61 protein-coding genes, 1 tRNA gene and 1 pseudogene (2 of these 63 cut by a window edge) are annotated in these 53947 nt (G+C 61.0%); 27 read left to right on the forward strand and 36 right to left on the reverse strand.

Features of this window, described 5'->3' with window-relative positions; all coding sequences use genetic code 11:
- The 4 genes in view from ppk2 to IE095_RS00905 are tightly spaced (at most 52 nt apart) and all read right to left on the reverse strand, a layout consistent with a single transcriptional unit that may run on beyond the window.
- On the reverse strand, positions 1-371 hold the beginning of the coding sequence (ppk2, locus tag IE095_RS00890; protein ID WP_189409545.1) for a polyphosphate kinase 2. The gene continues 502 nt to the left of window position 1, outside the view; the window shows 371 of its 873 coding nt (coding positions 1-371); its start codon is at positions 369-371; its stop codon lies off the left edge, out of view.
- 52 nt (positions 372-423) lie between these two features.
- The gene (locus tag IE095_RS00895) at positions 424-1368 is read right to left on the reverse strand and encodes an alpha/beta fold hydrolase (RefSeq protein WP_189409546.1); all 945 of its coding nucleotides are present in this window, start codon (positions 1366-1368) and stop codon (positions 424-426) included.
- Complete coding sequence (gene metA / locus IE095_RS00900) at positions 1343-2257, reverse strand: homoserine O-acetyltransferase MetA (protein ID WP_189409547.1); 915 nt, start codon at positions 2255-2257, stop codon at positions 1343-1345. The genes IE095_RS00895 and metA overlap by 26 nt, the downstream gene beginning before the upstream one ends.
- A gap of 31 nt (positions 2258-2288) precedes the next feature.
- A complete protein-coding gene (locus IE095_RS00905; protein ID WP_189409548.1) occupies positions 2289-3161 on the reverse strand; it encodes an ATPase in 873 nt (290 codons plus the stop codon).
- 152 nt (positions 3162-3313) lie between these two features.
- Between IE095_RS00905 and IE095_RS00910 the strand changes: the two genes are divergently transcribed.
- Together IE095_RS00910 and IE095_RS00915 are read left to right on the forward strand one after the other, a co-directional pair.
- Complete coding sequence (locus IE095_RS00910; RefSeq protein ID WP_229804384.1) at positions 3314-3646, forward strand: hypothetical protein; 333 nt, start codon at positions 3314-3316, stop codon at positions 3644-3646.
- A gap of 9 nt (positions 3647-3655) precedes the next feature.
- Positions 3656-3988 carry a hypothetical protein gene (locus IE095_RS00915; protein WP_189409551.1) on the forward strand — a complete coding sequence of 111 codons (333 nt, stop codon included), beginning with the start codon at positions 3656-3658 and terminating at the stop codon, positions 3986-3988.
- Here IE095_RS00915 and IE095_RS00920 read toward each other — a convergent pair.
- Both IE095_RS00920 and IE095_RS00925 read right to left on the reverse strand, forming a co-directional pair.
- On the reverse strand, positions 3980-4894 hold the full coding sequence (locus tag IE095_RS00920; protein ID WP_229804386.1) for a DMT family transporter: 915 nt from the start codon (positions 4892-4894) through the stop codon (positions 3980-3982). The two genes, IE095_RS00915 and IE095_RS00920, sit on opposite strands and share 9 nt — an antisense overlap.
- 58 nt (positions 4895-4952) lie before the next feature.
- The gene (locus IE095_RS00925; RefSeq protein ID WP_189409553.1) at positions 4953-5831 is read right to left on the reverse strand and encodes a DMT family transporter; all 879 of its coding nucleotides are present in this window, start codon (positions 5829-5831) and stop codon (positions 4953-4955) included.
- Positions 5832-5902: 71 nt separating this feature from the next.
- Here IE095_RS00925 and IE095_RS00930 point away from each other — a divergent pair, with 71 nt between their 5' ends.
- Entirely contained in the window at positions 5903-7054 is a 1152-nt protein-coding gene (locus tag IE095_RS00930; protein WP_229804388.1) for a low temperature requirement protein A, read from the forward strand.
- Positions 7055-7061: 7 nt separating this feature from the next.
- Here IE095_RS00930 and IE095_RS00935 read toward each other — a convergent pair whose 3' ends face one another.
- Positions 7062-7340 carry a putative quinol monooxygenase gene (locus IE095_RS00935; RefSeq protein ID WP_189409557.1) on the reverse strand — a complete coding sequence of 93 codons (279 nt, stop codon included), beginning with the start codon at positions 7338-7340 and terminating at the stop codon, positions 7062-7064.
- Complete coding sequence (guaA, locus tag IE095_RS00940; RefSeq protein ID WP_189409558.1) at positions 7337-8893, reverse strand: glutamine-hydrolyzing GMP synthase; 1557 nt, start codon at positions 8891-8893, stop codon at positions 7337-7339. Before guaA ends, IE095_RS00935 begins: the two co-directional genes overlap by 4 nt.
- A gap of 487 nt (positions 8894-9380) precedes the next feature.
- Here guaA and IE095_RS00945 point away from each other — a divergent pair, with 487 nt between their 5' ends.
- Together IE095_RS00945 and IE095_RS00950 are read left to right on the forward strand one after the other, a co-directional pair.
- Entirely contained in the window at positions 9381-9782 is a 402-nt protein-coding gene (locus IE095_RS00945; protein WP_229804389.1) for a PBECR3 domain-containing polyvalent protein, read from the forward strand.
- Between the two features lie 354 nt (positions 9783-10136).
- Positions 10137-11678, forward strand: coding sequence for a trimethylamine methyltransferase family protein (locus IE095_RS00950; RefSeq protein WP_189409561.1), 1542 nt, complete (start codon positions 10137-10139; stop codon positions 11676-11678).
- Here IE095_RS00950 and IE095_RS00955 read toward each other — a convergent pair.
- A complete protein-coding gene (locus IE095_RS00955; RefSeq protein ID WP_189409562.1) occupies positions 11671-11967 on the reverse strand; it encodes a DUF6477 family protein in 297 nt (98 codons plus the stop codon). The genes IE095_RS00950 and IE095_RS00955 overlap by 8 nt on opposite strands.
- 257 nt (positions 11968-12224) lie before the next feature.
- Between IE095_RS00955 and IE095_RS00960 the strand changes: the two genes are divergently transcribed.
- Positions 12225-13169: a DUF6456 domain-containing protein gene (locus IE095_RS00960; RefSeq protein ID WP_229804390.1), complete on the forward strand. Its 945-nt coding sequence runs from the start codon at positions 12225-12227 to the stop codon at positions 13167-13169.
- 145 nt (positions 13170-13314) lie between these two features.
- Positions 13315-13818 carry a calcium-binding protein gene (locus tag IE095_RS18515; protein WP_189409564.1) on the forward strand — a complete coding sequence of 168 codons (504 nt, stop codon included), beginning with the start codon at positions 13315-13317 and terminating at the stop codon, positions 13816-13818.
- Positions 13819-13824: 6 nt separating this feature from the next.
- Here IE095_RS18515 and IE095_RS00970 read toward each other — a convergent pair whose 3' ends face one another.
- Positions 13825-14517 (reverse strand): YiiX/YebB-like N1pC/P60 family cysteine hydrolase, encoded by a 693-nt coding sequence (locus IE095_RS00970; RefSeq protein ID WP_189409565.1) that lies wholly within the window; start codon positions 14515-14517, stop codon positions 13825-13827.
- Between the two features lie 94 nt (positions 14518-14611).
- Here IE095_RS00970 and lipA point away from each other — a divergent pair, with 94 nt between their 5' ends.
- Positions 14612-15568, forward strand: a complete 957-nt coding sequence (gene lipA, locus IE095_RS00975; RefSeq protein ID WP_189409566.1) for a lipoyl synthase — start codon at positions 14612-14614, stop codon at positions 15566-15568.
- Positions 15569-15694: 126 nt separating this feature from the next.
- On the forward strand, positions 15695-16756 hold the full coding sequence (locus tag IE095_RS00980; RefSeq protein WP_189409567.1) for a calcium-binding protein: 1062 nt from the start codon (positions 15695-15697) through the stop codon (positions 16754-16756).
- Here the strand turns inward: IE095_RS00980 and IE095_RS00985 are convergent, their stop codons facing one another.
- From IE095_RS00985 to IE095_RS01020, 8 genes are all read right to left on the reverse strand, one after another.
- Complete coding sequence (locus IE095_RS00985) at positions 16757-17839, reverse strand: 2'-deoxycytidine 5'-triphosphate deaminase (protein WP_189409569.1); 1083 nt, start codon at positions 17837-17839, stop codon at positions 16757-16759.
- 64 nt (positions 17840-17903) lie between these two features.
- Positions 17904-17981: transfer RNA gene (locus tag IE095_RS00990), tRNA-Pro, on the reverse strand.
- Positions 17982-18039: 58 nt separating this feature from the next.
- Positions 18040-18636: a MerR family transcriptional regulator gene (locus IE095_RS00995; protein ID WP_373295384.1), complete on the reverse strand. Its 597-nt coding sequence runs from the start codon at positions 18634-18636 to the stop codon at positions 18040-18042.
- A 15-nt stretch (positions 18637-18651) separates the two neighbouring features.
- Positions 18652-18954 carry an integration host factor subunit alpha gene (gene ihfA / locus IE095_RS01000; protein ID WP_189409571.1) on the reverse strand — a complete coding sequence of 101 codons (303 nt, stop codon included), beginning with the start codon at positions 18952-18954 and terminating at the stop codon, positions 18652-18654.
- A gap of 111 nt (positions 18955-19065) precedes the next feature.
- Positions 19066-20037 (reverse strand): beta-ketoacyl-ACP synthase III, encoded by a 972-nt coding sequence (locus tag IE095_RS01005; RefSeq protein WP_189409573.1) that lies wholly within the window; start codon positions 20035-20037, stop codon positions 19066-19068.
- Positions 20034-21107 carry a phosphate acyltransferase PlsX gene (plsX, locus tag IE095_RS01010; RefSeq protein ID WP_189409576.1) on the reverse strand — a complete coding sequence of 358 codons (1074 nt, stop codon included), beginning with the start codon at positions 21105-21107 and terminating at the stop codon, positions 20034-20036. Before plsX ends, IE095_RS01005 begins: the two co-directional genes overlap by 4 nt.
- A 24-nt stretch (positions 21108-21131) precedes the next feature.
- Positions 21132-21338 carry a 50S ribosomal protein L32 gene (rpmF, locus tag IE095_RS01015; RefSeq protein ID WP_189409577.1) on the reverse strand — a complete coding sequence of 69 codons (207 nt, stop codon included), beginning with the start codon at positions 21336-21338 and terminating at the stop codon, positions 21132-21134.
- 141 nt (positions 21339-21479) lie between these two features.
- The gene (locus tag IE095_RS01020) at positions 21480-22040 is read right to left on the reverse strand and encodes a YceD family protein (RefSeq protein WP_189409578.1); all 561 of its coding nucleotides are present in this window, start codon (positions 22038-22040) and stop codon (positions 21480-21482) included.
- A gap of 167 nt (positions 22041-22207) precedes the next feature.
- On the opposite strand from IE095_RS01020, the gene IE095_RS01025 reads away from it, so the two are divergent.
- From IE095_RS01025 to IE095_RS01035, 3 genes are read left to right on the forward strand one after another with little or no spacing between them, the layout of a single operon-like run.
- Positions 22208-22687 (forward strand): outer membrane protein assembly factor BamE, encoded by a 480-nt coding sequence (locus IE095_RS01025; protein WP_189410115.1) that lies wholly within the window; start codon positions 22208-22210, stop codon positions 22685-22687.
- A 3-nt stretch (positions 22688-22690) separates the two neighbouring features.
- The gene (locus IE095_RS01030; RefSeq protein WP_189409579.1) at positions 22691-23386 is read left to right on the forward strand and encodes a GNAT family N-acyltransferase; all 696 of its coding nucleotides are present in this window, start codon (positions 22691-22693) and stop codon (positions 23384-23386) included.
- A 34-nt stretch (positions 23387-23420) separates the two neighbouring features.
- Entirely contained in the window at positions 23421-25223 is a 1803-nt protein-coding gene (locus IE095_RS01035) for an ABC-F family ATP-binding cassette domain-containing protein (protein ID WP_189409580.1), read from the forward strand.
- On the opposite strand, the gene IE095_RS01040 is transcribed toward IE095_RS01035, so the two are convergent.
- Positions 25224-25673: a hypothetical protein gene (locus IE095_RS01040; protein ID WP_189409581.1), complete on the reverse strand. Its 450-nt coding sequence runs from the start codon at positions 25671-25673 to the stop codon at positions 25224-25226.
- 193 nt (positions 25674-25866) lie between these two features.
- On the opposite strand from IE095_RS01040, the gene IE095_RS01045 reads away from it, so the two are divergent.
- On the forward strand, positions 25867-26496 hold the full coding sequence (locus IE095_RS01045) for a DUF6778 family protein (protein WP_229804392.1): 630 nt from the start codon (positions 25867-25869) through the stop codon (positions 26494-26496).
- A 63-nt stretch (positions 26497-26559) separates the two neighbouring features.
- Here IE095_RS01045 and IE095_RS01050 read toward each other — a convergent pair whose 3' ends face one another.
- The 3 genes from IE095_RS01050 to IE095_RS01060 all read right to left on the reverse strand — a co-directional run bounded on the left by IE095_RS01050 (position 26560) and on the right by IE095_RS01060 (position 30120).
- Positions 26560-27459: a nickel/cobalt transporter gene (locus IE095_RS01050; protein ID WP_189409584.1), complete on the reverse strand. Its 900-nt coding sequence runs from the start codon at positions 27457-27459 to the stop codon at positions 26560-26562.
- Complete coding sequence (locus IE095_RS01055; protein WP_189409585.1) at positions 27444-28097, reverse strand: DUF1007 family protein; 654 nt, start codon at positions 28095-28097, stop codon at positions 27444-27446. The genes IE095_RS01050 and IE095_RS01055 overlap by 16 nt, the downstream gene beginning before the upstream one ends.
- Positions 28098-28368: 271 nt before the next feature.
- Positions 28369-30120: a bifunctional helix-turn-helix transcriptional regulator/alpha/beta hydrolase gene (locus IE095_RS01060; protein ID WP_189409587.1), complete on the reverse strand. Its 1752-nt coding sequence runs from the start codon at positions 30118-30120 to the stop codon at positions 28369-28371.
- 134 nt (positions 30121-30254) lie between these two features.
- Here IE095_RS01060 and IE095_RS01065 point away from each other — a divergent pair, with 134 nt between their 5' ends.
- Positions 30255-30914 carry a glutathione S-transferase family protein gene (locus IE095_RS01065; protein WP_189409588.1) on the forward strand — a complete coding sequence of 220 codons (660 nt, stop codon included), beginning with the start codon at positions 30255-30257 and terminating at the stop codon, positions 30912-30914.
- On the opposite strand, the pseudogene IE095_RS01070 reads toward IE095_RS01065, so the two are convergent.
- From IE095_RS01070 to IE095_RS18520, 4 genes and pseudogenes are all read right to left on the reverse strand, one after another.
- Positions 30911-31717 (reverse strand): annotated as a pseudogene (locus tag IE095_RS01070) (transporter associated domain-containing protein); the annotation flags it as partial. The gene IE095_RS01065 and the pseudogene IE095_RS01070 sit on opposite strands and share 4 nt — an antisense overlap.
- 89 nt (positions 31718-31806) lie before the next feature.
- Entirely contained in the window at positions 31807-32745 is a 939-nt protein-coding gene (locus IE095_RS01075) for a site-specific tyrosine recombinase XerD (RefSeq protein ID WP_189409590.1), read from the reverse strand.
- Positions 32742-34283 (reverse strand): hypothetical protein, encoded by a 1542-nt coding sequence (locus tag IE095_RS01080; protein ID WP_189409591.1) that lies wholly within the window; start codon positions 34281-34283, stop codon positions 32742-32744. The genes IE095_RS01075 and IE095_RS01080 overlap by 4 nt, the downstream gene beginning before the upstream one ends.
- A complete protein-coding gene (locus tag IE095_RS18520) occupies positions 34273-34407 on the reverse strand; it encodes a hypothetical protein (protein ID WP_268247704.1) in 135 nt (44 codons plus the stop codon). The genes IE095_RS01080 and IE095_RS18520 overlap by 11 nt, the downstream gene beginning before the upstream one ends.
- 147 nt (positions 34408-34554) lie before the next feature.
- Here IE095_RS18520 and IE095_RS01085 point away from each other — a divergent pair, with 147 nt between their 5' ends.
- Both IE095_RS01085 and aroB read left to right on the forward strand, forming a co-directional pair.
- Positions 34555-35094 carry a shikimate kinase gene (locus IE095_RS01085; RefSeq protein ID WP_189409592.1) on the forward strand — a complete coding sequence of 180 codons (540 nt, stop codon included), beginning with the start codon at positions 34555-34557 and terminating at the stop codon, positions 35092-35094.
- On the forward strand, positions 35091-36197 hold the full coding sequence (aroB, locus tag IE095_RS01090) for a 3-dehydroquinate synthase (protein ID WP_189409594.1): 1107 nt from the start codon (positions 35091-35093) through the stop codon (positions 36195-36197). Before IE095_RS01085 ends, aroB begins: the two co-directional genes overlap by 4 nt.
- On the opposite strand, the gene gph is transcribed toward aroB, so the two are convergent.
- Positions 36189-36830, reverse strand: a complete 642-nt coding sequence (gene gph / locus IE095_RS01095; protein WP_189409596.1) for a phosphoglycolate phosphatase — start codon at positions 36828-36830, stop codon at positions 36189-36191. The two genes, aroB and gph, sit on opposite strands and share 9 nt — an antisense overlap.
- Complete coding sequence (gene rpe, locus IE095_RS01100; RefSeq protein ID WP_189409598.1) at positions 36827-37501, reverse strand: ribulose-phosphate 3-epimerase; 675 nt, start codon at positions 37499-37501, stop codon at positions 36827-36829. The genes gph and rpe overlap by 4 nt, the downstream gene beginning before the upstream one ends.
- Before the next feature lie 208 nt (positions 37502-37709).
- On the opposite strand from rpe, the gene IE095_RS01105 reads away from it, so the two are divergent.
- Positions 37710-38924, forward strand: a complete 1215-nt coding sequence (locus IE095_RS01105) for an NADP-dependent isocitrate dehydrogenase (RefSeq protein WP_189409599.1) — start codon at positions 37710-37712, stop codon at positions 38922-38924.
- Positions 38925-38990: 66 nt separating this feature from the next.
- Here the strand turns inward: IE095_RS01105 and IE095_RS01110 are convergent, their stop codons facing one another.
- On the reverse strand, positions 38991-39725 hold the full coding sequence (locus IE095_RS01110) for a hypothetical protein (RefSeq protein ID WP_189409601.1): 735 nt from the start codon (positions 39723-39725) through the stop codon (positions 38991-38993).
- Positions 39726-40026: 301 nt separating this feature from the next.
- Here IE095_RS01110 and IE095_RS01115 point away from each other — a divergent pair, with 301 nt between their 5' ends.
- Both IE095_RS01115 and typA read left to right on the forward strand, forming a co-directional pair.
- On the forward strand, positions 40027-40629 hold the full coding sequence (locus tag IE095_RS01115) for a YitT family protein (protein WP_189409603.1): 603 nt from the start codon (positions 40027-40029) through the stop codon (positions 40627-40629).
- A gap of 74 nt (positions 40630-40703) precedes the next feature.
- Positions 40704-42521 (forward strand): translational GTPase TypA, encoded by a 1818-nt coding sequence (gene typA / locus IE095_RS01120; protein ID WP_189409604.1) that lies wholly within the window; start codon positions 40704-40706, stop codon positions 42519-42521.
- Positions 42522-42546: 25 nt separating this feature from the next.
- Here typA and IE095_RS01125 read toward each other — a convergent pair whose 3' ends face one another.
- Positions 42547-43086: a dihydrofolate reductase family protein gene (locus tag IE095_RS01125; RefSeq protein WP_189409605.1), complete on the reverse strand. Its 540-nt coding sequence runs from the start codon at positions 43084-43086 to the stop codon at positions 42547-42549.
- Between the two features lie 443 nt (positions 43087-43529).
- Between IE095_RS01125 and IE095_RS01130 the strand changes: the two genes are divergently transcribed.
- From IE095_RS01130 to IE095_RS01150, 5 genes are all read left to right on the forward strand, one after another.
- On the forward strand, positions 43530-43886 hold the full coding sequence (locus IE095_RS01130; RefSeq protein WP_229804393.1) for a roadblock/LC7 domain-containing protein: 357 nt from the start codon (positions 43530-43532) through the stop codon (positions 43884-43886).
- 122 nt (positions 43887-44008) lie between these two features.
- Positions 44009-44875 (forward strand): S-methyl-5'-thioadenosine phosphorylase, encoded by an 867-nt coding sequence (locus tag IE095_RS01135; protein ID WP_373295385.1) that lies wholly within the window; start codon positions 44009-44011, stop codon positions 44873-44875.
- Positions 44872-46122, forward strand: coding sequence for an SDR family oxidoreductase (locus tag IE095_RS01140; protein ID WP_189409607.1), 1251 nt, complete (start codon positions 44872-44874; stop codon positions 46120-46122). The genes IE095_RS01135 and IE095_RS01140 overlap by 4 nt, the downstream gene beginning before the upstream one ends.
- On the forward strand, positions 46122-46598 hold the full coding sequence (locus IE095_RS01145; protein WP_189410117.1) for a DUF2269 family protein: 477 nt from the start codon (positions 46122-46124) through the stop codon (positions 46596-46598). The genes IE095_RS01140 and IE095_RS01145 overlap by 1 nt, the downstream gene beginning before the upstream one ends.
- 11 nt (positions 46599-46609) lie before the next feature.
- Complete coding sequence (locus IE095_RS01150) at positions 46610-47143, forward strand: adenine phosphoribosyltransferase (protein ID WP_189409608.1); 534 nt, start codon at positions 46610-46612, stop codon at positions 47141-47143.
- Between the two features lie 154 nt (positions 47144-47297).
- Here the strand turns inward: IE095_RS01150 and IE095_RS01155 are convergent, their stop codons facing one another.
- Genes IE095_RS01155 through IE095_RS01165 form a run of 3 tightly spaced genes read right to left on the reverse strand, consistent with a single transcriptional unit; the run spans position 47298 to position 49331 of the window.
- Positions 47298-47465: a hypothetical protein gene (locus IE095_RS01155; RefSeq protein WP_189409609.1), complete on the reverse strand. Its 168-nt coding sequence runs from the start codon at positions 47463-47465 to the stop codon at positions 47298-47300.
- A 34-nt stretch (positions 47466-47499) separates the two neighbouring features.
- Positions 47500-48882 carry a DUF2927 domain-containing protein gene (locus IE095_RS01160; RefSeq protein WP_189409611.1) on the reverse strand — a complete coding sequence of 461 codons (1383 nt, stop codon included), beginning with the start codon at positions 48880-48882 and terminating at the stop codon, positions 47500-47502.
- Positions 48882-49331, reverse strand: coding sequence for a GNAT family N-acetyltransferase (locus IE095_RS01165; RefSeq protein WP_189409613.1), 450 nt, complete (start codon positions 49329-49331; stop codon positions 48882-48884). The genes IE095_RS01160 and IE095_RS01165 overlap by 1 nt, the downstream gene beginning before the upstream one ends.
- A gap of 328 nt (positions 49332-49659) precedes the next feature.
- Between IE095_RS01165 and dksA the strand changes: the two genes are divergently transcribed.
- Positions 49660-50082, forward strand: coding sequence for an RNA polymerase-binding protein DksA (gene dksA, locus IE095_RS01170; RefSeq protein WP_189409615.1), 423 nt, complete (start codon positions 49660-49662; stop codon positions 50080-50082).
- A gap of 63 nt (positions 50083-50145) precedes the next feature.
- Positions 50146-51327 (forward strand): FAD-dependent monooxygenase, encoded by a 1182-nt coding sequence (locus IE095_RS01175; protein ID WP_189409618.1) that lies wholly within the window; start codon positions 50146-50148, stop codon positions 51325-51327.
- Positions 51328-51330: 3 nt separating this feature from the next.
- On the opposite strand, the gene IE095_RS01180 is transcribed toward IE095_RS01175, so the two are convergent.
- Positions 51331-51627, reverse strand: coding sequence for a hypothetical protein (locus tag IE095_RS01180; protein WP_189409620.1), 297 nt, complete (start codon positions 51625-51627; stop codon positions 51331-51333).
- Between the two features lie 12 nt (positions 51628-51639).
- A complete protein-coding gene (locus IE095_RS01185; protein ID WP_189410118.1) occupies positions 51640-51966 on the reverse strand; it encodes a HesB/IscA family protein in 327 nt (108 codons plus the stop codon).
- Positions 51967-52046: 80 nt separating this feature from the next.
- On the opposite strand from IE095_RS01185, the gene IE095_RS01190 reads away from it, so the two are divergent.
- Entirely contained in the window at positions 52047-53183 is a 1137-nt protein-coding gene (locus tag IE095_RS01190) for a deoxyguanosinetriphosphate triphosphohydrolase (RefSeq protein WP_189409622.1), read from the forward strand.
- Here the strand turns inward: IE095_RS01190 and IE095_RS01195 are convergent.
- Positions 53180-53947, reverse strand: partial view of an FAD-binding oxidoreductase gene (locus IE095_RS01195; protein ID WP_189409623.1) — the 3' portion only. Its footprint extends 648 nt past the window's final position; only the last 768 of its 1416 coding nucleotides appear in the window; its start codon lies beyond the right edge, outside the window; its stop codon occupies positions 53180-53182. The genes IE095_RS01190 and IE095_RS01195 overlap by 4 nt on opposite strands.

Below are 53947 nucleotides of genomic sequence, written 5' to 3' on the forward strand. Positions count from 1 at the left end.
ACATAGCGCTGGAAATACCATTGCGCGGCCTCACGGTCAGAGGGTTTCGACAGCGCCACCACATTCGCCACACGCGGGTTCATGTTTTCGCGCATGGCCGCAATCGTGCCGCCCTTGCCCGCCGCATCGCGGCCTTCAAACACCACGATCAGGCGCTTGCCAGTGGCCTTGATGTCGGCTTGCAGACGGGCGAGCTGAATTTGCAACCCCTCCATCTGCGCCTCATAGTCTTTGCGCTTCATCTCTTCGCGGTAGGGGTAGTCCTTGTTCAGGATGTCGTCGCTGTCCGCCATTTCAATGGCTTGGCGCACGGCTTTCGGTGCGCCTTCGCGGAAATAGCGGGTGATCGCGCCGTCAAAGGGCAGGTCCATGACATCCTCCAAAGCCTTTGTGCCAGTATGGCGATTGTTCGCGCGGGCGCAATCACTTGACCAAGCGGTCGATGGCGGCAATCACTTCGGCCTGCCGGGTGTGATGCGCCATATGGCCCGCGCCTTCCAGCAGGGTCAGGCGCGATTGCGGCAGCAGGCGGTGCAGGGGTTCGGAATGAACGCTGGCAAAGGTGACCTGGTCGGCGGTGCCATGCAGAATTTCGACGGGCAGGGTCAGGCGGGGATAATCGGGCAACATTTCAAAGATATGCGATTTCAGACGACCGACTTGCCGCGCGTTCACGCGGATCGAATTGCGGCGCAGGATGAGGGGCAGGCCGATGTAATCGGCATAGCCTTGGGGGGCGGATTCCGGGGCGGCGACGCTTTCAACCGCTTGGCGGGCATAGCCATAGGGCGGAAAGGCGGCGATCAGGGGGACGGCGGTCACGCCGCCCAGCCCGGTTTGGGCGACCTCGTAAAAGGCACCCAAGGCGCGGCCTTCCCAAGGCATCATCGCGCCGGATACCAGAACCAGACCCGCAGCGCTGTCCTGCAAGGCCCAAGCAAGGGCGACAGATGCCCCATAGCTTTGCGCCATAAGCAGCGGATTTTGCAGGCCCAATTGCCGTGCCGCCTTGATCAGATGCGCCGCTTGACCCTGCGGCGAAAGGGCCGCCTCGCCGATGTCTTCTGACCAGCCCAGACCGGGGCGATCAAAGACGGTCACGCGATAGCGGTCGGCCAGTTTCCCCACCATATCAAAGGTATAGTCGCGGGTGTTCGCACTGGCACCATGGATCAGCACGAGGTCTGGCCCCGTGCCTTCCTGATGCGCATGAACCGTGAAACCATCGACCCTGATCAAGCTGCCTGTCGGCGGAAAGGCGGCCTCGGCCGCCTGTTCCATGGCGCTGGCGCGTCTGTCCACCCAAAAGCCACCGCCAAGGGCGGCAGCGGCAAGGCCGAAACTAAGCACCGATCTGCGTGATGTCATAGGGCGTCGACTGGTAAATCTCGTTGATCCAGTTGCCATATAGAAGATGCGCGTGACTTCTCCACCGGTTCAGGGGCGGCATCGCGGGATTGTCATCGGGATAATAGTTCTGCGGCACGTTGATCGGCGTGCCATTGGCGATGTCCCGATCATATTCCTGCTTCAGCGTGTCGCTGTCATATTCCAGATGGTTGATCAAATACAAAGCCCGATGGTCCGGGTCGTTGACCAGACAGGGGCCGGACTGGTCGGATGTGACCAAGGTGGTCAGCCCCGCCTTGTCGATGTCTTCTTGCCGCATTTCCGTCCAGCGGCTGACCGGCATCACGAAATCATCCGAAAAACCCCGCAAAAGCGGGCTGGTCGGGGCCAGATTGCGGTGGCGGAAACAGCCAAAGGCCTTGTGGTCCAGCAGATGCTTGCGCACGCCGTGGAAATGCCAGGCCAAGGCCATACCGCCCCAGCAGATGCCAAAGGTCGATTGCACATTGGTCTGCGTCCAGTCCATCACCTGACGCAACTCGTCCCAATAGGTGACGTCCTCAAACGGCAAGTGTTCAATGGGCGCGCCGGTGATGATCAGACCATCGAATTTCTCGTCGCGCACCTCTTGGAAGGGGCGATAAAATTCGGCCATATGTTCGGCAGCGGTGTTTTTCGTCTGATGTTCCGACATGCGGATCAGATGCAGGTCGATCTGAAGGGGCGTTGCACCGATCAGCCGGGCAAACTGATTTTCCGTCTGAATCTTTTTGGGCATCAGATTCAGCAAAGCAATCTTCAAAGGCCGAATGTCCTGCCGTGCCGCCCTTTCCGGCGACATGACCATCACGCCCTCGTTCCGCAGAACGTCAAAGGCGGGAAGGTTTTCGGGCAGGGTGATGGGCATTGTCAGACCTTTTCTGGTTGGAAGATCGTATCTAAACGCGCGCTGCGCGCTGATCAAGCGCCGCGGCAATCATCGCGTTAAAGGCCGCAATGTCGCGCACCTGTGCCACCTGTTCGGCGGTGACGGTCAGGCCCCAATTGTCGGCCATCGCCTGATACAGAGGCTGACGGTGGGCCAAAGCCTTGGCATAGGTCCAGCGCATGAAATCATCGGGGTCCACCTGCGTTTCGGCCACGCCCTTTTCGGCCAGATAGGCTTGCCACTGGGCCAGCAGAAAATCAGGGCGGTAATACATGGGTTTCGGGGCGCGCACGAAACGGCGGATCAATTCATCGGTATGGGCGTCGGAACCTTTGATCCAGACCATCAGCAGATTGTCGGACAGGGCCTTCAAAACCGGATCATCGGGGTTCGCCGGATCGACCACCTCGCAGATCGACCCGCCGGAATCGCAAACGAAATTCTGATAGCCATACAGATCCTGCGAACGCGCGACGAAAGGCACGGTGTCCAAAAGTGAGGCGACTTCAGCCTGATGGTGCTGATCCTGACGGCGCTGATATTCGGCAAAGGGCAAACCACCCTTGGCCGGATCGCCGGGCTTGCCCAGATAGGTGGACAGGGGCGCGAGATTGTCGAAAGTGATGTTCGACGCGATATAGACGCTGTCCGTCATCAGCAATTCCCGCAGCAGCGGAACCTTCATCGCCTCGCGCTTGAAATTGTCGGCGATCAGCTCGCCCATGTAACGCGTGCCAATGCGGTAATCGACCGAGTAATGAAACCAGCCGCCCGCACCGCGCAGCAGGTTTGACAGATGGGTCTTGCCAAGCCCCGACATGCCAAACAGCAGCACGCGCTTTTGCTGGGCCTCTGCCCATTCCCGACCCGATTGATAGATCATCCGCCGCCCCATTCCTGCCTGGCCCCGTGATAGTCCATAGTCTGCACGGTGGAAAGGCTTGGCCCCATCGCATTTTTCTTGCTTTCCCATGGGGTAGGGCGCAACCTTTGCTTGTTTTAAGCACCTTTTCATTGGAGAGAGCCATGCCCGTCATGGGAATTACCACACAGCCCTATACGATGCGAAATCCCGGCGACTATGCCAGCATCATCACCAACAGGCTGGATTTTCCGCCGCATCTGATTCACGCCAATGTCAGCATTTCCAGCATCATGGCCTATGACGACGATGTCCGCGCCTTGGCCTGCATCAGCCGCGTCCGCTATCTGGACGTTGGGGGCAATGTGCAGACGGTCGTGCTGCCCGCCTTTTGGGACATCAACGCGCAGCTGAATTTCGTGCAGGACCGCTGCATCAGCATCGAATGGGTCAATGTCATCAGCAAGGGTCAGGCCACGGTGACGCTGACCGTTTTTCACTATTAGGAGGGCGCTATGTCCATTTCTTCCATCCAGAACAGCGGTTCCTATGCCATCCGCGAAACCCGCGTTGTGCTGCATTACCACCCGAAAAGCGGGCAGATCCTGCATATGTACACCGCAACTGTCTTTGAAGGGGTTGAGGGGCTGAGCGATGAGGCTTTGCTGGAACAAGCCGTTGATCATGCAAAATCGGCCGGTGTGAAATCCTTGGGCAAACGACCCTATCTGATTGCCAAGGATCCGGGTTTTCTGATGCACCCCTGTCAGGTCGATGTGAAGACCTTGGAAATCCAGCGGGTTGAGGGGGCGGGCTTTCACGTCAAGGGTCTGAAAAGCCTATCCTGATCGCCCAAAGCGCCGTGCCAAGCGCCCGTCAATCAGGATCAGCCCCAAGGTGATCACCGCAAACCCTGCCCAGGCGCGTAGGGGCAGGGTCTCGCCATAGGCCACGGCCCCCATCGCCGCCGCGACCGGCCCGACCAACAGCGTGACCAGCCCCAGATTGCCCGCGCCCGCCAAAGCCAGAACCTTGTAGAACAGCACATAGGCAAAGGCCGAAGACACCAGCGCCAGATAGGCCAAAGCGCCCCAAGCCGGCAGCCCGTAATCCATCGTGGGCCAACCATCGGCCCAAAGTGCCAAGGGGATCATCACCAGCGCCGCCCCGGCCAAGGTGCCCGCCGCCTGCACCACAGGCGACATGCCTTTCAGGAACAGCCGGGCATAGCAGCCCGAAATCGCATAGAACAAGGCCGCGCCCAGCATGGCCAACTGCCCCAAAGCGGTCAGATCAAACTGGTGCAGCACGGCGGGGCCGATGACGATGATCACCCCGACGAAGCCCGTCAGCACGCCCAAGGCTTTGCCCTTGGTCAGCCGCTCATCCGCAAAGATCAACGCCGCCAGCAGCACCGTTATCAAGGCGGTCGCCGCGTTCAGGATGGCCGCCAGCCCGGTTGGAATATGTTGCTGGCCCCAAACGATCAGCGAGAAAGGAATGACATTGTTAAAAACCCCCATCCCGATCAAGGCCAGCCATTGGTCGAACCGGGGCAGGGGCCGCAGACCCCGGATCAGCACGAACAGCCAAAGCGCCAAAGCCGCCCCGCCGACGCGAAAGGCGACGGTGGTAAAGACCGGAACATCATCCAGCGCGATCCGGTTCGACAGATAGGAACCGCCCCAGATCACCGCCAAAAGCAGCAAAAGGCTCCAGGCCAAAAGGTTCATGCTTTGTTGGGCGGGTTTCATGACACGACCTTAGCCCGGCAAATGGCCCGGCATAAGCGCGATCTTGTGATGGGCACAATCACGCCCGCTGAACGCTGGCCCGTAGGTTCAGCCAGTTCGCCGAAAGGATCATCGCCCCGCCGATCACCAAGGGCCAGGTCAGCGGCTCGTTGTAAAAGGCAATCCCCGCCAAAGTCACCAAAGGCAGGCGCAGAAAATCAATCGGCATGATCTGCGCCGCCGGGGCCATCCGCAGCGCCGTTGTCAGGCACATATGCGCCAGCACGCCGCAAAGCCCGATCACCAACAGCCAAGGCGCGCTTGTCGCATCCGGCAGAACCCACTGCCCATCCCGCAAAGCCATCACCAGACCAAAGCCCGTCTGCATCAGGGTCAGCCAGAACATGATCGTCAGAACCGTTTCTTCCCGCGTCAGCATCTTGGTCATCAGCAGCGTCGAAGCAAAGCCCACCGCCGCCCCCAAGGCCGCCAGAACCCCCGGTTCGATATGCCCAAAGTCGGGCTGAGCCACGACCAGAATTCCCGCAAAGCCCACGCCCGCCGCCAAGGCCCGCAAGGCGGACAGCTTTTCACCAAACAGCAAAGGCGCCAGCAACATCACCCAAAGCGGTGAGGTGAATTCAATCGCAAAGACCTGCGCCATCGGGATCAGCGTCAGGGCCCAAAGCCACAGGTTCTGCCCGGTGAAATGGAACAGATTGCGCACCAGATGCTGGCCCGGATGCCGCGTCTTTGCCTCGGCCAGCCGCTTTGTGCTGATCATGAAACCCAGAACCAGCACAAAGCCGATCAAAGACCGCCAGAACATGATTTCAAAGGTGTCATGCGCCCGCGACGCCTCACGGCTGGCAATCGCCATCGTGGTAAAGGCCAGAACCGAGCCGAACATGAACAGGCCGGCGACAAGAGGGCGATTTGCGGGACGATTGCTTTGCATCGCGGTTTCATGCGGGGGCTTGGCGGGAATGTCCAGCCATCCTAACCTGATGAAAATGGGGAATGGTGAAGATGAAGACAAAAGCACTGCGATCCGAAGAAAACCACCGCGTTGGTTTTGCCGAGCTGTTCTACGATCTCGTCTTTGTCTTTGCCATCACGCAGGTCAGCCATGCTTTGCTGTATCACTATGATCTGAAAGGCGCCTTGCAGACGGGCATTCTGTTTCTGGCGATTTGGTGGGTCTGGATCTACACCACTTGGGTTTTGAATAGGCTGGACCCTGACCATCTGCCGGTGCGGGTTATGCTGTTTGGCCTGATGACGCTGGGCCTGTTCATGTCGATGGCCATTCCCCATGCCTTTGACAGCCGCGGTCTGGCCTTTGCGCTGGCCTTTGCCACGATGCAGGTTGGGCGCTGTCTGTTCATGCTGTGGCTGACGCGCGGCGATGCCCTCTTGCAATCAACCTTCGTCAAGATCGGCCTTTGGCTGGCTTTTTCGGGCGTCTTCTGGATTGCTGGGGGATTGGCCCAGCCGGAACTGCGGATGGGCTTTTGGACCCTTGCATTGATCATCGAATATCTGGGGCCGGTCACCGGCTTTTGGGTGCCGGGTCTGGGGCGGGATGTCTCCACCAATTGGGCGGTGAAGGGCGGTCATATCGCCGAACGCTGCGGCTTGTTCGTGATCATCTGCCTTGGGGAAACCCTGCTGGTGTCGGGGGCCACCTTTGCCAGGCTGGAATGGGACGCGCCCGGAATGCTGGCCTTTCTGGGCGCGGTGGCCGGAACGATTGGCATGTGGTGGGTCTATTTCCACATCGGTTTTCACCGCGGCGCGCATCAGATTGAAACCTCGGACGATCCGGGCCGTTTGGCGCGGCTGGCCTTTACCTACGCCCATATTCCCATCGTGGCGGGCGTGATCGTTTCTGCGGTCGGTTCCGAACGGGCCATCGCCCACCCCTTGCATCACGGCACCTATGATGAGGGGTTGTCTCTGGTCGGCGGTGTGGTCCTGTTCCTGCTGGGCAACGGCTGGTTCAAGCGTATTTCCGGCGGCTGGTTTCCGCTGTCGCATTGGGTGGGACTGGGGGCTTCATTGGCCCTTTTCGCGGTGGGGCCATGGCTCAATCTGCTGACCCTGAACCTTTGTGCGGCGGCCATTCTGGCGCTGGTCGCCCTTTGGGAACATCGGTCCTTGGGTGGACAGGGGCATTAGGGGGACGTCAGTCCCCCACCTCCTCCAACCGGAAGTTCCGCAGGATGCCTTTGGTGGCCTGAAACCATTGGCCGTCCCGCGTGCGCGCCTGATGGGCGTCAAAGGCGGGGCGGTCGGTGAAACTTTCCATCACCTCGAACACCAGTGGATCGTCGGTGTCGTCAATGTCAAACGACAGGCAACCGGCTTCAGCCCGCGTCAGGCGAATATGCTCCGCCCGATGGGTGCGCACCGCTTGCGCCTCGGCGTCGGACATGCAGACAAGTTGGCCACGAAGACGGATCATTCGAGTTCAATCGTTCCGGGCGGTTTGCTGGTGCAGTCATAGAAGACGCGGTTCACGCCTTTGACCTCATTGATGATCCGCGTGGCGGTTTCGCCAAGGAAGCCGTGGGTGAAGGGATAGTAATCCGCCGTCATCCCATCGACCGATGTGACGGCCCGCAGGGCCAAGGCGTAATCATAGGTCCGCCCGTCGCCCATCACGCCCACGGTTTTCATCGGCAAGATCGCGGCAAAGGCCTGCCAGATCTCATCGTAAAGGCCATGTTTACGGATTTGATCGATATAGACCGCATCGGCACGGCGCAGGATGTCCAGCTTTTCGGTGGTGATCTCACCGGGGCAGCGGATGGCAAGGCCGGGGCCGGGGAAGGGGTGGCGTCCGATGAACGACGCGGGCAGGCCCAGCTCGCGGCCTAGGGCGCGAACCTCGTCCTTGAACAGCTCGCGCAGCGGTTCGACCAGTTTCATGCCCATTTTCTCGGGGAGCCCGCCGACATTGTGGTGCGACTTGATGGTGACCGAAGGCCCGCCGCTGAAAGAGACGCTTTCGATGACGTCGGGGTAAAGCGTGCCCTGGGCCAGGAATTTCGCCCCGCCGATGGATTTCGCGTGCTTTTCAAACACCTGGATGAACAGCCGGCCAATGGTCTTGCGTTTCACTTCGGGGTCGGAAACGCCCTCGAGCGCGCCCAGGAACAGGGCGCTTTCGTCGGCGTGGATCAGGGGGATGTTGTAGGTGTCGCGGAACATCGACACGACCTGTTCCGCCTCGCCCAGCCGAAGCAGGCCGTGATCGACGAAAACGCAGGTCAGTTGGTCACCGATGGCTTCGTGGATCAGAACCGCGGCAACGGAGGAATCGACGCCGCCCGACAGCCCGCAGACGACCTTTTCGCTGCCCACTTGGGCGCGGATCTTGGCAATGGCTTCCTCGCGATAGGCACCCATTGTCCAATCGCCGGTGAATCCGGCCAGACGGACGAAGTTTTCGTACAGCTTCGCACCCTTGGGGGTGTGGTGGACCTCGGGGTGGAACTGGACGGCGTAGAAATGCCGGGCCGGGTCGGCGGTGATGGCAAAGGGGGCGTTGGGCGAGGTTCCGTAGACCTGGAAACCCGGGGCGATTTTGGAAACGTGGTCGCCGTGGCTCATCCAGACTTGTTCGTCGCCTGCTGCGAACCAACCGTCGAGCAGGGGGAGTTTGTCTGGGGTCGGGGTCACGAAAGCGCGGCCGAATTCGGCGGTGCCGTGGCCGCCTTCGACATGGCCGCCGAGGCAGTGCATCATCACTTGCTGGCCGTAGCAGATGCCGAGGATGGGCACGCCCAGATCGAAGACCCCTTTGGGCGGCATCGGGGCACCGGTCGTATAAACCGAGGCGGGGCCGCCGGAGAAGATCACCGCCTTGGGCTGGAAGGCCGCAAGGAAGGCGTCATCCACTTTGTTGAAGGGATGGATTTCACAATAGACGTTCAGTTCCCGCAGGCGGCGGGCGATCAACTGGGTGACCTGAGAACCGAAGTCGATGACGAGGAGGCGATCATGTTGGGTCATGGGTTCGCGTAGCCAAAATTGGGGTGGGAAGCAAGGGGGAGGGTGGCCCGTGATGCGGGCGGGGTCGAGGGGGTTTTCACGCGTGAAATGGGTTTTAAGAGATTGATGTTAAATATATATCGTGAAAATTGAATGTAAAAATTTGCAGAAGCGGTGGAGCTTTCAGGCCAAACTGCCCCCCTCTTACCGAGAGGTTGGGCGCGGCTGATGTAACCGGGTGACAGTGCTTAGGAGTTGGCGAACCACCGCTGCAAACGGCGTGGGTATGAATATATCTGGCATCGTTCAATCGGAGGGTCCAATGCGGCAGGTGTTCGGGGCGGGTTTGATGGTTCTGGCCATGGGGCAAGCGGCTTTGGCGACCACGATTTCAGTCGTGCTCAATCGCCTGAGATGATAGAATTTCGACAGCGGCAGAGAAACACGCGCTATTGAGCGCTGTCGCTTTTTGGCCACAGTCAATGCGTCGTTCTGGTGAAAGGCTGTGATGGTCAGAAAGTTCAAATTTATTGATCTCTATCCTGGCGCAGCCCCAGTTGAAGCTATTTATGCGACGCTTGGTATCGAGATGGATGCGGGGAACGTGAAATGTTCTGCTCCTGCGTTGAGCCATGCTGCGAAGCGCCATCCTGATGATGTTTCAGTCATCCTACCCCATCTTTCGGATATCATCAGCCATCCTTTGTATATGGGGGATGATTTTCGAAACCCCGGGAAGATTGAGTTGGTGGGCAAAATCGCTGGACGCACTGGCGCCGCGTTGGTCGCTGTCACGGTTGTCTTGAACGCCAACGATGGCCACTATCATGTTTGCTCTATGTATCTGATAACGCAATCAGAACTCGACAAAAAGCGTGATAAGGGCATATTGAAGGTTACAAGGATCTGAAGCGGTCGTCCAAGACGAACCCTTGACTTTCGGCCCTCAAATGTGTAACTCATTTACCTATAGCAAAGCGTAAGGTGAGAACGCCCGCCTCACACACCATGTCATGTGGTAAAGTAGGCCTAGCCGAAGAGATACAGGATCTTGGGGGTTGCTCCAAGATGAAAACTGGGACCCTGTTGCGCTTTGATAAAGGCCCTGCTTTTGCAGGGCTTTTATTTTTCTGTCGCTTGCTCAACTCCCCGCCTCATGTCGCCCCTGAACCCCTGATGTCGCTTTTCACCCTCAAGCGCCGCAAACATCGGGCGGGGTTAAGGCCAAAAGCGGCATACAGGGGCAAAACGTCAGGAGAACACCATGAACGAAGTGGCAGGGCGCAGGGCGCGCGGGGGCGGCGGGGCGGCGCGGCGGGCGGAGCGCACGGCGGTTTCCATCGAAACGGCGCGTTTCATTGAACGCAACATCCCGAATTTTGAAATTCTGAACGACGAAGCCCTGTCGATCATCGAATGGAACGCGGAAACCGTTCTGGAAGAGATCGGCGTCAACTTTGTCGAAAACCCGGCAGCGCTGGACCTTTGGCGCGCAGCGGGGGCGGATGTTCAGGGCGAAAGGGTCCGCATTCCCCGTGGTCTGGCGCGCAAGCTGTGCTCCACCGCGCCCAGCCGTTTCACGCAACATGCCCGCAACCCGGCGCGCAATGTCGATATCGGCGGGCGCAATCTGGTGCTGGCCCCGGTCTATGGCCCGCCCTTTGTGCGCGATCTGGAGGGCGGGCGGCGCTATGCGACGATCGAGGATTTCCGCAACTTCGTAAAGCTCGGCTATATGTCGAAATGGCTGCACCATTCCGGCGGCACGGTCTGCGAGCCGACCGATGTGGCGGTGAACAAGCGGCATCTGGATATGCTGCACGCGCATATGGTGCTGTCGGACAAGCCCTATATGGGGTCGGTGACTGCCCCGGAACGTGCCGCTGATTCGGTGGAAATGTCGAAGATCCTGTTCGGGTCGGATTTCGTCGATCAGAACACGGTGATGACCAGCCTGATCAACATCAACAGCCCCCTCACCTTTGACGGCATCATGATGGGCGCGTTGGAGGTTTATGCGCGGGCGAATCAGGCAGCGATCATTTCGCCCTTTATCGTCGGTGGCGCGATGGCGCCGGTGACGGTGGCGGGGACGCTGACGCAGGTTCTGGCCGAAGTTCTGGCGGGGGTGGCTTATTCGCAACTGATCCGCGCCGGTGCGCCGGTGATCTTTGGGGCCTTTGTGACCAGCATCGATATGAACTCGGGTGCGCCGACCTTTGGGACGCCCGAGGCGGCGCATATCACCTATGGCGCGGGCCAGTTGGCGCGGCGTTTGGGGCTGCCTTACCGTTCGGGCGGGGCCTTCTGTGGGTCGAAACTGCCGGATGCGCAGGCGGCCTATGAAACGGCGAACAGCCTGAACATGGCGCTTTTGTCGGGCGTGAACTTCATGCTGCATTCCTGCGGCTGGCTGGAGGGGGGGCTCGTCTCGTCCTATGAGAAGTTCGTGATGGATGCGGACCAACTGGGCACGCTGCATCATCTGGCGCAGGGCATTCATATGGATGCCAATGGTCAGGGGATGGATGCGATCCGCGAAGTGGGGCCTGGCGGGCATTATCTGGGCTGTGAACACACGCAGGCGAACTTTAAGTCGGCCTTCTGGCGGTCGGACCTGCTGGACTATAAACCCTATGAAACATGGGAAGAAGAAGGCGCGCGGGACACGCAGGCCCTGGCGAGCCTGCGCGTGAAAAAGCAGTTGGCGGACTATCAGCAGCCGGCGCTGGACGAAGGCATTGCCGAGGCGCTGACCGACTATGTGGCGCGCAAAAAGGCGGCCGAGCCGGACGCGTTTATTTAAGACTGTTTGCGGGGCGCGGCAAAAGTCGCGCCTCGCTGATCAGGGCGATCAGCACCTCGATATGCCGACTGATCGAATAGGACAGGTCGCCCGACTGGCGCGACTGTTCCAAGATTTCCTCCTCGGACAGCAGGCGTGGCACAAGCTTTTCGGGGCTGGTGTTGGCTTGGCCGGGAAGCAGGCGGCGCAGGTCGCGGTCGCGGCGATAGTCGGGCAGACCAAAGCGGGCGGCGCGCATCAAAAGGCCGGGGCGGCGCAGGGTTTCCAGGATTTTGTGAAGGTCGGTCATGGCATTCCTCGCTGTTAGACGGCGGGGATCATTCCATCTTGCAACCCAGCGTTGCGTGTCCTGTGGATATCAGCGCACGGTGAATTTCCGCGGCATTTAGGAATTCTCAACAATTATCCGAAAATGCAGTGGAAATCTTAACCAATGGGTAACCCATGTCACAGACGGTTGCAGCAAATCCTGTGGATAAACAGGGCTATTCAGGCAGGCCGGGGCTGAAGTCAGAGATGCAGACATATCGAGGAGAGGGGCATGGGATGCCAAATTGGCTGCCTAATGCGGCGCGGCTGTATCTGGACCATACGGAACAGGGGTTAAGTCTGCGGGCTTTGGCGCGGCGGGAAGGGTGCCATGCATCGACGGTGATTCGGCAGGTGCGGCGGTATGAAAGCCGGAGGGATGATCCCTTGGTGGATGAGGCATTGGGACTGTTGGGGCGTCATGTGGGTCTGAGCAACGGGCGGGGGACAGGAAAGATGGACAGGTTCGAACCACCGCGGGATGAGGCGGTGCTGCGGCAAGAGGCGGGGCGGGTGTTGCGGCATCTGCTGGTGGAAGGCACATTCCTAGCGATTTCGGCGGATATGGAAAAGGCGGCGGTGATCCGGCAGCGGGCGGGGGAAAAGCCGGAACGTTTGGCGCGGGTGGAGCGGGCGACAGCGCAGGCCTTTGCGTTGAAGGAATGGATTGTTTGCGAAAAGCCGGGGCGGGTGGCGACCTATGTTCTGACACCGACAGGACGGTCGCTGGTGCGGCGTTTTGCGCGGGCGTTGGGCTTTGATTGCGGCGAGGATGAGGGGCCTCGGCGGCGGGACAAGGACGGGAAACCCTTTCTGGAGGCGGGTCTGGTGCAGTTGGCCGAACGGCTGCACGAGGACTTTGAATTGGCGCAGATGGGTGGGGCGGGGCCTTTGGCGGAGTGGGAGGCTTGGGTGAACGGGGCGGCTGTGCCTCATGCGGGTTCGCAGGGGGGGCTGGCATCCAGAGCGCGGGAAAGGGTTGCGGCGGCGCTGCGTGTTCTGGGGCCGGGACTGGGGGATGTGGTGTTGCATTGCTGTTGCCGTCTGGAGGGTTTGGAGGCGGCGGAACAGCGCTTGGGCTGGGCGGCGCGTTCGGGCAAGATCGTGCTGCGGATCGCATTGCAGCATCTGCGGCGCTATGATGAGACCTTGGCGGATCGGAATGGGCAGTGGATCGGATAATTGCCGTGGCAAGGGCATGAGGTCCGGCAAATGATGGCGCGATGCCCGAGTTTTTGTGGTATTGTCGGGCTGCCGACAACAGGCGGCGATTTTTCAGAACGCATTCGGGCGACCTGTCGGTCGCCATTTCAGGAAAGGACAGATCATGGTGGTCAGGATTGGTGATGGGGCGGGCAATGGGCTGCTTGGCACGGCGGTGTCCGACCGGTTGGTTGGCAATGGGGGAAATGACACGCTGACCGGGCTTGGCGGCAACGACACCTTGCTGGGGGGCACCGGCAATGACCGGTTGTTCGGCGGTGGTGGCAACGACATCCTGAAAGGCGGGGCAGGCAACGACACGATCAACGGCGGTGGCGATGGCGGGTCCTTCCCGAACATTGACCAGCTGTTCGGCGGGGCTGGTGCCGACCGGTTTATCTTTGGCCTCGGTGGCGGGCGTGACGACATCATGGATTTTCAGGACAATGTCGACACGATCTATATCTCGAAAACCTATTTCGCCACCAAGGCGGAACTGATGCAGAATGTCAGCAGTTCCGGCGGTGACTGCGCCATCGACCTGAGCGGCAATGGCGACGACAGCCCGCGGATCGTCATCTACAACATCGACAAGTCGCAACTGGCGAACGACATCGTGCTGTTCTAGCCGACCCTAGGGCGCGAAATTGCTGAAGACCGGCACCATGCGCGGATCATCGGCAATCGCCTGTGGGGTGATCAGCTTTTCGTCACGGATCAGGGCGAGACATTCCGCTGCATTGCCCGCCCGGCCATCCGCACAAAGCGGGTGGCCTTTCCAGCGCCGCTCGATAACCGCCCTTGCGGCAAAATTGTCGAGGTTCAGATCGCCCAGCCTTTGCGATTGGCCAAGGGTAAGGCCGATCCCATCCCGAAAGGCGATCTGCACCAGTTCGCTGCAATAAAGCGTGTCTTCCGACGAATAAAAGTAGGGATCATAACCCTTGCCGAAATGCGCGCGCGCCGCCGTCACCACCGACTGCGCCTGAACTTCGGTCATCTTCTCCATCCGGTAAACCGCCACGCGTCGCGCTTTGCCCTTGGATATCCAATCCTCTAACGGCGTTTCGCGGACTGGGCCCACGGCTTCCAACACCACCGGCTGACCGGCATCGTTCAGATCGACGATGCCCACATGGCTGTAGAGGCTGGCACTCGCCAGCATGATCGCCAGTGACTGGCCCGACCCGGAAATCTGGAAAATCACATCGCCGCGCTTCAGATCGCGCAGATCTTCGGCGGTGACATTCGTCGCCCAAAGAAAGCCGAAGCCCAATCCGCCAAGCGCCAGAAGCGCCACAAGAAAATTCCGCAGAAACCGCCGCATGATGCAAACCTTTTGCATGGAAGCCATGCAATGCCTTGTCTTGACCGGGGACGCAACAAATGTTCAAGGTGCCTAGGATCAAAGGGACAAAGCCATGACGCCACGCGACCTTTCCTTGCCCGACCAGCGCCACCCCGAAAAGGCGCATCGGGCGGACAACGAACAGCCGAAAAAGCCGTCCTGGATTCGCGTCAAAGCCCCCAATTCCGAAGGCTACAAACAGACCCGCGACATTCTGAAATCGCAAAAACTGGTGACGGTTTGCGAAGAGGCAGGTTGCCCGAATGTGGGCGAATGCTGGTCGCAGGGCCATGCGACGATGATGATCATGGGCGAGATTTGCACCCGTGGTTGCACCTTTTGCAATGTGGCGACGGGCAAGCCGCAGACGCTGGACGCGTTTGAACCGGGGCGCGTGGCGCATGCGGTGCAGCAGTTGTCGCTGAACCATGTGGTGATCACCTCGGTCGATCGGGACGATCTGGCCGATGGTGGGGCGGAACACTTCGCGCAGACGATCCGCGCGGTGCGGCATCGCAGTCCGAACACGACGATTGAGATTCTGACGCCGGATTTCCTGAAATGCACGCCCGACGCCCTGGAAAAGGTGGTTGAGGCGCGGCCGGATGTGTTCAACCACAATCTGGAAACCGTGCCGGGCCTGTATCTGGAGGTGCGCCCCGGTGCGCGCTATTTCCATTCGCTGCGGCTGTTGCAGCGGGTGAAAGAACTGGACCCCGGCATGTTCACCAAATCGGGGATCATGGTGGGTTTGGGGGAAGACCGGGCCGGGGTTTTGCAGGTGATGGATGACATGCGCGCGGCGGATGTCGATTTCCTGACCATCGGGCAATACCTGCAACCCACGCCGAAACACCATCGGGTGGACCGTTTCGTGACGCCCGAGGAGTTCAAGGCCTATGAGACGGCGGCCTATGGCAAGGGTTTTCTGATGGTTTCGGCGACGCCGCTGACGCGGTCCAGCTATCACGCGGGCGATGATTTCGCGCAATTGCGGGCGGCGCGCTTGGCCAAGCTGGGGCGGGGCTAGGTCAGGGCGGGGTTAAGTCAGGGCGGGGTTAGGTCAAGACGGCGCTGACACAAAACAGGCTTTGGCAGGTTGATGGAACGGGCGTAGGCTGCGCCCATTCATTCAACCCATTTCTGGAGCCTTGCCATGGCCGTGTTCCGTTTCGCCCTGCCGCAACCGACGGGCATTACCTCTTTTTCCAATCTTGCGATTGATCTGTTTTCCTTTGCGCCGACGCAGGTTTCATCGACCTTTTTGCGGGAAAGGCAGGACGCGGACAATTTCCTGATCCTGAAGGGGACGGGACTTGTCTGGCAGACGGGTATGCCGATTGCCCCGGTGGCGGGTGAATTCACCGGGCTGCATTACCGGGTCGATGGCACCGACAGACTGGTGATCACTGGATTGAAGGGGATTGATGCCGAATTGGCGTTTTCGGCGCTGACCTCTTTTGGGGCGGCGGCTTTTCTGGGCTATCTGACCATCGGCAACGATCAGTTCTTTGGCACGGTTCAGCCCGATTTTCTGTCGGGCGGGGGCGGCCATGATCGGGTTCTTGGCAAGGGGGCCAATGACACTTTGACCGGCGACAGCGGTCAGGACCAGCTTTTTGGTGGGGCGGATCATGACTATTTCTATGGCGGGGATGGTCGGGATAGTCTGTTTGGGGGCAGTGGCAGCGACACCATCTATGGCGGAAATGGCGCGGATCGGCTGTTTGGCGGTGGGGCCGATGGGCCGTCGCCCTATAACTATCTGTATGGCGAAAACGGAAATGACTTTATTGCGGGGGGCAGTGAGGTTCTGGACTATATGTTTGGTGGCGATGGCAATGACACGCTGCTGGGGGCGCGGCGGTTTGACACGCTGGACGGGGGAACTGGGGCGGACGCGTTTCAATTCGACAGTGTCGCGACTTTGGCCGACAATCCTTTTGTCGCGGATTTCGGTGATGGGAGAGACCGGATCCTGCTGGACAATGATTTCTTTACGGCTTTGGGGGCGGCGGGGGGATTGTCGGGGGCGGCTTTTCGTCTGGGGGCGAATGCACAGGATGCCAGCGACCGGATCCTTTATGATCCGACGAACGGGCGGTTGTGGTATGACCGGGACGGGCAGGGTGGGGCGGTGAAGAAGTTGATCACCATCATCTTTGGCGAAAGCAGCTATGGCGATGTTGGCCGGGCGGATATTCACATCATCGACTGATCATTGCGCCTTGAAATGCTTGGCGAGTTTGAGGCCTTGGCCCTGATAGTTTGAGGCGATGCCGGTGCCGTAAAGCGTCGCGGGGCGTTGCTGCATGCGTTCATAGACAAGGCGACCGACGATCTGGCCATGTTCCAGCACAAAGGGGGCCTCGTGGCAGCGGACCTCGAGCACGCCGCGGGAGCCTTTGCCGCCTGCGGCGGAATGGCCGAAACCGGGGTCAAAGAAACCGGCGTAATGGACGCGGAATTCGCCGACCATGGCCAGATAGGGGGCCATTTCAGCGGCATAGTCGGGGGGGATGGTGACGGATTCGCGGCTGACGAGGATGTAGAAAGCGCCGGGATCAAGGATCAACTGACCATCGCGGGTGTGGAGTTCTTCCCAATAGTCGGCGGGGGCATAGTGGTTGAGTTTGTCGAGGTCGATGACGCCGGTATGGGGTTTGGCGCGGTAGCCGACAAGATCGCCTTCGGTCGGGTGCAGATCGACGGAAAAGCCTAAGCCTTCGGCGATGACGGCGGTTCCGTCCACTAAGGGCTCGTTTTGGTGGAGCGTTGTGAGGTCGGCGTCGGTGAGGACGGCTTGGCCCGCGCGAAAGCGGATCTGGTTGAGGCGCATTCCGGGGCGGACGAGGACGGAAAAGCTGCGGGGGCAGACCTCGGCATATAGGGGGCCGTGATAGGCTTCGGGAATGCGGTCGAATTCGGTGCCTTGGTCGGTGATGGTGCGGGTCAGCAGGTCCAGCCGTCCGGTCGAGGATTTGGCATTGGCGACGGCGGTGATGCCTTGGGGCAGGGCGAGGGATTCCATCAGGGGGATGACGTAGACGCAGCCCTTTTCCAGCACGGCGCCATCGGACAGGTCCATGCGGTGCATTTCGAATTCTTGCAGGCGTTCGGTGACGCTGCGGCCCTTGCCTGCAAGAAAGGAGGCGCGGACGCGGTAGGCGACATGGCCCAGCCGCAGATCAAGGCTGGCGGGTTGGACCTGGGCGGGCAGGATGGCGGGATCGGCGGTGATCGCGCCGTGGGCGATCAGGTCGCGGATGCCTTGGTCGGCCAGAACGCCGGATGCTGTCATGCCTGTTCCCCCAAGGCCCGGATACGGAACCGCCCGCCCCTGTAACAGGGCGGGCGGTTTCTTATGGTCGGGCCGGTGAGATTCGAACTCACGACCTCCCGCCCCCCAGACGGACGCGCTAACCAGGCTGCGCTACGGCCCGACACGGGGCTTTCATAACGCTTTTGCAGCCCGTGGCAAGCGGGAAACCGCATGAAAGATCAAACCTGTCCGGTCATTTGCGCATGAAGCGCACGGAGGCGGACCCAAAGCGGGATGAGGCGATCCTGGTTGTCGGCAAAGGCGTTTTCCGGCAGGCGGCGCAGCAGGGTGGGAAGCCAGATATCGTGGCTTTCCGGGGCCTTGCGGGCCGGAGGTGCATCCATCAGGTCAAAAAGGCTGGTGGCACTGACGGTCGGTTCCACCAACACCTCTACCGCTTTCTTGCGGCTGGCAAGATCGACCACCTCGGCCGGGACGGGCGGCGGTGGGGCGATCAGGTCATAGGCGTCGGGGCCAGCCTCGGCGGGAATATCCTCACCCGTCAGGGCGGCCACATGTTTGATCCCCTGTTCGCGCAGCACCTTTTGCACGCCACGGATGGTCATGCCTTCGTCATGCAGCAAGCGCCGGATGCCACCCAGAAGGGCCACATCCGATGGGCGGTAATAGCGCCGCCCGCCCGCCCGTTTTACCGGGCGGATCTGGGGAAAACGGCTTTCCCAGAAACGCAGCACATGGGCCGGAATATCCAGCGTTTCGGCTACTTCGCTGATGGTGCGAAAGGCGTCAGGCGCCTTGTCCAACGGGCTTGCCATTCAGGCCATGCCCCGTCAGCGTTTCTTGCCGTTGGCGACCCGGGCCTTCATCAGTTGTGAAGGCCGGAAAGTCAGCACGCGGCGTGGGCTGATCGGCACCTCATCCCCGGTCTTGGGATTGCGCCCGACACGCGCCGTCTTGGCCCGCACCGAGAACGTGCCAAAGGACGAAATCTTGACCATCTCCCCCTCGGCCAAGGCATCCGACATATGTTGCAGAACCGATTCGACCAGTTGCGCCGATTCATTGCGCGACAGGCCTACAGCGCGGAATACCGCTTCACTCAGGTCCATGCGCGTTAGCGTCTTTTCACTCATATCTCACCCCCCCGGGTTTATGGGGGCAGGTTGGCCCGTCGGGAATTGCGAGTCAATATCAGACACTTGGCCAGCGTCATTTACAGGCGATTTCAGACCGATTTGGCGCAATTACCAGCGCAGGACGACCGAACCCCAGGCCAAACCGCCGCCAATGGCCTCGGCCACCAGCAGGTCGCCCCGTTTGATCTGCCCACGGGCCTTGCCCACCGACAGGGCAAGGGGAATCGAGGCGGCAGAGGTGTTGCCATGATCTTGGACGGTGACGACCACCCGCTCCATCGGCACTTGCATGCGTTTTGCGGTGCCTTCGATGATGCGGATATTGGCCTGATGCGGCACGATCCAGTCGACGTCTTCGCCGCTCATTCCAACCTTATCCAGCGCGGCATGGGCGGTTTCGGCCAGCTTTTCAATGGCATGACGGAAGACCTCTTTGCCTTCCATCCGCAAATGGCCTGTGGTGCCGGTGCTGGTGCCACCGTCCACATAGAGAATATCCTTGTGCCGCCCATCCGAACGCAGGTCGGTGGCGAGGATGCCCCGGTCGGCATTCGTGCCAGCCCCTTCTTCGGCGCGAAGGACCAAGGCCCCGGCCCCGTCGCCAAACAGGACGCAGGTGCCCCGGTCGGTCCAGTCCATCAGGCGGGAAAAGGTTTCGGCCCCAATAACCAGCACCGTCTTGGCCTGATCCGAGAGGATCAGCGCATTGGCATTGGCCAAAGCATAGGCAAAGCCCGCGCAAACGGCCTGCACATCAAAGGCAAAGCCCTGTTCCATGCCCAGACGGCCCTGCACCATTGTTGCCACGGATGGAAAGGTGAGGTCAGGGGTCGAGGTGGCGACGATGATCGCATCCACATCGGCGGCCACCATGCCTGCATCGCGCAACGCCGCCTCGGCCGCCAGAACGGCGATGTCGGTCGTCGTTTGGCCGGGGGCCACGAAATGACGGCGTTCAATGCCCGAACGGGTGCGAATCCATTCATCCGACGTGTCGATCGTTTTCTCGAATTCGCAATTCTGAACAACACGTTCGGGCAGATAGTGCCCCACACCCTGAACCACCGCGCGTCGCGTCATGCTGCACCGTCCTGTTCACCCGACTGCGACGGAGCGAGACGCTCGGCCAGCCGTTCATTCATGCCTGACCGCGCCAACCGCGCTGCCAGTTGGATTGCGGCCGCGACGCCCGTCGCATCGGCGCTGCCATGCGATTTGACCACAGTGCCGTTCAGCCCCAGAAACACGCCGCCATTCACCCGGCGCGGATCCATCCGCGTTTGCAAGCGGCGCAGGATCCGCATCGACAGGCCCGCCGCGATCTTGGCGGTCAGGCTGGCGCTGTATTCCTGTCTTAGAAAGTCGCTGATCAGCTTGGCGGTTCCCTCGCCGGTTTTCAGCGCGACATTGCCGGTGAAACCATCAGTGACGATCACGTCGCAGGCGGTGCCGGGAATATCGCTGCCTTCGACAAAGCCGGCATAGGCGAAACCGTTGGTGGCCTGCGACAGCAGCTCATGCGCCTCTTTCAGCTCGGCCCGGCCCTTGTGTTCCTCGGTCCCGACATTCAGCAGGCCGACACGCGGGTTTTCAAGGTTCAGGGCGACAGAGGCATAGGCCGCGCCCATCGTGGCATATTGCACCAGATCGGCGGCATCGGCCTTGATGTCAGCGCCCACGTCCAACATGACGTTGAAACCGGAAGGATTGCGCGACGGCCAGAAGCAGGCGATGGCCGGCCGATTGACGCCGGGCAGTTTGCGCAGGCGGATCATCGACAGCGCCATAAGCGCGCCGGTGTTGCCGCAAGAGACGGCGACCTTTGCCTGACCCTGTTTAACCGATTCGATGGTGGACCACATGGAGGTGCCCGCGCCACTGCGCAGCACCTGCGCGGGTTTGTCATTCATCGTGACAACCCGTTCGGCATGGACGATCTGCACACGCTGGGCAACATCAGCCGCTTTGGCGAGCAGGGGCGCAAGCTGAGCCTGATCGCCATGCAGGATGAAGGACAGATCGGGATCGGCGCGGCCCGAATCGACAAGGCCAGCGACAACCGCCGCCGGCCCTTTGTCGCTGCCCATCGCATCGACCGATATCACGGCAGATGCCTTTCCCGAATACGAAGGATGGTTTCCGTTCGTCATGAGGAAAGGCCCAAGCGTGCGATCTTATGCGGCGTCTTCGTCCAGATCGACTTCTTGCGCCGAAGCCACAACTTCGCGCGAATCGTAATGGCCGCAGGAACCACAAACGTGGTGCGGACGCTTCAGATCGCCACAGTTCGGGCATTCATGCGGGTTCGACGCCACCAGGGCATCATGGGCGCGGCGCATGTTACGACGCGAACGGGTGACTCGGTTCTGCGGGACAGCCATGTCTCGACCTCGGGGTTTTGGGGCCGAAGCCCTTGATTTCCTTTGGGATCAAGACAGTTGCCCCGAATGGGCGACGCCAGATTCCCGTGTTCAATAGGGCGCGGAACATAGTCAGTTTTCGTTCCGGCGCAAGTGCTTTGTTCAGCTTTCGCTGTCAGTTGGCTTGCCCAGCTTGGCGGCAAGACCGGCAAGGCCTGCAAAGGGTCGGATCGCTTCGTCGGTCAGGGGGGCTTGGCCTTCGGGGCCAAAGATGGCGGTGCCGAGCTCTTGGCCGGGCGCACGGGGATAGGCTGGCAGGGCAAGGGCCAAGGCTTCGGCGGCGACGGCACCGGCGTCGATCACCTCGGGCAGGGGTTCGGTGGTGTCGTCTTCGGGCACTTCCATCTCATCCGCGTCGGGTTCGGGAAGGTCGGAAAGGTAGCGGCGGACGACGGTTTCGCGGATATCGGTAAGGACGGGCTGAAGGCTGACGATGCAGGGCTGTTCAATCTGGGCGTCAAGATCGGCCTCCAGCTCAAAGTCATTGCGGCCGAGGGGGCGGATTTCGCCTTTGAAGCGGAGGGTATGAACGGCGCTGATGCCCAGAAGGGCGGCGAGAAGGGCGCGATCCTGGGCGGTGGTTTTCAGGTCAAAGCGCAGGGGCTTGCGGGTGGGCAGGCCGCGCACGGGGAAGGGCAGGCTGATGGGCAGGTCTTCGGCCATGGGCACGTCCTTTGAGTGGGGCCTTTGCGGCAAGTGATGCACAGCTTTCTTGAACCGCGTGCGGACCTTCTGTAAGCCCTAGGTTCAAAGGCCATGCTGTCTGTGCTTTCGGGCATAGTGGTGGTGGCTTGCCAAGACAAGAGGACGCAATGGATTTGCCAAGCCGGATGGACCGCCCCTTGCAACGCAAGGGCCTTGGATTTGCCGGGCCATTGCGCCGGTTGGGGCTGATTCTGGGGTTGCTGGCGGTGACGGCCTGCGCGCCGGTTTACCGCAACCACGGCTACGCGCCGCCGGACAGCGAATTGTCGACGGTGCAGGTGGGGGTGGATACGCGGGAAAGCGTGGCGCAAAAGGTGGGGCGGCCTTCGGCCTCGGGCCTGCTGAACGACGTGGGCTGGTTCTATGTGGAGAGCCGGTGGAAGCATTACGGGGCGCGGGAGCCGCAAGAGATTGATCGGCAGGTGGTGGCGATCAGTTTCAGCGAAAGCGGGACGGTTTCGAATGTGGAACGTTTCGGGCTGGAGCGGGGGCAGATCGTGCCCCTGTCGCGGCGTGTGACCGAATCGAACATCAAGGGCGTCGGCTTCTTGCGGCAGCTTTTGGGCAGCTTTGGGCGGTTGCAGGCCTCGGAATTGATCGACTGATCTATGGAAGACCGGATTGACGCCGGGGCGCTGAGGGTCTGTCTGGGACCGGAAAGCGGCCCGGCGTTGGCCTTGCGGGGTCAGGTTTTCCGGGGCGGCGGGGATGATCGGGATGGTTTCGATGATCAAGCGCTGCATCTGACTGTGGCGGATGGGGACAGAGTCTTTGTCTGCGCAAGGGTGCGGCTGGGCGAGGTTTGTGACAGCTATTCGGCGCAATTCTATGATCTGGCCGGGCTTTCGGCGATGGCGGGGGCCAAGTTGGAACTGGGGCGGTTCTGCATGGCGCCGGGGCGGCATGATGCGGATGCGCTGCGGTTGATCTGGGCGATGCTGACGCGGGTGGTGGATCGGCAGGGCGTTGGGATGATCTATGGCTGTGCGTCGTTCCAAGGGGTGGAGGCTGCGCCCTATGCGGCGGCTTTTGCGGACCTGGGTGCAAGGCATCTGGCCCCGTTGGGATGGAGGCCGGGAATGAAAGCAGCGGAAACCTTTTCTTTGCAGGGCTTTGCGGCCGACCCTTCGCAAGCCCTACGGCAATTGCCGCCCTTGCTGCGATCCTATCTGAGCATTGGCGGCAAGGTGAGTGATCATGCGGTGATCGACCGCGATCTGGGCACGATCCATGTCTTTTGCGGGTTGGAGGTGGCAAGCGTTCCGCCCGCCCGCGCGGCGAGTTTGCGGCGCTTGGCTGGTTGACGGCGGACGATTGGTCGCCTACCTGCCCCCCATCATGGCACGCGCACCCCTTCTTCAGCTTTCCGGCATCTCGCTGACCTTCGGCGGCAATCCTGTTTTCGACGGTCTGGACCTTGCAATTCAGCAAGGGGACCGCATCGCCCTTGTCGGGCGTAATGGATCAGGCAAATCGACCCTGATGAAGGTGATGGCGGGGCTGGTCGAGCCGGATCAGGGCAGCCGGGTTGTGCCGCCGGGCATCAGCGTGGGCTATATGGAGCAAGACCCTGATCTTTCGGGCTTTGCGACCTTGGGGGAATATGCCGCTGCCGGGCTGGAGCCGGGGCAGGAATACCGGGTGGAGATGGTGGCCGAGGGGCTGAAATTCCGCCCCGAGGTGACGATCGAGAACGCCTCGGGCGGCGAGCGCCGCAGGGCGGCACTGGCGCGGCTTTTGGCGGAAGAACCGGATGTCCTGCTGCTGGACGAGCCGACGAACCATTTGGACATCCATGCGATTCTGTGGCTGGAAGAACAGTTGCGGTCCACGCGGACGGCCTTTGTGATGATCAGCCACGACCGGGCCTTTCTGAAAGCCCTGTCGAAAGCGACGCTTTGGATCGACCGGGGGCAGGTGCGGCGGCGGGAATCGGGCTTTGACGGGTTCGAGGAATGGCGCGACACCGTTTGGGCCGAGGAAGACGAGGCGCGGCACAAGCTGGACCGCAAGATCAAGGCCGAGGCGAAATGGGCCGTGGAAGGCATTTCGGCCCGGCGCAAACGCAATCAGGGCCGGGTGCGGGCCTTGGCGGCGCTGCGGGCGGAACGATCCTCACAAATCCGGCGGCAGGGCACGGCGGCGCTGGAGCTGGAGGCGGGGCAGCAATCGGGCAAGCGGGTGATTGAGGCCAAGGGGCTGTCGCTGGCCTTTGCGGACAAGGTGATCGTGCGCGGCCTTGAACTGCGGGTGATGCGGGGGGACCGGGTGGCCTTTGTCGGTCCGAACGGGGTGGGGAAAACCACGCTTTTGCGGCTTTTGACGGGGGAAATTGCCCCGGATCAGGGCACGGTGAGCCTTGGCACCAATCTGGACATTGCGGTGTTTGACCAGACCCGCGCGCAACTGGACCCGGAGGCGAGCCTTTGGGACAGTTTGACGAATGATCCGCAGATGCAGGTTTCGGGGGCCTCGGATCAGGTGATGGTTCGGGGCGCGCCGCGGCATGTGGTGGGCTATCTGAAGGATTTTCTGTTTGACGAACGGCAGGCGCGGGCGCCGGTGAAAAGCCTATCCGGCGGTGAAAAGGCGCGGCTTTTGCTGGCGCGGATCATGGCGCGGGAATCAAACCTGTTGATTCTGGACGAACCGACGAACGATCTGGACGTGGAAACGCTGGATTTGTTGCAGGATGTGCTGGGGGACTATCCGGGAACGGTTCTGTTGGTCAGCCACGACCGCGATTTCATTGACCGGGTGGCCAGCATCACCGTGGCGATGGAGGGGCAGGGCCGGGTGCTGGTCTATCCGGGTGGCTGGTCGGATTATCAGGCGCAAAAGCCGGTGGAAGCGGTGGCGGACGAAATAAAGCCGCGCCTGGCCGAGGTGCGGGAAGAGCCGAAGGTGGCGGCCAAGAAATCGGGTTTAAGTTTCACCGAGAAGAACCGCTTTGAGACGCTGCCGGGGGTGATCGAAAAGCTGGAGTCGGAATTGGGAAAGCTGGGCGAATTGCTGGCCGATGACACGCTTTACACCCGCGATCCGGTGAAATTTGCCAAAGCCAGCGAGATGATGGCGGAACGGCAAGCAAAACTGGCAGCGGCCGAAGAAGAATGGATGGAACTGGCCGACCGGGCGTGATTACTGGCAAAGCTCGGCCGGGACGGAGGGGATCAGAAAGACCCGATCATCGCCCCGGTCGCCGTAAAGCGTCAGGAAGTCTTGCGCCCCTTCAAAGCCGAGGCCACCCTTGCCGACCGTCAGGCGCAGGGTTCCCTGTTTTTCATGCGTCAGGATAAAGCGACCACCGTCACCTTCTAGCCCGCAAGACCACTGCTTTGGCCCCGGTTCGCAATAGGCCAAGGCGTGATATTCATAGTTTCGGCCTTTGACCTGCACGAAGAGATCCAAGAGTTCCAGGCCGGGCTCGTTCGGCAAGGCCGACGGGTTGAGGGCGATTTCCGTGACGGTCTGTTCGGGATGCCCGGCCAGATGAGCGGCGTTGTATTGGCGGATATGGCAGCCGGAACCCTTGCGGAAATGGTCCGCCACGGAGTCGGCGAGGGTCGGACAGGGCAAAAGACCGAGCATAAGGGGCAATACAATCTGGCGCATTTGGCAAGCTTTCTTGATTTAACCAGAGGTTGGCGGTCGGGGTGCAATCGTGAAGTGCATGGCTGCAATTTTCCTTGCGTCAGTCAAGGCGTAGAAGTAGCCCGGCAGGAGGATTGCAACTTTTTGTCAAGTTGTCCGTAGTATGATTGTGCAAGCGAGGAATGAGGTCATGATGAATTTCACAAGACGTGGGGCATTGGGCGGGGCTTTGGCGGCCGTTTTGCTGCTGGGGGCTTGCGTCGGCAGCACCTTTGAAACCGCCTATGATCAGGGCGTGGCGGCAGAGGTGTCGCGCGGCTGGCGGGTTGTGGCGGTGAATGTGACCGTGCCGCGGACCTTGGTGGTGAGCGAGGCTAAGACGTCACTGCCGAAGGCCGACATCGTCTGGCGCGAAGACCCGGAGACGGGGGATCGCTATGATCAGGTGAAAGTGATCATGGAGAATGCCATTCGTCAGGGTGCGGCCTCGGTCCGCGGTTCGCGGGCGGTGGCGTTCAACGTGACGATGACGCGGTTCCATGCTTTGACGTTCGAGGCGGAGAATCGCTATCAGAACGCCGGGGTGCATACGGTCGATTTCATCATTCAGGTGGTGGATGCAAACACCGGGGCCACGATTGTTGAGGCGCAGCAGATCAGGGCCGATTTCCCGGCGCTGTCGGGCGACCAGATGCGGGCGGCGCGGGCGCAGGGGCAAACGCAGAAGAAGATGATCACGGCGCATGTGGCCAAGACGATCCAAAGCTGGCTGGGCACGGGGCCGGATATTCGCGGGCAGTTCAGCCGCTCGGGTGGCTGAGCCGGGATTTGGATGTGAGGTTGGACGCGACCGGGCCAAGGCCCGGTCGTTTTCGTTTGAGGGTCAGGTCAGCGCGCGCCAGAGCAAAAGACCGGCGACGCCGGCGATGATCAGGCCTGCCGTCATTTCGATCAGGGGCAGGGCGGTTTGGGCAAGGCGTTCGGGCAATGACAAAAGTGCCCCCTCACGCGCCCAGAAGGACAGGGCGGCGACGGCGATGGTGACGCTGGCCGTGCCAAGGCCCATGGCAAGCGTGCCGAGAATGCCCGCGGCGGCCAGACCCAGTGACCAGGTGATGATCAACAGGAACAATGCACCGGAACAGGGGCGAATGGCGATGCTGGCGACCAAAAGGATGGCATCCTTGGGGCCTGAGAGGTTTTCCATCTGTGCGGGCGTGGGGCCATGGGCGTGGTCGCAATGGGCGTGATCATGGTCATGGTGATGGTGGTGATCATGGACGGGCGCGGCGGCGGGTCGCCAATGGCGAAAGCCGCGCCAGACAAGCCAGAGGCCGATGAGCAGGATGGCGGCCTGAGAGGCGGGCAGGAGCCATTGGTCGGAAAGACCTTCGACTTGGGCGCGGGTCCAGCCGAAGAGCAGGACAAAGGCATAGACAAGCAGGATGGCGAACAGCGATTGCGCAAGGCTGGAGACAAGGGCCAAGGCGGCCAAGGGCGCAAGCCGCACGCGGCGGGCCATGCCATAGCCGCCGATCAGCGCCTTGCCATGGCCGGGGCCGACGGCGTGAAGAAAGCCATAGGCGAAGCAGAGGGAAAGTAGGCCCGCCAAGGCCCCAGCCTCGCCACCGCGCAGGCGGCGGACGGCGCGGGCCAGGTGGTCTTGGACCTCGCGTTGCGCGTCGATGGCCCAAGTGGCAAGGCTTTCAAAGCCGCCCAAGGCCCAAAGGCCCGCCAAAACAAGGGCGATGGCAAGCCCGGCGAGAATCAGTTTGCGTTGCATGTCAGCCGCGTTTCATCGGCGAAATTCGCGCCTACGGCGGGAAAGTCGATTTCCACATCATCCCCCGGCGCATATTCGGCCAGCGCGTCGATCAGCGCCTGATCGGCCTTGGCGGGGTCGGGTTCATAGATTTTCGCGCTGCAACCCGGCGGGGCATTGGTGAGAATGGTCGCGGCGGTGATCTGATAGGCGGTGTAATAGCCCGGATCATAGACCTGAACGACAAGCGGCAGATCGCTGATCGGGATCGGGGCCGCAAAGTCGCGGCGGTGCGTGCTGATCAGCTTTTCGCTGTGATAATCGGCGGTCCAATCCGAAGGGCCAGACAGCGTCAGCGGCTGGTTGCCCAAAAGCGCATAGGTGTCGCCGGGAAATCCGGCATCCCAATTCATGTCAAAGCCGGCCAAAGCGGCTTTTTCGGCGGGGTCCAACAGACCATCGGCATCCGGATCAAGGCCGCGCTCGGCGATCAGGGTCAGGGAGTAGAAACTGTCGTAGGTCCATGAAATGCGCAAAGCCGTGGCGCGGCCTTGGTCGTCGAAGATCACCTCAACCCCGCTGTCAATGAAGACATGCGGATGGGCCAAGAGAGGCAGCGGCACAGCAGCCATAGCCAAGGCCAGAACGGGCAGGCGCATCGGTTCCCCCCAAAGATTCGGCGCGGAAGTTAGGGGCTTTTGCAGGCGGGGGCCAGCCCAGCGAACGGCCTTGGGCAAAGGCCCGCGCAAAGGAAAGGGCGGCGACCCCACCCCTGGTTCCGCCGCCCTGCTTTGGGGACAAAGTTCTAGACTATGGTCGTTCTAAAAGTGGTGGGACGTTGAAAAGTCTTTGGTCACAGAGGCTTTTTAGCGTCGGGCGAAAAGCGCCGCATACCCCAGATGGGGTATGCGGTCGGATTTTCGCCACAATTTAGCGCGGAAGGATTGTGGCAAGCCGATCAAGGGCTGCGGGCCATTCCTTGAAGAACAGCAATTGCCCGCAATCGGGCAGGAATTCGACCGTCAGATGTGGAAAATCCTGCATCAACTCCTGAATGGTGGCCTTGGGCGTCTGGGGATCCTGATCGCCTTGCAACAGCACCACGGGCACCGAACAGGCGCGGACCACATCGGACCAGTCGCGTTCCGAGCCAATGCATTCCAGCGCAAAAGCCGCATGGGCGGAAAATTTGGCGGTCATGCAGATGTCCGACCCCGACAGCATCGCCGCCCGCACCTCGGGCCGGGCAAAGGTTTCCATATCGGCGGGCGAGCCACCGTTCACTTGGGTAAAGAAGGATTCCTTCCCCAAGCGCCGCGCCAGTGAAAACCCGGCTTGCACCAGAAAGGGCAAGATTTTCGGCGCATAGCGGGCATTGGCCAGAATGAACCGCTGCCATTTGTCCATGCGTTCATACTGTGCCGCCGTCCGCAGCGGCAGTTGCGCGGCACAGCCGAGAATGCCCGAAATCAAGCCGGGGCGCGTGTTGGCCAGAATCATCGCATAGCGCAGATCGGCCCCAAGGCAGATCACGGCGGCTTGCCGGATGCCCAGATGATCCAGCACCGCCGCATAGTCCGCCGCCCCGCTGGCAGATTGATCCGCCCCTTTCGGCATGGGGCTGGAACTGCCATAGCCCGCCCTGACCGGCACGATCACCCGCAACCCGCGGGCCAAGGCGGCGCGTTCGGCGGTGGCGGGCCAGCGGATCAGGCCATAGTCAAGGTGCATGTAAAGCACGGGCGTGCCGGTCGGATCGCCAAATTCGATCCATTCCAGCCTGCGGCCTTGTGGTGTTGTCAGGTGACGGAAGGGCCGTTCCTCAAGCCCCGCCTTTTCGGTCACGGGCAAGGCTGCGGCAGGCAAGAGCGCCACGTCCATCAGGGCCAGCACCACCCGCACCAGTTCGCTTTGCGAATGGGTTTCGGTTTTTGCCAGAATAGAGCGCATCTGGGTGCGCACCGTTTCGACCGACCGGCCCCGCGCATCGGCGATATCCTTGAGGGGTTGGCCCAAAGTGATGGCCTGAACCACCTCCACCTCGGCGGCAGTCAGGCCGAACGCTTCGGCCACGGTCTGGCTGAAACCCTCGGGCCAGACGAGTTCGGTGGAAAGCGCCAGCGCCAGATGGCGTTCATCGGCACTGTCCACGGCGCTGATCCGCATGATCACGGGATTGTCGGTGACGACAGAACGCAGGCGCAACGTCACGACCTTTTCCGCCTTACCACCCGCTACCCGCCGCATTTCCCGCCGCAACAGCACGATATCCTCAGGAGTAAAGGGGAGGGCGGTCATGGGCGACCCAGCCTCAATCGCGAAGGCCACGCCTGCGGCGCGATTGCAGGCAGCGACCTTGGCGCCACCATCCGCCAGGAAGGCGGCAAAGCGGGGGATATCCTCAAGCACCGAACGGTACGAGCCGTCGCCGCGCGAGGCCTCCATCCGGTCAAGGAAAACGGTCGCCCGGCTGACATGGGCCTCAATCTCGGGGTCTTCCAGCGTGATCGCTGTTTCTAGGGGACCAACGCGCAGCCCCGCAGTGCGGCCTTCCCAAACCTCAAGCAGATCCTCTAACCGGATCGGGTCCAGCGCCACCTCATACAGACGGTCAACAATTTCCGCCCGATGTTCACCATGGGCCAGTTGCGCCGTATTCCGCTTGCGGTCGATTTCCGTCATGCCCGGACTTTACGAAAAGCCACGCTTGGGGCAAGACTGTGCCGCGTTGGGTGGAAGTATTTCATGGTTTCGTCATTGAATTGCCGGGGGAACAGGCAAAACTGACGACTGTGCTTGGTCAGGGAGTCGGACCTTTGGTAACTATCTATGGCGTTTACAGGTCGCGCGCCTCGCGGCCCTTGTGGCTTTTGGGCGAAATCGGCATGGAATTTGAACATGTGCCCGTGATTCAGGCCTATCGGCTTGGCGATGCCGTGGCACCAGATGCCCCCTTGAACACCAACAGCCCGCGTTTTCGCAGGGTGAATCCCATGGGGCAAATTCCCGCGATGCGTGACGGCGATCTGACGCTGACCGAATCACTGGCGATCACGTTGTATCTTGCACAGCAATATGGCGGCGACTTGGGTCCAAAAGACCCGGTCGAAATCGGTGAGGCAACAAATTGGGGCTTTTTCGCCGCCACAGCCATCGAGCCGCATGCTTTGGACATCATGATGACGATCAATCGGGGCGACGCTGAAACCGACGCGGGGCAGGTGATCATCGACAAGGCGCTGGAGCCGCTGCATCGCGGTTTGGCGCGATTGGATCAGCACTTGCTGCACCGGGATCACGTCATGGGTGAACGGTTTACGGTGGCCGATATCGTGCTGGCGGAATGCTGCCGCTATGCCCAAAGCATGGCGGGATTGGTGCAGGAGTATCCGTCGGTGCAAAGATGGCTGACGGCCTGCCAAAGGCGACCTGCTTTTTTGGCGTTTTGGGAAAAACGGATGGCAGAGCCTGCCTAAAGCGGGCGAACCTTTAGTCGGGTGAGGCGGTTTTCTTTTCGTTGAAGAATTTCAAATCGGAAGCTGTGGAAGCTGAAAGTCTGACCTTCGTCAGGGATGGTCTGGGCTTCGTGGATCACCAGCCCGGCGACGGTGTTGGCTTCGTCGTCGGGTAGGTTCCAATCCATGGCGCGATTGAGGTCGCGGATGGTCATCGCCCCATCGAGAAGATAGTCGCCATTGGCGTCTTGCTGCACACCTTGATGTCTTGTGACAGCGTCGAATTCATCGGTGATGTCGCCGACGATTTCCTCGAGAATGTCTTCCAATGTGATGAGGCCTTGAAGGGCACCATATTCGTCTACAACCAGCGCGAAATGCACCCGGCGGGCCAGAAATTCGCGCATTTGTTCATCAAGGGCGGTGGTTTCGGGCACGTAGTAGGGTTTGCTGGCGACGCGCGTCAGATCAAGCTCGGCGACGGGGCTGCCCTGACGGATCAGGCGATCTGCTTCGCGCAACAGATCTTTGGCATGGACCGTGCCGATGATATTGTCTTGCGCGCCACGATAGACCGGCAGACGGGAATGACTGGAGGCAAGGATGCGGGCGATGATGTCGTCAGGGGGCAGGTCGGCATCGAGCATTTCGATGTCTTGGCGTGGGCGCATGACCTCCTCAACCGTGCGGTCAGAAAGATCGAGCGCGCCCAGGAGAAGATCGCGCGCGCCCTTTTCGACCACGCCCGCCGAATGCCCGGCGGCCAGCACTTCGGCAATGTCTTCGCGCAGGGCCTCGGCCTGATCGGGGGCGGGGCGCAGGCGGGCGAGAAGGTCGCGGCGGAATTCTTGGCCTTCGGGCAAAACGAAGATCGCGAGCAGGATTGCCAGCAGAAGCGAAGCGAGGAGATAGGTCATTTCGCGGCGACCTTGGCGAGGGGGTGATGTTGCAGCACAAGTTCGCGCAGATGATCGTCCAGCACATGGGTGTAGATTTCGGTGGTGGCGACATCGGCGTGGCCCATCAGGGTTTGGATCACCCGCAGATCGGCACCACCGGCCAATAGGTGGGTGGCAAAGGCATGGCGGATGGTGTGAGGGGTGACCTTGCTGGGGTCGACGCCAGCGCGGACGGCAAAATCTTTGATCAACATGAAGAAATATTCGCGCGTGAGATGACCGGCCTTGCCGCTGCCCGGAAACAGAAAGCGAGAGGGCGGTTGCCCCGCCTTGCGGGCCAACTCGGCGATGGCATCCCATTCGACCAGCCAAGCGGCAATCGCCTCACGCGCGGGGGGGGAGAGGGGGACAAGACGTTCCTTGTTGCCCTTGCCCTTGACCAGAATGGCACGGGGATCACCGCGCACGGCGGCGACGGGCAGCGAGACCAATTCAGAAACACGCAGGCCCGAGGCGTAAAGCACCTCCATCAGGCAACGGTTGCGGATCTGGTCTCGGGCGGTGCGTCCCTTGTCTCGGGCCGCTTCCAGCAAGCGGTCCACCTCATCGATGCTGACGGTTTGGGGCAGGCGTTTGTCGACACCCGGCCCTTTCAGGCGCAGGGCGGGATTGTCTTTGCGCCAACCTTCCTCCACCGCGAAACGATACATGGTGCGGATCGCCGACAAGCGGCGGGCGCGGGTGGACTTTGACAGACCTTCGGCCTCGCAATCAATGAGATAGGCTTCGATCTTGGCACGGTCCACATCGGCGAAATCGCCCCCCAGCCATTCGGCAAAGGCTTGCAAATCGCGGCCATAGGCGAGAAGCGTGTTCTGCGCGGAAAACGCTTCTGCCGCTTGGCCTGCCAGAAAGGTGGAAATCCAGCGGCTGGTGCCTTGGGGGGCGGTCATCCCCGCCGCTCCAGCAGGATCAGCTCCAATGCTGCGCGGCGGGCGGCATCTTCCATGCCCAACATGCGCAGGATGGCGAGCCCCTCCGTCACCTCGTCCAGATCGCCGCGCGCACCGCTGCCGATGCGGTCGATGGCGTAGAGCACCGCCTCGCCGATGCGCCCCTGTTCCAGCATTTCCCGCGCCGCTTCGCCCGGATTCGGGCGCAGGAAAGCGGGGGCAATGGCGCGCGACAGCGCGTCCGGTGGAGTCACGCCTTCTAGACGTCCTTTAGCGATAGCGACAAGGAAAGCCTCTCCGGCATCGGTCGTTTGTCGGGAAAGAGCCGCCTTTTCATAATCTTGCGACAACAGTCTGATGCGGAACGCCAGGGCGTCTGCCGCACCCTCCAGCTTCACCTTCGCCAGATCCGCCGCGAACATCTTGGCAAAGGGCACCTCGAGCTCCGCCTGGGCCATGCGGGTCCAAGCCAAGGGCAGGCTGCGGGAAATGCGGGTCGGATCATGGGCTTGCAGGGCGGCGTCAAATTCCTGAATGGCGGCGACACGGTCCCAGACCATGCCCGAGGCGGCGGCCTTGCGCTGGGTGTACAGACCCAGCAACTGGTTGGGTGCGATGGCGCCTGCGCGGGCCAGCTTTTCCGCCGCTTCCAACTGCGCCTTCCAGCCCGAGCGGCTTTCCAGTTCGGTGTGCTGAAAAGCCAGTGGCAGGGCTTGTACCAACAAGGGTTCGCCAATCGCCTCATACATCCGCAGGATCAGCGGTGAGGGCGCGTCGGGCACGGGCAAGGGTTCGGCCCCGTCGGCCAGTTCGTCATCCAGAAAACGCCGCAAGAGGGCATCTTCGCTGTCCGAAATCCGCCCCAGGGCCTTGCCCGTTTGGAGACTGAGCGCGGCAGCATTCCAGTCGCCGGCACGCACAAGGCAAAAGATGCGGGCGGGAAAGGTGGGGGCCAGTTCTGGGACGGCCTGCATTTTTTCGCAGGCCTGATCCTCGGCCCCCAGCAGCAGGGAAATGTCAAAGTTGCGGCGGAAGAGTTCGGGCGTATCTTCACCCGCGGCGGCGATGAGTTCGGCCGCCTGATCCAAAGCGCCAATGGCCAGCAATTTGTCGATCCGCGCCAGAAGCAACACACCGGAGCCGTCCGAATCGGGCGGAGCATCGGCTTCGGCAAGCAGCAGGGTGATGAACAAGGCCTGCAAGGATGGCAGAGCGTCGGCCCGTTCGGCGGTTATCATTGCGGCAATGTCTTGTGTGCGGCCCATCCCCCACAACCGCTTGGGTAAGCCGGTGATCGACGATGACAAAACGCCCGCCGTGTCCAGCGTTGGAGCATCCAGAACGCTGATCACTACGTCGGGTACCGGGCTTTTGGTGACATCGGGTTCAAGGACGGTCGTCCCGTCCGGTGCAACCACAGTGCCGGCCGGGGTGGTCACGGAATCCGAAAGCCAATTGATCGCCGACAAAGGCTGTTCTGCCTGCGCGGGCAGGCTGGTCAGGCAGGCAATGCCCAATACGCCGAAGCTAGTTCGCATCCAGTGTCACCGGCTGGACCACTTCTTTCTGTTCCGGGGTCAGATTGCCGAAATAGGCAAAGCCTGTCAGCCCCAGAAATCCGAGGAAGATCAGAAAAAGAAGGGCCTTGAAGATCCGTCCCATGGGTGCAACTGCCTTTGCCTGTTCGTTTCTTGTCCGCCTTGTGCGGCTTGTCTGCGATTATATATGGCTTTTCCGCAAAGTTCACGCCATTCAAGATGAAAAGATCGACAGGTGCGGATTGGCGCTTGTCGACCCTGGGGGTGGGGCATGACGGAGTTGAAAAAGACCATTGTGCTGGTGGGCATGATGGGCGCAGGAAAAACTGCGGTGGGCACGGCACTTGCGCGACTTTTGGGCGTGCCGTTTTTGGATTCGGACGAAGAGATCGTGAAAGCCGCGCAGCGCAGCATTGCGGAAATCTTTGAACGCGACGGGGAGCCGTTTTTTCGGGCACGGGAAAGCGAAGTGCTGGCGCGGTTGGTCAGCGGACATCCGTGTGTGCTGTCCACCGGCGGCGGTGCGTTTATGAGCGAGGCAAACCGCCAAATCGTGGCGGGGCAGGGGGTTTCGGTCTGGCTGCGGGCGGATCTGGATCTGTTGTGGCAAAGGGTGCGGCACAAGACGACGCGGCCCTTGCTGCGGACGGCCAATCCGCGTGAGACCTTGCGGTCACTTTACGAGACGCGGGTGCCGGTTTACGCGCTGGCCGATGTGGCGGTGGACGCGGCACCGGAACTGTCGATCGAGCAGATGGCAGCGCGGGTCAGGGATGTTTTGGCGGCAACGCCGGGAGTGATGGGCGAATGACAGATGTGGTGCCAGTGGAATTGGGCACGCGGTCCTATGAGGTGCGGATCGGGCCGGGTCTGATTGGCCGTGCGGGGGCCGAGATTGCGCCGCTGTTGCGGCGCAAGCGGGTGGCCGTGGTGGCGGATGAAACCGTGGCGGGCCTGCATCTTGCGACGTTGATGGAAGGGTTGGCGGCCGAGGGGATCACGGCGCAGGTGCTGCGGGTGCCTTCGGGCGAGGCGACGAAAAGCTGGCCGCATCTGGCGACGGTGGTCGAGGGGCTGTTGGAGGCGCGGGTCGAACGCAAAGATATGGTCCTCGCCTTTGGTGGTGGGGTTGTGGGCGATCTGGTGGGGTTTGCGGCCTCGATCCTGCGGCGGGGGGTGCGGTTTGTGCAGCTTCCGACCACGCTTTTGGCGCAGGTGGACAGCAGCGTCGGCGGCAAAACGGGGATCAACACGCCGCAGGGCAAGAATCTGGTGGGGGCATTTCATCAGCCGTCATTGGTGCTGGCCGACACTGGGCTGTTGGACAGCCTGCCGCGGCGTGATCTGCTGGCGGGCTATGGTGAGGTGGTGAAATACGGCCTGCTGGGGGATGCCGCGTTTTTCGATTGGCTGGAGGGGAATGCGCCCCGTCTGGCAACAGGCGATATGGCTGTGCGGCAGCGGGCGGTCGTGCGCTCGGTGCAGATGAAGGCCGAAATCGTGGCGCGGGATGAGACGGAAGAGGGGGATCGGGCACTGTTGAACCTTGGGCACACCTTTTGCCATGCGCTTGAAAAGGCGACAGGATATGGGGATCGGCTGTTGCATGGCGAGGGGGTGGCGATTGGCTGTGCCTTGGCGTTTGAGCTGTCCGCGCGGATGGGGCTGTGTGCGCAGGAAGACCCAAGCCGTGTGCGGGCCCATTTGAAAGCGATGGGGATGAAGGTGGATCTGGCGGATATTCCGGGCGATCTGCCGGGGGCCGAGGTTCTGCTGGACTATATGGCGCAGGATAAAAAGGTGCAGGACGGCAAGCTGCGTTTCATTCTGGCGCGGGGGATCGGGCAGGCCTTTGTGGCGGATGATGTGCCGTCTGAAAAGGTTCTGGGGTTGCTGCGCGATAGATTAGGTTGATGCGTCAACAATCGCCAGCAACTGCCTAAAATCGTTGAAGATGTTCTGCGCATTCATATCTTCGGCGGGCGTCTTGCGATAGCCTTCGGTGTAAAGCGCAAAGGGGATGTTGGCCGCCTTGGCGGTTGCGGCGTCAACCTCACTGTCGCCCACGAAAAGCGCAGGCGCGGCAGGCAATTGCGCCAAGGCGTGCAGCAACGGCGCCGCGTCGGGTTTGCGCCGGGGCAGGGTGTCGCCGCCGACAACCACGGGGAAGAAGCGCGTCAGGTCAAAATGCGCCAAAGCGCCATGCGTGGCGCGAGTGGGTTTGTTGGTGCAAAGCGCCAGGGCGTGGCCAGCGGCTTGCAAGCTTTCCAAAACCTCGAAAACATGCGGATAAAGCACTGTTTTGGCATGGTTTTCGCTGTATCCATCCAGAAAGCCCTGCAAGACTTGTGCCTGCATGGCCGGATCAGCGTTCAGGGCGGCAAGGCAGCGTTCGACCAGAACGGGCGCACCATTGCCGATGAAGGTGCGGACTTGGGCAAAGGGCAGGGCGGTCAGACCGGCCCCGACGAGCGCCGCATTAACGGCGTGGTGAATATCGGGCGCGGAATCGATCAGCGTGCCGTCCAGATCAAAGACGATGTTCATGCGCAAGCCGCTTGCAAATCGCGCATGTTCACGCCGTAAGGCGCTGGATTCGCAACACTTCCGCCCTTGAACACCGAAGACCCGGCCACCAGAACATTCGCACCCGCTGCCACGCAAAGCGGTGCTGTTTCCACCGTCACACCGCCGTCAATCTCCAGATCAATCGGACGGTCACCGATCAGGCCGCGCAAGGCGCGGATCTTGTCCAACTGGCTGTGGATAAACTTTTGCCCGCCAAAGCCGGGGTTGACCGTCATCACGCAGATCAGATCAATTAGATCAAGCACTTGGGGCACAAACTCGATGCCTGTGGCCGGATTGATCGCCAGGCCAGCCTTACAGCCTGCGGCCTTTACCGCCTGCAACGTGCGGTGCAGATGCGGGCCAGCCTCGACATGCACGGTCAGGATATCGGCGCCGGATTTTGCAAAAGCCTCGATCATCGGATCGACGGGCGTGATCATCAGATGCACATCCATGACACCCTTGATATGGGGACGCAGGGCTGCGCACATTTGCGGACCAAAGGTGATGTTCGGCACGAAATGCCCGTCCATCACATCCACATGAATCCAATGCGCGCCTTGATCCTGCAACACACGGCATTCATTGCCAAAGTCCGCAAAGTCAGCGGCGAGTATGGAGGGCGCGATGATCGGTGTCAGGGACATGCCAGCCTCATAAGGTTTCAGAAGGGTTTAGGGATGTTGCAGCCTTTGGTAAAGTGAGGTTGCGCTACCGGCGTGGCAGATCATAATTAACATAATATAGATTATCGGATAATTATCACTCCGAACGGTATACCACCGCATACATCTTCCCCGTCCCCCCGTTTTCCGTTATGAGGCCCCAAACGAATCCCATAAGCCGGAGCGCCAGATGAGCAAGATCAAAGTCGCCAACCCAGTCGTCGAACTTGACGGCGATGAAATGACCCGGATCATCTGGGATTTCATCAAGAAAAAGCTGATCCTGCCGTATCTGGATGTTGATCTGAAATACTATGATCTGGGCATCGAGGAACGCGACCGCACTAACGACCAGATCACCATCGACGCCGCAAATGCGATCAAGTTGCATGGCGTCGGCGTGAAATGTGCGACGATCACCCCGGACGAAGCGCGGGTTGAAGAATTTGGCCTGAAGGAAATGTGGAAGTCGCCGAACGGCACGATCCGCAACATTCTGGGTGGCGTGATCTTCCGCGAGCCGATCATCTGTTCGAATGTGCCGCGGCTTGTCCCCCACTGGACGAAACCCATCGTGGTGGGCCGTCATGCCTTTGGCGACCAGTATCGCGCGACGGATTTCAAATTCCCGGGCAAAGGCACGCTGTCGATCAAATTCGTGGGCGAGGACGGCCAGACGATTGAACGCGAAGTGTTCAAGGCGCCCGAGGCCGGCGTCGCGATGGCGATGTACAACCTGGATCAGTCGATCATCGACTTTGCCCGCGCCTCGTTGAACTATGGGCTGTCGCGCAAGGTTCCGGTCTATCTGTCGACCAAGAACACCATTCTGAAAGCCTATGACGGACGTTTCAAGGATCTGTTCCAGCAGATTTTCGACGCGGAGTTCGCCGATGCCTTTAAGGCGGCGGGGATCACCTATGAACATCGCCTGATCGACGACATGGTGGCCAGTGCGTTGAAATGGTCGGGCGGCTATGTATGGGCCTGCAAGAACTATGATGGCGACGTGCAGTCGGACATCGTGGCGCAGGGTTTTGGTTCGCTGGGTCTGATGACGAGCGTGCTGATGACGCCCGATGGGAAGATTGTGGAGGCTGAGGCCGCCCATGGCACGGTGACGCGGCATTACCGCGAACATCAAAAGGGCAAGGAAACCTCGACCAACTCCATCGCGTCGATCTATGCGTGGTCGGGCGGTTTGAAGCACCGCGCGAAACTGGACGACAATGCGCAACTGATGCGCTTTGCCGAAACGCTGGAGAAAGTCACCGTGCAGACGGTGGAAGACGGTTGGATGACGAAAGACCTGGCGCTGCTGGTCGGACCGGATCAGAAATGGCTGACCACGATGGGCTATCTGGAAAAGGTCGATGAATATCTGAACAAGGCTTTGGCGGGCTAAAGCGCCCTGCCCCATTGTCAGCAAAAGGCCCGCCATTTGGCGGGCCTTTCGTTTGGCTTCAACGGGTTATTTTACCCAGACCACGCCGCCTTTGACCGTGAAGCGGCCCTTGGTGACCATGAAGCATTTGTTGTTCGGGTCCATGAAGGCGACTTTGGTGATGTCGCGGTCGTCAGACACGGTGGAAGAGCTGACCCAGCCCATCAGATCGCCGGCGCGGTTGCGCAGTTCATAGCCGTTATAGGCGGTCAGGTTCCCGTCGTTGGCACAGCGCATCAATTTGCCGGCCGAAACCTTGACGGGCGCTGCGTCGTCGTTGCCTGCGTTCCCGTCGTCACCACCGCCGGAACCGCCACCATCGCCACCTCCGCCATCACCGCCACCGCCACCACCTCCACCGCCGCCACCACCTCCACCGCCGCCACCACCTCCACCGCCGCCACCACCGCCGCCGCCACCACCGCCTCCACCGCCGCCACCTCCGCCGCCACCGCCGGAACCGCCACCGACGCTGACATCCACGCCGACCCCGACGCCGCTGCCGCCGCCGACATCGACATCGGCGCCAACATCAATCCCACCGTTGCCTCCGACATTCACATCAGCATCAACACCAAGGCCGCCACCGCCCAGACCTACACCGACGCCCACATTGACGCCGCCAAGCCCAACCGAGATCTTTTTCGCTGCGACGGGTGACGCTGTGGCAAGGCACAGAAACATCACGCCCAGCAGGCTGGCGCGGCCATAGCGCGCCGCTGTTCCACGAAGTTCGCTTTTGGAAATCATATGTTCAGACATCTTACTCTCCTTCGCTACGCCGCATCCTATGGGAGGGTCGGACACGGCAGTTCACATCAACACAGGCAGAGGCCCGTAATCATCACTACGGCTCGCAGTTGTAAGAGTTTCAATAAATCGAGATTTTTTTGCGATGAAATCCATTTTTTTGGAATTTTATTAGGAATCTTATCGTTAAAGATGTTTTCGCTAACATGCTCGCGAAATCGTTACAGTTGTGTATGATCGGGCGAAACTGGCGGTTTCGCCCCTTTCGCCCCGTGGAACTGCGGTGGTAATGTGGGGGAAACAGGGCAGAAAAATGGCCGCCGAACACGCGCACTCTTATTTTGATGATGCCCAAGGCATCGCCTATGGCGCAACGATGGCGGCCTTTGGCATTGCGATTCTGACCCATCTGGGCATGATCACCGGCCAGACGGCGGGGCTGGCCATTCTGATCGCCTATGTCAGCGGTTGGCCCTTTGGGGCCGTGTTCTTTGTGGTCAACCTACCCTTTTACTGGTTCGGCTATCGCCGCATGGGGCTGCGCTTTACGCTTAAGACATTCGTCGCCGTTGGCGCGCTGGCCATACTGTCGGCACTGATGCCGCGCTGGATCAGTTTTGCCGATTTGAACCCCGCCTTTGGGGCGATCCTTTTCGGGCTTGTATCGGGTTCCGCCTTGTTGGCCATCTTTCGTCACGGGGCCAGCTTGGGTGGCATCGGTATTCTGGCCCTTTACCTGCAAGATCATACCGGACTGCGGGCGGGCAAGACGCAGTTGATGTTTGATGCCGTGCTGTTCCTGGTGGCGCTGTTCGTTCTGCCTTGGGTCACCGTGGCTTGGTCAGCCCTGGGGGCCTTGGTCGTCAATCTGGTGATCGCGATCAACCACCGCCGCGACCGCTATGTCGCCACCTGATCGGGACTCGCCAAAGGGCAGCAAAGCCTGTATGGCGCTCGCAATCGCAGAAAACAGCAAAAGAGACAGCCCCGATGGAGCTTCGCAACATCGCCATTATCGCGCACGTCGACCATGGCAAGACCACGCTCGTTGACGAGCTTTTGAAACAGTCGGGTTCCTTCCGCACCGGCCAGCAAGTGGCCGAACGGGCGATGGACAGCAATGACATCGAACGCGAACGCGGCATCACCATTCTGGCGAAATGCACCTCGGTTGAATTTGGGGAAACCCGCATCAACATCGTCGATACCCCCGGCCACGCCGACTTTGGCGGCGAGGTGGAGCGTATTCTGAACATGGTCGATGGTGTTGTCCTGCTGGTGGATGCTGCAGAAGGCCCGATGCCGCAGACGAAATTCGTGACCTCGAAAGCCTTGGCCCTTGGCCTGCGTCCGATTGTGGTGCTGAACAAGGTGGACAAGCCCGACGCTGAACCTGACCGCGCCCTGAACGAAGTGTTCGATCTGTTTTCGAACCTTGGGGCCAATGACGAACAGCTGGATTTCCCTTATCTTTACGCCTCGGGGCGTGCCGGTTGGGCGGATGATACGCTGGATGGGCCACGCAAGGATCTGACCGCGCTGTTTGAAAAGATCGTGGCGCATGTGCCCGCGCCCAAGCAGTTGGCCCGCGCCGAAGAACCCTTCCAGATGCTGGCCACCACCCTGTCGGCTGACCCTTTCATCGGTCGCATCCTGACGGGCCGGATTGAGGCAGGCACGCTGAAAACCGGGATGACGCTGAAGGCCCTGTCGCGCACGGGCGAACGGATCGAACAGTTCCGGGTGACCAAAGTACTGGCCTTCCGGGGCCTCGCGCAAACTGCGGTGGACGAGGCTGTGGCGGGCGATATCGTGACCGTCGCCGGCATGACCAAGGCCACTGTGGCTGACACCCTGTGCGACCTGTCCATCGACACGCCGATTGCCGCCCAGCCGATTGATCCGCCGACGATTACCGTGACCTTTGGCATCAACGACAGCCCCTTGGCGGGCCGTGACGGGAACAAGGTCCAAAGCCGCGTCATCCGCGAACGGCTGATGAAAGAGGCGGAAACCAACGTCGCGATCAAGATCGCCGACACCCCCGGCGGCGAGGCCTTTGAAGTTTCGGGCCGGGGCGAATTGCAGATGGGCGTTCTGATCGAAAACATGCGCCGCGAAGGGTTTGAACTGTCGATCAGCCGCCCGCGCGTCATCATGAAAGACGAAGATGGCGTTCGGATGGAACCGGTCGAAGAGGTCATCATCGACGTCGATGACGAATATTCTGGCGCGGTGATCGACAAGCTGACCGGCGAACGCAAGGGCGATCTGGTTGAAATGAAACCCGCAGGCGTCGGCAAGACCAGGATCGTGGCCCATGTGCCCTCGCGCGGGCTGATCGGCTATCATGGCCAGTTCCTGACCGACACCCGCGGCACCGGCGTTCTGAACCGGATCTTCCATGGCTGGGTGGCGCACAAGGGCCCGATCCAGGGCCGCCGTCAGGGCGTTCTGGTCAGCATGGAAAATGGCGTCTCGGTCGCCTATGCGCTGTGGAACCTCGAAGAACGCGGCAAGCTGTTCATCGGCGCGCAAGAGGCGGTCTATACCGGCATGCTGATCGGCGAACACAGCCGGGACAACGATCTGGAAGTGAACCCTCTGAAGGGCAAAAAGCTCACCAACGTCCGCGCCAGCGGCACGGATGAAGCCGTCCGCCTGACAACGCCGGTCAAGATGAGCCTGGAAGAGGCCATTGCCTATATCGACGACGATGAGCTGGTCGAGGTGACGCCGAAAATCGTGCGGCTGCGCAAGCGGCATCTGGATCCGCATGAACGGAAGCGGCACAGCCGGACCGAGTAAGATCAGGGGCCTTCGGGCCCCTTTTTCATGTTGTGACGATGCGATACTTGGATTGCACCAGACCGGAGGGGAAAGCGCGGCTTTCCACCAGCTGCAAATCGACGTCTGCGGTCAATGCACCGAACAAGGGCCGCCCTGCCCCGATCAGCACGGGAACCGTGGTCAGCACAAGGTCGGTCACCAGGCCTTCGCGCAGAAAGGCCTGCACCAGGCGGCCGCCGTCCAGATAGATGCGTTCCACGCCCTGCACCGCCAAATCCTGCATGACATCGCGCGGCGCACGGTTGGAAAAGCGCAACTTGCCTTGCAAAGCCTCGGGCACCGGTGTTCCTGCCAAGTCCTGTGACATCACCAGAACGGGCCGGTCATAGGGCCAGGGGTCAAAGCCCTGCACCTTTTCATAGCTGCCACGCCCCATTACGATCATCTGCTTGTCTGCAATGAAGTCGTTATAGCCATGGTCCTCGGATGGGTCATCCCGCGCCAAGAGCCAACCGATGTCGCCATCCGGTCTGGCGATGAAACCGTCCAGTGAGGTTGCGATAAAGATATGTGCGGTCGTCATGCAGCTCTCCTGTCAATGATGATTGCTGTATAGCTTGCCAAACCGACAAGCCCAGCCGCTTCGCCCCGTTGGGCAGAATCGGCCCCGTCGCTTCCTTCCGCCTCTGTGGCCACCAGCGCATGCCGCCGCGCAACGACGACCGAAAATGGCGATGGCTTACCCCAGTCGCGCAACTCAGGGTTTACTCTATCGTTTCAAGTGGTTGAGGGCGGCACTTGCGCCATGCAAAAGCCTAAAATTGAATAAGAAATGACCACTTTAGCAAGAGAAACAAACTGGGTTCGGTTGTCGCTCCCAGGGGCGCGGGATGGCCCATGCGGGAAGGGCCGTGCGGTGATGGACATGGTGAGGCGCGGTTTCTGACATGGGACAAGGAAGACCAATCCAACCCAATGGCAATAACGCCGTTAACTTGTTTGCAGTGTGCAGAATAGAGGATGAACATGTCGATTATTTCTGAAACCACGTCGATCGCTGGCTTTATCGGGGCTTGCCTTGTTGACACCGAATCCGGGCTGATGTTGGCCTCGGAAGGCGGCGGCAAAGGCAAACTTGATCTGGACGCCGCTGCGGCTATGAACACCGCCTTCGTCAAAGCCAAACGCCAGGCGATGGAAGTGCTGCAATTGAACACCTATATCGAGGACATCCTGATCACGCTGGGCACGCAGATCCATTTGATCCGTCCGCTGGAAAAGAACCAGTCGATGTTCATCTATGTGGCGCTGAACCGGGCCGATGCCAATCTGGGCATGGCGCGCATCCAGTTGAAAACCATCGAAAGCAAGCTGGAGCTGTAAGCTCTGGCACAAGGTCATGGAAAGGCCAGAGGCGATGCTGCCCTCTGGCCTTTGTCATGCACAAGCCACCCTTTCGCCGCGCGGTTCGGGCCGCTAGTCTGACGGCGACCAAAGGGGGTATTATGCAGACCATGCTGGGAATCATCGGGGGGTCGGGCCTTTACGACATGGCCGGGCTGGAGGGGGCATCCTGGGTCAAGCTAAAGACCCCTTGGGGGGTGCCATCGGATGAAATTCTGGTCGGGCGTTTGTCGGGCCTGCCGGTGGCCTTTCTGCCCCGCCATGGCCGCGGCCACCGGATCGCCCCGGCGGACCTGCCGGCACAGGCCAACATCGACGCTTTGAAACGCCTGGGCTGCACCGATGTATTGGCTGTTTCGGCGGTGGGGAGCCTGCGGGTCGACTATGCGCCCGGCGATTTCGTGCTGGTGGATCAGTATATCGACCGCACCACACAGCGCCCCGCCTCGTTCTTTGGCACCGGCTGCGTGGCGCATGTCTCGCTGGCCCAACCGACCTGCCCCCGCCTTTCGGCGCAGGTGGCGACGGCGGCGGAATCTGCTGGCGCGAAGGTGCACCTTGGGGCGACCTATCTGGCGATGGAAGGGCCGCAGTTTTCCACCCTTGCAGAAAGCCGGATGTATCGGTCTTGGGGGGCCGATGTCATTGGCATGACCGGCATGCCCGAGGCCCGTTTGGCGCGTGAGGCCGAGCTTTGCTATGCCTCCCTCGCGATGGTGACAGATTATGACTGCTGGCACGAAGGGCATGGCGCCGTGGACGTGGCGCAGGTGATCGCCACGCTGACGGCGAATGCGGCGGCGGCCAAGGCGACTGTAGGCGCGCTGGCAAGCGCCCTGCCCCATGACCGCGCGCCCTGCCCTAATGGCTGCGACCGGGCGCTGGACCATGCGCTAATGACGGCCCAAGACAAGCGCGACCCGGCGCTACTGGCCAAGCTGGATGCGGTGGCGGGCCGGGTGTTGTGAGAAAAGTCCTTATTCTGGGGGCCGACGGTTTCATCGGTCGAACGCTGGCCTTTGTTCTGCGAGAAAAGGGTTTTCACGTGCTAGCCCATGGGCGGCACGTTGGCGCTTTGGCAGGGTTCGGATTTGAAGCACTGTCGGCGGATCTGAACGATACCCAATGTCATGATCCTGCCTTTTGGGCCAAGCGGATGGGGGATGCCGACCTGGTCATTGCGACGGGCCTTTTGACCGGAAGTGAAGCATCGTTTCGCGCGGTGCATGAGTTGGCACCAAAGGCAGCCCTAGCCGCCTGCCAGGGGCGTGCCGTGCTGATTTCAGCCGTAGGGATCGAAGCAGACACAGCCTTTGCCCGATGGCGTCGCGTCAGTGAACAGGCGGCGCAAGAGGCTGGTGCGACGGTTCTGCGGGCGGGTCTGGTGCTGGGCGATACCTCTTATGGCGGATCGTCCATGCTGCGCGCCTTGGCGGCCTTGCCGCTGGCAACCGCCCATGTGGGAAACGGTCAGCAAAAGCTGAACCCCATCCATGCCGATGATCTGGCGCAGGTGTTGGGCGAATGTCTGGAAGCCCCACCCGGCGTAGGCCCATGGGAGGTGGGCGGGCCTGAGGAGGTCACACAGAAAGACCTGATCGCCTTGATAAGGCAATGGCTGGGTCTGCGCCCGGTTCGGGGCATTGGCCTGCCCCTGCCCTTGGCCCGATTCATGGGGCGGGTTGGTGATGTCCTGCGGCTTGGCCCCCTGTCCGCGACCAGCGTTGCGCAATTGGAAAAGGGTCTGCTGGCAGACCCAACGCCCCTATTGGCCCATATCCGCCACCGCCCCGCGGCTGTGTCGCAGTTCCTGTTTCGCAGACCGCCTGGAACGCAAGACCTTTGGCATGCCCGGCTTTATCTGCAAAAGCCGTTGGTCCGACTGACCCTTGCCCTGTTGTGGCTGATCTCGGGGCTGCAAGGCCTTTTCACGCCGGGTTCGGCTTTTCTGCCGTTGCTGCCGCTGCCGGAAACACTCGGCCTGATTTTGGCACGAGCGGGTGGGCTGGTCGATCTGGCGCTGGCGGCGGCGCTGTTGGGCAACTGGCGGCCCGTGCCCGTGGCCTTGGCCCAATTGATCATGGTTGCGGGCTATACGCTGGGCCTGTCTATTCTCGCCCCAACGCTTTGGCTTGATCCTTTCGGTGCGTTGCTGAAGAATTTACCTATTCTGACGCTGATCCTTGTCCACCTTAGCCTGATCCGGGAAAGATGATGGACCCCTATCTGACGGCCAAATGGCTGCATATCCTTTCATCCACCGTCTTGTTCGGCACCGGGATGGGAACGGCGTTTCAAATGGTTTGGGCCATGCGCACGGGGCGCGTTGAAACCATCCATTCGGTCGCCAGCGGTGTGGTTGTTGCGGACTGGATCTTTACCGCGCCAGCGGGGCTCATTCAGCCACTGACGGGGCTTTGGCTGGCACATCTGGCAGGTTGGCCGCTGACCGCGCCTTGGCTGTTGCTGACCTATGCGCTTTACCTACTGGCGCTGGCCTGCTGGTTGCCCGTCGTCCATTTGCAAATCCGCATCCGCAATCTGGCGGGCGAGGCTTTGACCAAGGGTCAGCCCCTGCCCGATCAGGCCCGCCGTCTGTACCGCATCTGGTTTGCCTTGGGCTGGCCCGCCTTTGCGGCGCTTGTCGGGGTTTTCTGGCTTATGGTATCCAAGCCCGATTTTGTTTTCTGAAAGGCCCCGCCATGACCAAAACCGTCAAGGACTATATCCGAACGATCGTGGACTTTCCCCACGAAGGCATTCTCTTCCGGGATGTCACGACCCTGTTCGCTGATGCCCGTGGGTTTCGCATGGCGATTGACCAGTTGCTGCATCCCTATGCCGGGCAACGGATCGACAAGGTGGCGGGGCTGGAGGCGCGGGGGTTCATTCTGGGCGGGGCCGTGGCGCATCAGATGACGACGGGTTTCGTGCCGATCCGCAAGAAGGGCAAGCTGCCGGGGGCGACCATTTCGCAAAGCTATACGCTGGAATACGGCGAGGCGGTGGTCGAGATTCACGACGACGCCCTGCAACCGGGCGAAAAGGTGCTGCTGGTTGATGATCTGCTGGCGACGGGCGGCACCGCCGAGGCGGGCATTCGGCTGATTGAACGCTTGGGCGCGCAGGTGATTGGCTGCGCCTTTGTGGTGGACCTGCCCGATCTGGGTGGACGCAAAAAGCTGGAGGCGATGGGGATGGAGGTTCACGCCCTTTGCAGCTTTGAGGGGCTTTAGGCGCCGCTTTGTCTAAAGCTTTAACCTAATCTTCAGGGGAATCACGTTAGCAAGGGCAGGCCAAGGTTCACCCCCCTTGGCGGACGTGCTGCTTGCAACACACGTCAACACCCACCCTACCCCGCCGGTTCACCCCCCGGCGGGGTAACTCTGACTAAAGCAGCACGCGGCCCAGAAAAAGTGTGCCAAACAATCCGGCCAGCGTGAAGGCAATGCCATAGACCGCGGCATAATGTGCCATATCCGTGGTGGATCCACCGCCGCGTTTGGCGAGAAGCGCCCCAGTGACGACGCCCAAGGCCAGACTTGCGATCACGATCATCTTGCCTGTCCCCGCTTGATTGAACCGCCGCTGCCTAGCCGCGATCGGGGGCTGGCGCAAGGGGTCTAACCAAGGCGGCAATGGCGGCAATCCGCGCCGCCAGTTCCCGACCGCGACCGAAACCATAGCGCGCCCAGAGCATCCCCTCCTCGCGCAGCGCCTGAGCCGCAGCGTGGTCTTGGCCTTGATCGGCACATTCTGCGCGGATCAAAAGGAAAGAGGCCAAAAGCGCCGCGTTTTCCGCATTTTGGACAACCGGGATATTTCGCACGGCTAAAGCGTCCGCCATATCATACCAGCCCTGCGACAGAGCAAAGGCCGCCAACTGCATATCAACATGGGCTGCATGGATCGCACCGCCTGGCTGCCGACGGTAGAGCGCGGCAGAATCGCCGAAATGGGCAATCGAGCTTTTTGCGTTGAGGGACAGCTGACTGCGTCCTAAGGCAAAAAGGCTGAAGGCCAGCCGCGTGTCGTTCCAACCTTCGGCCTTGGCAATGGCCAGCGCGTCCATCGCGGCCTGCTGGCGGGAGAGGGCTGAACCATCCTGCCCCAGCGCCATTTCCATCGCAGCCTCCCACGCGGCTGGCGTCGCTCCGACATTCACCGGCCCACTGCGGCGCCCGGTTGGATTCAGGCGTGCCAAAAGCCCCGGCAAGACGGCGGCCACCTGTTCGCGGCTCATCCCGTTTTGCAGTTCAGGCGCGTAGTGAAGTCGCAGCATGAGCATGTCGTAACCGGTAAGAACCGTGTGGAAATTGTCGTCGTTGAAAACCGAATCTGATAGGCGATACAGATCGTTAAGCGGTCCTAGGGCCTGGGCCAGCTCTTCGTGCAGGCAGTCGCGAATTTCTTGCGGGCTTGCATCGCCGGGCAAAAAGATTGCCAGCCTTTCGCGCTGTTGCAAGGTCGCCCAATCCTGACGATTCCGACCGTGTCGATATTCGGCATAGGTAGAGATGCCCGGCACAACGAAACAGGCGACACCTGGGTTGCCTTGGCGGATCACTTGTTTTGGCAGAAAGTTTAACGTGATATTGGCGGCGCTACCAGGTTCGGCCTGTTGCAGCGCTATCCCTGCTTCGTCCCGCAAACGCTGGAGCAGCAATGCCAGATCGCCCGCAGCCGATGCCGCGACGCGGCCGTGCAGTGTATACGTGATATCTCCCTCAAAACGGGTCAGATGCGGCAAGGTTCGGCCCGTTTCGAGGGCGAACTCCAAGTCTAGAAAATCGGCGGCCAGCTGGGCGTTGTTCTGTTGGGGGGCGGCGCCAGTTCTGGGTGGAAAGCTGGGCAGCCTTGGCCCTTCATCGGGCAGGATCATCAACGCAGAATCCAACCGCGCCACATCCGCCTGCCAACCCGCGCAGGCCGACAGCGAAAGAAACAAGTTCACTAGGGTCAGGCGCTGCCACATCAGAGGGGCCGTGTGTAGCGGATAAACGGTCCGCGTCGCCCGACTTTGTCATAAAGCATCCGCCCGGCATAATTGTCCTCAGCGGTCAACCAATGCACATGCGGGGCACCCATGGAATCGGCATAGGCATAGACCTTTTCGATAAGGGCACGGGCGACGCCGCGGCCCCGCGCCGCGGGCACAGTAAATAGGTCTTGAAGGTAGATGACCTTTTCGATTTTCCAGCAATGGCGATGCTGGATTGTATGCACGATGCCCAAAAAATCACCGTTCGCACCGGTTGCCACAAAAGCGGCCATATCAGCATCACCACCGGTCAGCCGCGCAAAAGTCATGTCATAAATTTCGGCGGGGACAGTGGTTTTGTAAAACGCAAGGTAGTCGTGCCACAAGGGCTCCCAAGCCGCCCTGTCTGCGGGAACGAGGGAGCGGATCAGCAGCGCGGTCATGGCGGAATATCCCGAAAAGGCAGATGGTTACAGGCGAAAGTCTGCGTGGGTTATGAAGACAAAGTCAACGAGGCAATTTTTACAAGCTTTGGCCCTGCGCACACCTGCCGCCGCCAGATATTGGGGCGATCGATCCTCGAACTGATTCTGACGCCCGACAGGCCGATACGCAGCACAACGCAGGGGTGATTTCGCTAAACTGGCCTTCTTGAAAGAAAATATGTGTCGCAAAGCCCCTAGTGACAAGGTCAGGCTCTTCCTATATGGCAACGCCACGAGTGGTGGGTTCTGGTTCATTCTGGCCCGCACGGGATGCAGGAGAAGCGGAATGAAGGCAGAAGTTTTCCTCCCCGACGATTATCGTCCGGCCGAGGGCGAGCCCTTCATGAATGATCGGCAATTGGAGTATTTCCGGCGTAAACTCTTGGTCTGGAAGCAAGAGCTTTTGGATCAAAGCGCGGAAACCATCGACAACCTTCAAGATAGTGCACGGAACGTGCCCGATCTGGCGGACAGGGCAAGCGAGGAGACCGACCGGGCGCTGGAATTGCGCACGCGGGATCGTCAGCGCAAGCTGGTGAGCAAGATCGACGCGGCCCTTCGGCGGATCGAGAATGGCGAGTATGGCTATTGCGAAATGACCGGTGAGCCGATCAGTCTGAAACGGCTGGATGCGCGACCGATTGCGACCATGACTTTGGAAGCACAGGAAAAGCACGAGCGCCGGGAAAAAGTGCATCGGGACGAATAAGCCTCTGACGAGGGCGATAACACGCCGGGCCGCAGGGTCCGGCGTTTGTTTTTGGGGAATGCGATGGGCTGGCTGGCCGGACGGGAAATCACGGTTCTGGGCGCGGGCGTGGCGGGGCTGGCCTTTGGCTGGGCCGCCGCGCAGCGTGATGCCAAAGTGATCCTGCTGGAACAGGCCGAGGCCGTGCGCGAAGTGGGGGCGGGTCTGCAAATCGGGCCGAACGGGGCGCGGGTGTTGCGGGCCTTGGGGCTGGACAGCGCAGCGCTTGATCGGGTGGCGATGCAGGCGCGGTCCGTAGAGATGCATGACGGGCTTTCGGGCAAACGGTTGCTGCGCATGGATCTGGGCGCGCGAGCGCGAGATCCGGGGCACTATCTGTTCCACCGGGCCGATCTGATCGAGGTTTTGGCGCAGGGGGCGCGGGCAGCGGGGGTGCAGCTGCATCTGCTGACCAAGGTGGCGGGGGTCGATCTGTCGGGCGATACGCCGCTGATCAGCACAGCACAGGGCGCACAGATGCGCCCCGCCCTATTGATCGGGGCGGATGGGCTGCAATCGCCGACGCGGGCGGCGCTGAACGGGCTGGCAAAACCGTTCTTCACCGGCCAGGCGGCTTGGCGGGCGGTGATTGCGGGCGATCCGAACGATGCGCCGGTGGTGCAGGCCTATCTGGGACCGGGCCGCCATCTGGTCAGCTATCCGCTGCGTGGCGGCAAACTGCGCAACATCATTGCGGTGGTGGAACAAAGCGAATGGGTCGAAGAAAGCTGGAGCCTGTCAGACGATCCAGCGAAACTGCGCCGCGCCTTTTCTGGGTTCAACCCCCAGGCGCGCCGCTGGCTTGATGCGGTGCAGGATTGCGGCTTCTGGGGCCTGTTCCGGCATCCGGTGGCCGCAACATGGCAGCGGGAAATGCCAGATGGTGCTGTGGCGATAGTCGGCGATGCGGTCCATCCCACCCTGCCCTTTCTGGCACAGGGCGCCGCGATGGGGCTAGAGGATGCCCATACGCTTGCGCGGACGCTGGACCGCGACGGCACGGCGGGGCTGGCCCAATGGCAGGCGGAACGTGCGCCGCGTTGCCAAAAGATTGTCGATGGCGCGACCAGCAACGCCCGCGCTTTTCATCTGCGCGGCCCAATGCGTTTGGCGGGAAATCTGGCCCTGCGGATGGCCGACCGGGTTGCATCCGGCGCGATGCTGGCGCGCTATGATTGGATCTATGACTACGATGCGACGCGCTAGCCTTCAGTCGCCGAAGGCAGAAATCCACCAAGGCCCGCCGCGGAACGATCTTTCGCAATACTCATGCGGGGCAATCGCCGGGGCATTCGCCAAGGTGGCGTCCGCCGTTACAAGGGGGCGCAGGTGGGTCAAATGCCAATCCTTTTCGCCGTGTTCCTCGTCCCCGCAATCCAGCGTCGCGCGGCGGTCTTCGTCGATGGCCAAGGCCAGAACATCCCGCGTTTTATCAAAGATATGGCGACAGATCATCACAGGATGATCTTCGGAAAGGCTGTTCAGCTTCTGCCGTTCCGTAGCCATTTTGCTGCCGCTCTAGATCGAAAAGGAGGTACCGCAGCCGCAGCCGCTGGTGGCGTTGGGGTTATTCACCACAAAGCGCGCGCCGATCAACTCTTCGGTAAAATCAATCTCGGCGTTCGACAGGAACGGCAGGGACACCAGATCGACCAGCACCTTTTGCCCGTTCTTTTCCAACACCAGATCGTCGGACGCCGGATCGTCCAGCTTGATGTCATATTGAAACCCCGAACAGCCGCCGCCTTCGACCGCCACGCGCAGGGGGCGGGCATCGCCCGTCATCTCGGCAATCTCGGCCAACCGGGCAAAGGCACGGTCGGTGACGCGGGGAGGCAAAGTCAGTGTCATGGGTTGGATTCCATCAAAAGATAGGCCACATGCACAACATAGGCCTGCAAAGCCCCTGTCACAAGGCATTGAAGATGACGCTTGAACCTTTTGCCTGCCAACCCGAAGCCTCTCGCGGGCGGCGGCATGCGGAAACCATGTCCACCTTTCGCAGCCCGTTTCAGCGCGATCGTGACCGGATCATCCATTGCAGCGCCTTTCGGCGGCTGAAACACAAGACGCAGGTCTTTGTCGAACATGAGGGCGATTACTACCGCACGCGGCTGACCCATACGATCGAGGTGGCGCAGGTGGCGCGAACCCTGTCGGGCGTCCTGGGCCTGAACACCGACCTCGCCGAGGCGGTGGCCTTGGCGCATGATCTGGGGCACACGCCGTTCGGCCATACGGGCGAGGATGCTTTGGCACGACTGATGGCCCCCTATGGCGGGTTTGATCACAATGCCCAAGCCTTGCGGATCGTGACGCGACTGGAACGGCACTATGCCGATTTCGATGGGCTGAACCTGACTTGGGAAACGCTGGAAGGCATTGCGAAACACAATGGCCCGGTGGATGGCGATTTGCCTTATGCCCTGGCCGAGGTGAATGCCGAATGGGATCTGGAACTGCACACCCATGCGAGCGCCGAGGCACAGGTGGCGGCAATTGCCGATGACATCGCCTATTCGCACCATGATCTGCATGACGGCCTGCGGTCTGGGCTGTTTGACGAGAATGATCTGATGGAACTGCCCGTAACGGGCCCTGCCTTTGCCGAGGTGGATCGGCTTTATCCCGGTCTGGAAAAGATGCGTCGGCGGCATGAGGCTTTGCGGCGCGTGTTCGGGCGGATGGTGGAAGACGTGATTGCGGTGGCCAAGAACCGGCTGGAATCGGCGAAACCGCAGAGCGTCGAAGAAATCCGCGCCTTGGGAACGACCGTTATCCGCTTCTCGAAACCGCTGTATCAAGAACTGAAAGCCGTGCGTTCGTTCCTATTCCACCGCATGTATCGCGCTCCGAGCGTGATGGAAGAACGGGCGCGCGTGACGGCGATGCTGGACGATCTGTTCCCGTTGTTCATGTCCCGGCCTGACTTGCTTCCCGCCGAATGGCAGGCCGAGGTTTCACGCGCGGATGAACTCGCGCTAGCGCGGCATGTGGCGGATTATGTGGCCGGCATGACCGACCGTTTTGCCATTCAGGAACACGGTCGGCTGTTCGGCTAACCCGCCAGCACCGCCCCTGGATTCAGGATCCCCGCCGGGTCTAGCGCGGCCTTCACGGCGCGCATGGCGGCGAGTTTGCCGGGGTCGGCATAGCGGGTGATGTCAGCCGTCTTGAACCGTCCCACGCCATGTTCGGCGGCAACCGAACCGCCAAGGCTGGCTACCATATCATGGACCAAGCGTTTGACCGCCTCACGCTGGTCGGCATGATCATCCTTGTGCCCGCCTTTCGGGGGAAAGACGTTGAAATGCAGGTTGCCATCGCCCAGATGGCCAAAGCAGTTCACGCGGAAGGGCGCGATGTCGCCAAGCGCCTTTTGGGCCGCCGGAATAAAGGCCGGAATTTCGGACAGGGGCAGCGAGATGTCATGCGACGACACCGCCCCAATGCGCCGGTTGGCCGTGGGAATGTTTTCACGCAGCGTCCAGAATTGCGCCCGCTGGGTTTCATTCTGCGCCAGAATCGCATCCAACGCCAACCCCTTCGCCGCCCCGGTTTCATAGAGCCGGATCAGCGCCTGTTCGGCCTCCAACCTCTCGGGCAGACCCAGATCGACAAGCACCAGCCAGGGCGATGGTTCGGCAAAGGGCTGGCGCACCTCCGGCAGGGTTTCCGCAAGGAATTGCAAGGACATGCCCGAGATCAGCTCAAAGGCCGAAACCATGCCGGGCAGCTGTTCCTGTGCAATGGACAGCAGCGTCAGCGCCGCCGTCGGGTGCGGCACGGCGATCAAGGCGGCGGCGTTCTGGGCGGGGCGAGGATG

Origin of the sequence: Neogemmobacter tilapiae (assembly GCF_014652215.1) — a bacterium.
Classification (GTDB): domain Bacteria; phylum Pseudomonadota; class Alphaproteobacteria; order Rhodobacterales; family Rhodobacteraceae; genus Neogemmobacter; species Neogemmobacter tilapiae.

Bases quoted from the DNA above. Each gene is read 5' to 3' on its own strand.
- IE095_RS00895 (WP_189409546.1), bottom strand. From the start codon at position 1,368: ATGACATCACGCAGATCGGTGCTTAGTTTCGGCCTTGCCGCTGCCGCC.
- metA (WP_189409547.1), bottom strand. From the start codon at position 2,257: ATGCCCATCACCCTGCCCGAAAACCTTCCCGCCTTTGACGTTCTGCGG.
- IE095_RS00905 (WP_189409548.1), bottom strand. From the start codon at position 3,161: ATGATCTATCAATCGGGTCGGGAATGGGCAGAGGCCCAGCAAAAGCGC.
- IE095_RS00910 (WP_229804384.1), top strand. From the start codon at position 3,314: ATGGGAATTACCACACAGCCCTATACGATGCGAAATCCCGGCGACTAT.
- IE095_RS00915 (WP_189409551.1), top strand. From the start codon at position 3,656: ATGTCCATTTCTTCCATCCAGAACAGCGGTTCCTATGCCATCCGCGAA.
- IE095_RS00920 (WP_229804386.1), bottom strand. From the start codon at position 4,894: ATGAAACCCGCCCAACAAAGCATGAACCTTTTGGCCTGGAGCCTTTTG.
- IE095_RS00925 (WP_189409553.1), bottom strand. From the start codon at position 5,831: ATGCAAAGCAATCGTCCCGCAAATCGCCCTCTTGTCGCCGGCCTGTTC.
- IE095_RS00930 (WP_229804388.1), top strand. From the start codon at position 5,903: ATGAAGACAAAAGCACTGCGATCCGAAGAAAACCACCGCGTTGGTTTT.
- IE095_RS00935 (WP_189409557.1), bottom strand. From the start codon at position 7,340: ATGATCCGTCTTCGTGGCCAACTTGTCTGCATGTCCGACGCCGAGGCG.
- guaA (WP_189409558.1), bottom strand. From the start codon at position 8,893: ATGACCCAACATGATCGCCTCCTCGTCATCGACTTCGGTTCTCAGGTC.
- IE095_RS00945 (WP_229804389.1), top strand. From the start codon at position 9,381: ATGGTCAGAAAGTTCAAATTTATTGATCTCTATCCTGGCGCAGCCCCA.
- IE095_RS00950 (WP_189409561.1), top strand. From the start codon at position 10,137: ATGAACGAAGTGGCAGGGCGCAGGGCGCGCGGGGGCGGCGGGGCGGCG.
- IE095_RS00955 (WP_189409562.1), bottom strand. From the start codon at position 11,967: ATGACCGACCTTCACAAAATCCTGGAAACCCTGCGCCGCCCCGGCCTT.
- IE095_RS00960 (WP_229804390.1), top strand. From the start codon at position 12,225: ATGCCAAATTGGCTGCCTAATGCGGCGCGGCTGTATCTGGACCATACG.
- IE095_RS18515 (WP_189409564.1), top strand. From the start codon at position 13,315: ATGGTGGTCAGGATTGGTGATGGGGCGGGCAATGGGCTGCTTGGCACG.
- IE095_RS00970 (WP_189409565.1), bottom strand. From the start codon at position 14,517: ATGCGGCGGTTTCTGCGGAATTTTCTTGTGGCGCTTCTGGCGCTTGGC.
- lipA (WP_189409566.1), top strand. From the start codon at position 14,612: ATGACGCCACGCGACCTTTCCTTGCCCGACCAGCGCCACCCCGAAAAG.
- IE095_RS00980 (WP_189409567.1), top strand. From the start codon at position 15,695: ATGGCCGTGTTCCGTTTCGCCCTGCCGCAACCGACGGGCATTACCTCT.
- IE095_RS00985 (WP_189409569.1), bottom strand. From the start codon at position 17,839: ATGACAGCATCCGGCGTTCTGGCCGACCAAGGCATCCGCGACCTGATC.
- IE095_RS00995 (WP_373295384.1), bottom strand. From the start codon at position 18,636: ATGGCAAGCCCGTTGGACAAGGCGCCTGACGCCTTTCGCACCATCAGC.
- ihfA (WP_189409571.1), bottom strand. From the start codon at position 18,954: ATGAGTGAAAAGACGCTAACGCGCATGGACCTGAGTGAAGCGGTATTC.
- IE095_RS01005 (WP_189409573.1), bottom strand. From the start codon at position 20,037: ATGACGCGACGCGCGGTGGTTCAGGGTGTGGGGCACTATCTGCCCGAA.
- plsX (WP_189409576.1), bottom strand. From the start codon at position 21,107: ATGACGAACGGAAACCATCCTTCGTATTCGGGAAAGGCATCTGCCGTG.
- rpmF (WP_189409577.1), bottom strand. From the start codon at position 21,338: ATGGCTGTCCCGCAGAACCGAGTCACCCGTTCGCGTCGTAACATGCGC.
- IE095_RS01020 (WP_189409578.1), bottom strand. From the start codon at position 22,040: ATGGCCGAAGACCTGCCCATCAGCCTGCCCTTCCCCGTGCGCGGCCTG.
- IE095_RS01025 (WP_189410115.1), top strand. From the start codon at position 22,208: ATGGACCGCCCCTTGCAACGCAAGGGCCTTGGATTTGCCGGGCCATTG.
- IE095_RS01030 (WP_189409579.1), top strand. From the start codon at position 22,691: ATGGAAGACCGGATTGACGCCGGGGCGCTGAGGGTCTGTCTGGGACCG.
- IE095_RS01035 (WP_189409580.1), top strand. From the start codon at position 23,421: ATGGCACGCGCACCCCTTCTTCAGCTTTCCGGCATCTCGCTGACCTTC.
- IE095_RS01040 (WP_189409581.1), bottom strand. From the start codon at position 25,673: ATGCTCGGTCTTTTGCCCTGTCCGACCCTCGCCGACTCCGTGGCGGAC.
- IE095_RS01045 (WP_229804392.1), top strand. From the start codon at position 25,867: ATGATGAATTTCACAAGACGTGGGGCATTGGGCGGGGCTTTGGCGGCC.
- IE095_RS01050 (WP_189409584.1), bottom strand. From the start codon at position 27,459: ATGCAACGCAAACTGATTCTCGCCGGGCTTGCCATCGCCCTTGTTTTG.
- IE095_RS01055 (WP_189409585.1), bottom strand. From the start codon at position 28,097: ATGCGCCTGCCCGTTCTGGCCTTGGCTATGGCTGCTGTGCCGCTGCCT.
- IE095_RS01060 (WP_189409587.1), bottom strand. From the start codon at position 30,120: ATGACGGAAATCGACCGCAAGCGGAATACGGCGCAACTGGCCCATGGT.
- IE095_RS01075 (WP_189409590.1), bottom strand. From the start codon at position 32,745: ATGACCGCCCCCCAAGGCACCAGCCGCTGGATTTCCACCTTTCTGGCA.
- IE095_RS01080 (WP_189409591.1), bottom strand. From the start codon at position 34,283: ATGCGAACTAGCTTCGGCGTATTGGGCATTGCCTGCCTGACCAGCCTG.
- IE095_RS18520 (WP_268247704.1), bottom strand. From the start codon at position 34,407: ATGGGACGGATCTTCAAGGCCCTTCTTTTTCTGATCTTCCTCGGATTT.
- IE095_RS01085 (WP_189409592.1), top strand. From the start codon at position 34,555: ATGACGGAGTTGAAAAAGACCATTGTGCTGGTGGGCATGATGGGCGCA.
- aroB (WP_189409594.1), top strand. From the start codon at position 35,091: ATGACAGATGTGGTGCCAGTGGAATTGGGCACGCGGTCCTATGAGGTG.
- gph (WP_189409596.1), bottom strand. From the start codon at position 36,830: ATGAACATCGTCTTTGATCTGGACGGCACGCTGATCGATTCCGCGCCC.
- rpe (WP_189409598.1), bottom strand. From the start codon at position 37,501: ATGTCCCTGACACCGATCATCGCGCCCTCCATACTCGCCGCTGACTTT.
- IE095_RS01105 (WP_189409599.1), top strand. From the start codon at position 37,710: ATGAGCAAGATCAAAGTCGCCAACCCAGTCGTCGAACTTGACGGCGAT.
- IE095_RS01110 (WP_189409601.1), bottom strand. From the start codon at position 39,725: ATGTCTGAACATATGATTTCCAAAAGCGAACTTCGTGGAACAGCGGCG.
- IE095_RS01115 (WP_189409603.1), top strand. From the start codon at position 40,027: ATGGCCGCCGAACACGCGCACTCTTATTTTGATGATGCCCAAGGCATC.
- typA (WP_189409604.1), top strand. From the start codon at position 40,704: ATGGAGCTTCGCAACATCGCCATTATCGCGCACGTCGACCATGGCAAG.
- IE095_RS01125 (WP_189409605.1), bottom strand. From the start codon at position 43,086: ATGACGACCGCACATATCTTTATCGCAACCTCACTGGACGGTTTCATC.
- IE095_RS01130 (WP_229804393.1), top strand. From the start codon at position 43,530: ATGTCGATTATTTCTGAAACCACGTCGATCGCTGGCTTTATCGGGGCT.
- IE095_RS01135 (WP_373295385.1), top strand. From the start codon at position 44,009: ATGCAGACCATGCTGGGAATCATCGGGGGGTCGGGCCTTTACGACATG.
- IE095_RS01145 (WP_189410117.1), top strand. From the start codon at position 46,122: ATGGACCCCTATCTGACGGCCAAATGGCTGCATATCCTTTCATCCACC.
- IE095_RS01150 (WP_189409608.1), top strand. From the start codon at position 46,610: ATGACCAAAACCGTCAAGGACTATATCCGAACGATCGTGGACTTTCCC.
- IE095_RS01155 (WP_189409609.1), bottom strand. From the start codon at position 47,465: ATGATCGTGATCGCAAGTCTGGCCTTGGGCGTCGTCACTGGGGCGCTT.
- IE095_RS01160 (WP_189409611.1), bottom strand. From the start codon at position 48,882: ATGTGGCAGCGCCTGACCCTAGTGAACTTGTTTCTTTCGCTGTCGGCC.
- IE095_RS01165 (WP_189409613.1), bottom strand. From the start codon at position 49,331: ATGACCGCGCTGCTGATCCGCTCCCTCGTTCCCGCAGACAGGGCGGCT.
- dksA (WP_189409615.1), top strand. From the start codon at position 49,660: ATGAAGGCAGAAGTTTTCCTCCCCGACGATTATCGTCCGGCCGAGGGC.
- IE095_RS01175 (WP_189409618.1), top strand. From the start codon at position 50,146: ATGGGCTGGCTGGCCGGACGGGAAATCACGGTTCTGGGCGCGGGCGTG.
- IE095_RS01180 (WP_189409620.1), bottom strand. From the start codon at position 51,627: ATGGCTACGGAACGGCAGAAGCTGAACAGCCTTTCCGAAGATCATCCT.
- IE095_RS01190 (WP_189409622.1), top strand. From the start codon at position 52,047: ATGACGCTTGAACCTTTTGCCTGCCAACCCGAAGCCTCTCGCGGGCGG.